Annotated in this window: 51 protein-coding genes and 2 tRNA genes (1 of these 53 running past the window's edge); 35 read left to right on the top strand and 18 right to left on the bottom strand. The window is 61.4% G+C overall.

From position 1 onward, the window contains the following. The 3 genes in view from carB to LVS58_RS21345 are tightly spaced (each overlapping or abutting the next) and all read left to right on the top strand, a layout consistent with a single transcriptional unit that may run on beyond the window. Window positions 1-1958 carry the 3' portion of a carbamoyl-phosphate synthase large subunit gene (carB, locus tag LVS58_RS21355; protein ID WP_003249937.1) on the top strand. Its footprint begins 1264 nt before the window's first position, so the window shows 1958 of its 3222 coding nt (coding positions 1265-3222); the start codon falls outside the window, past its left edge; the stop codon is at window positions 1956-1958. Further along, window positions 1955-2437, top strand: coding sequence for a transcription elongation factor GreA (gene greA / locus LVS58_RS21350; protein WP_233692700.1), 483 nt, complete (start codon window positions 1955-1957; stop codon window positions 2435-2437). Before carB ends, greA begins: the two co-directional genes overlap by 4 nt. Further along, the gene (locus LVS58_RS21345) at window positions 2415-2864 is read left to right on the top strand and encodes an MFS transporter (RefSeq protein ID WP_233692699.1); all 450 of its coding nucleotides are present in this window, start codon (window positions 2415-2417) and stop codon (window positions 2862-2864) included. The genes greA and LVS58_RS21345 overlap by 23 nt, the downstream gene beginning before the upstream one ends. 12 nt (window positions 2865-2876) lie before the next feature. Here the strand turns inward: LVS58_RS21345 and yhbY are convergent, their stop codons facing one another. After that, window positions 2877-3185 carry a ribosome assembly RNA-binding protein YhbY gene (yhbY, locus tag LVS58_RS21340; RefSeq protein WP_003249945.1) on the bottom strand — a complete coding sequence of 103 codons (309 nt, stop codon included), beginning with the start codon at window positions 3183-3185 and terminating at the stop codon, window positions 2877-2879. Between the two features lie 102 nt (window positions 3186-3287). Here yhbY and rlmE point away from each other — a divergent pair, with 102 nt between their 5' ends. From rlmE to LVS58_RS21260, 16 genes are all read left to right on the top strand, one after another. Continuing rightward, on the top strand, window positions 3288-3911 hold the full coding sequence (rlmE, locus tag LVS58_RS21335) for a 23S rRNA (uridine(2552)-2'-O)-methyltransferase RlmE (protein ID WP_003249947.1): 624 nt from the start codon (window positions 3288-3290) through the stop codon (window positions 3909-3911). A 206-nt stretch (window positions 3912-4117) separates the two neighbouring features. Beyond that, window positions 4118-6022 carry an ATP-dependent zinc metalloprotease FtsH gene (gene ftsH / locus LVS58_RS21330; RefSeq protein WP_233692698.1) on the top strand — a complete coding sequence of 635 codons (1905 nt, stop codon included), beginning with the start codon at window positions 4118-4120 and terminating at the stop codon, window positions 6020-6022. 8 nt (window positions 6023-6030) lie between these two features. Then, complete coding sequence (folP, locus tag LVS58_RS21325) at window positions 6031-6882, top strand: dihydropteroate synthase (RefSeq protein WP_233692697.1); 852 nt, start codon at window positions 6031-6033, stop codon at window positions 6880-6882. A 16-nt stretch (window positions 6883-6898) separates the two neighbouring features. Continuing rightward, window positions 6899-8239 (top strand): phosphoglucosamine mutase, encoded by a 1341-nt coding sequence (glmM, locus tag LVS58_RS21320; RefSeq protein ID WP_233692696.1) that lies wholly within the window; start codon window positions 6899-6901, stop codon window positions 8237-8239. 65 nt (window positions 8240-8304) lie between these two features. After that, on the top strand, window positions 8305-9060 hold the full coding sequence (tpiA, locus tag LVS58_RS21315) for a triose-phosphate isomerase (RefSeq protein ID WP_233692695.1): 756 nt from the start codon (window positions 8305-8307) through the stop codon (window positions 9058-9060). A gap of 4 nt (window positions 9061-9064) precedes the next feature. Continuing rightward, window positions 9065-9463 (top strand): preprotein translocase subunit SecG, encoded by a 399-nt coding sequence (secG, locus tag LVS58_RS21310; protein ID WP_233692694.1) that lies wholly within the window; start codon window positions 9065-9067, stop codon window positions 9461-9463. A 21-nt stretch (window positions 9464-9484) separates the two neighbouring features. Beyond that, window positions 9485-9570, top strand: a tRNA-Leu gene (locus LVS58_RS21305). Window positions 9571-9670: 100 nt separating this feature from the next. Then, window positions 9671-9747 (top strand) — tRNA-Met (locus LVS58_RS21300). A gap of 129 nt (window positions 9748-9876) precedes the next feature. Beyond that, window positions 9877-10335: a ribosome maturation factor RimP gene (rimP, locus tag LVS58_RS21295; RefSeq protein WP_003249960.1), complete on the top strand. Its 459-nt coding sequence runs from the start codon at window positions 9877-9879 to the stop codon at window positions 10333-10335. A 59-nt stretch (window positions 10336-10394) separates the two neighbouring features. Then, on the top strand, window positions 10395-11876 hold the full coding sequence (nusA, locus tag LVS58_RS21290) for a transcription termination factor NusA (RefSeq protein WP_003249963.1): 1482 nt from the start codon (window positions 10395-10397) through the stop codon (window positions 11874-11876). A gap of 27 nt (window positions 11877-11903) precedes the next feature. Then, entirely contained in the window at window positions 11904-14438 is a 2535-nt protein-coding gene (gene infB / locus LVS58_RS21285) for a translation initiation factor IF-2 (protein WP_233692693.1), read from the top strand. 116 nt (window positions 14439-14554) lie between these two features. After that, window positions 14555-14953 (top strand): 30S ribosome-binding factor RbfA, encoded by a 399-nt coding sequence (gene rbfA, locus LVS58_RS21280; protein ID WP_233692692.1) that lies wholly within the window; start codon window positions 14555-14557, stop codon window positions 14951-14953. Window positions 14954-14956: 3 nt separating this feature from the next. Continuing rightward, window positions 14957-15874: a tRNA pseudouridine(55) synthase TruB gene (truB, locus tag LVS58_RS21275; RefSeq protein WP_003249968.1), complete on the top strand. Its 918-nt coding sequence runs from the start codon at window positions 14957-14959 to the stop codon at window positions 15872-15874. A 147-nt stretch (window positions 15875-16021) separates the two neighbouring features. Further along, window positions 16022-16291 carry a 30S ribosomal protein S15 gene (gene rpsO / locus LVS58_RS21270; RefSeq protein ID WP_003249971.1) on the top strand — a complete coding sequence of 90 codons (270 nt, stop codon included), beginning with the start codon at window positions 16022-16024 and terminating at the stop codon, window positions 16289-16291. A 250-nt stretch (window positions 16292-16541) separates the two neighbouring features. Further along, window positions 16542-18647, top strand: a complete 2106-nt coding sequence (pnp, locus tag LVS58_RS21265; RefSeq protein ID WP_233692691.1) for a polyribonucleotide nucleotidyltransferase — start codon at window positions 16542-16544, stop codon at window positions 18645-18647. 262 nt (window positions 18648-18909) lie between these two features. Then, on the top strand, window positions 18910-19260 hold the full coding sequence (locus LVS58_RS21260; RefSeq protein ID WP_003249976.1) for a BON domain-containing protein: 351 nt from the start codon (window positions 18910-18912) through the stop codon (window positions 19258-19260). Between the two features lie 76 nt (window positions 19261-19336). Here the strand turns inward: LVS58_RS21260 and LVS58_RS21255 are convergent, their stop codons facing one another. Beyond that, window positions 19337-19639 (bottom strand): putative quinol monooxygenase, encoded by a 303-nt coding sequence (locus LVS58_RS21255; protein WP_233692690.1) that lies wholly within the window; start codon window positions 19637-19639, stop codon window positions 19337-19339. 60 nt (window positions 19640-19699) lie between these two features. Here LVS58_RS21255 and LVS58_RS21250 point away from each other — a divergent pair, with 60 nt between their 5' ends. Beyond that, complete coding sequence (locus LVS58_RS21250; protein ID WP_233692689.1) at window positions 19700-20113, top strand: VOC family protein; 414 nt, start codon at window positions 19700-19702, stop codon at window positions 20111-20113. A gap of 33 nt (window positions 20114-20146) precedes the next feature. Here the strand turns inward: LVS58_RS21250 and LVS58_RS21245 are convergent, their stop codons facing one another. From LVS58_RS21245 to dksA, 13 genes are all read right to left on the bottom strand, one after another. Next, window positions 20147-23083 (bottom strand): DUF748 domain-containing protein, encoded by a 2937-nt coding sequence (locus LVS58_RS21245; protein WP_233692688.1) that lies wholly within the window; start codon window positions 23081-23083, stop codon window positions 20147-20149. A gap of 78 nt (window positions 23084-23161) precedes the next feature. Then, a complete protein-coding gene (locus LVS58_RS21240) occupies window positions 23162-24031 on the bottom strand; it encodes an oxygenase MpaB family protein (RefSeq protein ID WP_233692687.1) in 870 nt (289 codons plus the stop codon). 43 nt (window positions 24032-24074) lie between these two features. Then, window positions 24075-26009, bottom strand: a complete 1935-nt coding sequence (gene acs, locus LVS58_RS21235) for an acetate--CoA ligase (protein ID WP_233692686.1) — start codon at window positions 26007-26009, stop codon at window positions 24075-24077. 180 nt (window positions 26010-26189) lie between these two features. Continuing rightward, entirely contained in the window at window positions 26190-27854 is a 1665-nt protein-coding gene (pgi, locus tag LVS58_RS21230; protein ID WP_233692685.1) for a glucose-6-phosphate isomerase, read from the bottom strand. Window positions 27855-28074: 220 nt separating this feature from the next. Continuing rightward, window positions 28075-28938, bottom strand: coding sequence for a pantoate--beta-alanine ligase (gene panC / locus LVS58_RS21225; RefSeq protein WP_233692684.1), 864 nt, complete (start codon window positions 28936-28938; stop codon window positions 28075-28077). Beyond that, the gene (gene panB / locus LVS58_RS21220; RefSeq protein ID WP_233692683.1) at window positions 28935-29735 is read right to left on the bottom strand and encodes a 3-methyl-2-oxobutanoate hydroxymethyltransferase; all 801 of its coding nucleotides are present in this window, start codon (window positions 29733-29735) and stop codon (window positions 28935-28937) included. The genes panC and panB overlap by 4 nt, the downstream gene beginning before the upstream one ends. 262 nt (window positions 29736-29997) lie before the next feature. Next, window positions 29998-30477: a 2-amino-4-hydroxy-6-hydroxymethyldihydropteridine diphosphokinase gene (folK, locus tag LVS58_RS21215; protein ID WP_233692682.1), complete on the bottom strand. Its 480-nt coding sequence runs from the start codon at window positions 30475-30477 to the stop codon at window positions 29998-30000. Beyond that, window positions 30474-31856: a polynucleotide adenylyltransferase PcnB gene (locus LVS58_RS21210; protein ID WP_070096298.1), complete on the bottom strand. Its 1383-nt coding sequence runs from the start codon at window positions 31854-31856 to the stop codon at window positions 30474-30476. The genes folK and LVS58_RS21210 overlap by 4 nt, the downstream gene beginning before the upstream one ends. Window positions 31857-32844: 988 nt before the next feature. Continuing rightward, window positions 32845-34287: a sigma-54-dependent transcriptional regulator gene (locus tag LVS58_RS21205; RefSeq protein WP_233692681.1), complete on the bottom strand. Its 1443-nt coding sequence runs from the start codon at window positions 34285-34287 to the stop codon at window positions 32845-32847. A gap of 4 nt (window positions 34288-34291) precedes the next feature. Further along, window positions 34292-37267, bottom strand: a complete 2976-nt coding sequence (locus LVS58_RS21200) for a sensor histidine kinase (RefSeq protein WP_233692680.1) — start codon at window positions 37265-37267, stop codon at window positions 34292-34294. Then, window positions 37251-37427 (bottom strand): hypothetical protein, encoded by a 177-nt coding sequence (locus LVS58_RS21195; protein ID WP_003250005.1) that lies wholly within the window; start codon window positions 37425-37427, stop codon window positions 37251-37253. Before LVS58_RS21195 ends, LVS58_RS21200 begins: the two co-directional genes overlap by 17 nt. Before the next feature lie 216 nt (window positions 37428-37643). Next, on the bottom strand, window positions 37644-38531 hold the full coding sequence (gene gluQRS, locus LVS58_RS21190) for a tRNA glutamyl-Q(34) synthetase GluQRS (protein WP_233692720.1): 888 nt from the start codon (window positions 38529-38531) through the stop codon (window positions 37644-37646). 63 nt (window positions 38532-38594) lie between these two features. Further along, entirely contained in the window at window positions 38595-39041 is a 447-nt protein-coding gene (gene dksA, locus LVS58_RS21185; protein WP_003250009.1) for an RNA polymerase-binding protein DksA, read from the bottom strand. A 210-nt stretch (window positions 39042-39251) separates the two neighbouring features. Between dksA and LVS58_RS21180 the strand changes: the two genes are divergently transcribed. Continuing rightward, the gene (locus LVS58_RS21180; protein WP_233692679.1) at window positions 39252-40424 is read left to right on the top strand and encodes a pyridoxal phosphate-dependent aminotransferase; all 1173 of its coding nucleotides are present in this window, start codon (window positions 39252-39254) and stop codon (window positions 40422-40424) included. After that, the gene (gene sfsA, locus LVS58_RS21175; RefSeq protein ID WP_233692678.1) at window positions 40424-41137 is read left to right on the top strand and encodes a DNA/RNA nuclease SfsA; all 714 of its coding nucleotides are present in this window, start codon (window positions 40424-40426) and stop codon (window positions 41135-41137) included. The genes LVS58_RS21180 and sfsA overlap by 1 nt, the downstream gene beginning before the upstream one ends. On the opposite strand, the gene LVS58_RS21170 is transcribed toward sfsA, so the two are convergent. Further along, window positions 41100-41444, bottom strand: coding sequence for a Rieske (2Fe-2S) protein (locus LVS58_RS21170; protein ID WP_233692677.1), 345 nt, complete (start codon window positions 41442-41444; stop codon window positions 41100-41102). The genes sfsA and LVS58_RS21170 overlap by 38 nt on opposite strands. A gap of 148 nt (window positions 41445-41592) precedes the next feature. On the opposite strand from LVS58_RS21170, the gene LVS58_RS21165 reads away from it, so the two are divergent. The 4 genes from LVS58_RS21165 to LVS58_RS21150 all read left to right on the top strand — a co-directional run bounded on the left by LVS58_RS21165 (window position 41593) and on the right by LVS58_RS21150 (window position 45272). Continuing rightward, window positions 41593-42477 (top strand): heme/hemin ABC transporter substrate-binding protein, encoded by an 885-nt coding sequence (locus tag LVS58_RS21165; protein ID WP_233692676.1) that lies wholly within the window; start codon window positions 41593-41595, stop codon window positions 42475-42477. Between the two features lie 50 nt (window positions 42478-42527). Further along, on the top strand, window positions 42528-43511 hold the full coding sequence (locus LVS58_RS21160) for a FecCD family ABC transporter permease (RefSeq protein ID WP_233692719.1): 984 nt from the start codon (window positions 42528-42530) through the stop codon (window positions 43509-43511). After that, on the top strand, window positions 43511-44278 hold the full coding sequence (locus LVS58_RS21155) for a heme ABC transporter ATP-binding protein (protein WP_233692675.1): 768 nt from the start codon (window positions 43511-43513) through the stop codon (window positions 44276-44278). Before LVS58_RS21160 ends, LVS58_RS21155 begins: the two co-directional genes overlap by 1 nt. 109 nt (window positions 44279-44387) lie before the next feature. Continuing rightward, entirely contained in the window at window positions 44388-45272 is an 885-nt protein-coding gene (locus tag LVS58_RS21150; RefSeq protein WP_233692674.1) for a ChaN family lipoprotein, read from the top strand. A gap of 180 nt (window positions 45273-45452) precedes the next feature. Here the strand turns inward: LVS58_RS21150 and LVS58_RS21145 are convergent, their stop codons facing one another. Next, window positions 45453-45731, bottom strand: a complete 279-nt coding sequence (locus LVS58_RS21145) for a TfoX/Sxy family protein (protein WP_010955337.1) — start codon at window positions 45729-45731, stop codon at window positions 45453-45455. A 158-nt stretch (window positions 45732-45889) separates the two neighbouring features. Continuing rightward, entirely contained in the window at window positions 45890-47452 is a 1563-nt protein-coding gene (locus LVS58_RS21140; protein ID WP_233692673.1) for a bifunctional aminoglycoside phosphotransferase/ATP-binding protein, read from the bottom strand. A gap of 115 nt (window positions 47453-47567) precedes the next feature. On the opposite strand from LVS58_RS21140, the gene mrcB reads away from it, so the two are divergent. The 9 genes from mrcB to msrQ all read left to right on the top strand — a co-directional run bounded on the left by mrcB (window position 47568) and on the right by msrQ (window position 57442). Continuing rightward, a complete protein-coding gene (mrcB, locus tag LVS58_RS21135) occupies window positions 47568-49889 on the top strand; it encodes a penicillin-binding protein 1B (protein ID WP_233692672.1) in 2322 nt (773 codons plus the stop codon). A 15-nt stretch (window positions 49890-49904) separates the two neighbouring features. Next, complete coding sequence (locus tag LVS58_RS21130) at window positions 49905-50705, top strand: tetratricopeptide repeat protein (RefSeq protein ID WP_267954603.1); 801 nt, start codon at window positions 49905-49907, stop codon at window positions 50703-50705. Beyond that, complete coding sequence (locus LVS58_RS21125; RefSeq protein WP_003250034.1) at window positions 50705-51037, top strand: YqcC family protein; 333 nt, start codon at window positions 50705-50707, stop codon at window positions 51035-51037. Before LVS58_RS21130 ends, LVS58_RS21125 begins: the two co-directional genes overlap by 1 nt. Before the next feature lie 408 nt (window positions 51038-51445). Further along, a complete protein-coding gene (locus LVS58_RS21120) occupies window positions 51446-53170 on the top strand; it encodes an acetolactate synthase 3 large subunit (RefSeq protein WP_233692670.1) in 1725 nt (574 codons plus the stop codon). Between the two features lies 1 nt (window position 53171). Further along, on the top strand, window positions 53172-53663 hold the full coding sequence (ilvN, locus tag LVS58_RS21115; protein WP_003250040.1) for an acetolactate synthase small subunit: 492 nt from the start codon (window positions 53172-53174) through the stop codon (window positions 53661-53663). A gap of 56 nt (window positions 53664-53719) precedes the next feature. After that, on the top strand, window positions 53720-54736 hold the full coding sequence (gene ilvC / locus LVS58_RS21110) for a ketol-acid reductoisomerase (RefSeq protein WP_003250043.1): 1017 nt from the start codon (window positions 53720-53722) through the stop codon (window positions 54734-54736). Between the two features lie 150 nt (window positions 54737-54886). Then, complete coding sequence (gene pssA, locus LVS58_RS21105) at window positions 54887-55738, top strand: CDP-diacylglycerol--serine O-phosphatidyltransferase (protein WP_003250045.1); 852 nt, start codon at window positions 54887-54889, stop codon at window positions 55736-55738. Between the two features lie 79 nt (window positions 55739-55817). Further along, window positions 55818-56831 carry a protein-methionine-sulfoxide reductase catalytic subunit MsrP gene (gene msrP, locus LVS58_RS21100; protein ID WP_233692669.1) on the top strand — a complete coding sequence of 338 codons (1014 nt, stop codon included), beginning with the start codon at window positions 55818-55820 and terminating at the stop codon, window positions 56829-56831. Next, window positions 56831-57442 carry a protein-methionine-sulfoxide reductase heme-binding subunit MsrQ gene (msrQ, locus tag LVS58_RS21095; RefSeq protein ID WP_233692668.1) on the top strand — a complete coding sequence of 204 codons (612 nt, stop codon included), beginning with the start codon at window positions 56831-56833 and terminating at the stop codon, window positions 57440-57442. The genes msrP and msrQ overlap by 1 nt, the downstream gene beginning before the upstream one ends. Window positions 57443-57671 lie beyond the last annotated feature (229 nt).

Raw genomic sequence — 57671 nt, 5'->3', positions numbered from 1 at the left:
GCATCCTCAAGCGCGAACTGACCGTGCCGGGTGCCGAGCGTATCTGGTACGTCGCCGATGCCATGCGTTCGGGCATGACCTGCGAAGAAATCTTCAATCTGACCGGCATCGACATGTGGTTCCTGGTGCAGATGGAAGACCTGATCAAGGAAGAAGAGAAGGTCAAGACCCTGGCCCTGTCGGCAATCGACAAGGACTACATGCTGCGCCTCAAGCGCAAGGGCTTCTCGGACCAGCGTCTGGCAGTACTGCTGGGTATCACCGACAAGAACCTGCGTCGCCACCGCCACAAGCTGGAAGTGTTCCCGGTGTACAAGCGCGTCGACACCTGCGCCGCCGAGTTCGCCACCGACACCGCCTACCTGTACTCCACCTACGAGGAAGAGTGCGAGGCCAATCCGTCGACCCGCGACAAGATCATGATCCTGGGTGGCGGCCCGAACCGTATCGGCCAAGGTATCGAGTTCGACTACTGCTGCGTACACGCAGCCCTGGCGCTGCGTGACGACGGTTACGAGACCATCATGGTCAACTGCAACCCGGAAACCGTCTCCACCGACTACGACACCTCCGACCGCCTGTACTTCGAGCCGCTGACCCTGGAAGACGTGCTTGAAGTCTGCCGCGTCGAGAAGCCGAAGGGCGTGATCGTTCACTACGGCGGCCAGACCCCGCTGAAGCTGGCCCGCGCCCTGGAAGAAGCTGGCGTGCCGATCATCGGTACCAGCCCTGACGCCATCGACCGCGCCGAAGACCGTGAGCGCTTCCAGCAGATGGTTCAGCGCCTGAACCTGCTGCAGCCGCCAAACGCCACCGTGCGCAGCGAAGAAGAAGCCATCCGTGCTGCAGGCAGCATCGGCTACCCGCTGGTCGTGCGTCCATCCTACGTCCTGGGCGGCCGTGCCATGGAGATCGTCTACGAGCTGGACGAACTCAAGCGCTACCTGCGTGAAGCGGTACAAGTGTCGAACGACAGCCCGGTACTGCTCGACCACTTCCTCAACTGCGCCATCGAGATGGACGTGGATGCGGTGTGCGACGGCACCGACGTGGTCATCGGCGCGATCATGCAGCACATCGAACAGGCCGGCGTACACTCCGGTGACTCGGCGTGCTCGCTGCCACCGTACTCGCTGAGCAAGGAAGTGCAGGACGAAGTCCGCGTTCAGGTCAAGAAAATGGCGCTGGAGCTGGGCGTGGTCGGCCTGATGAACGTGCAGCTGGCCCTGCAGGGCGACAAGATCTACGTGATCGAAGTCAACCCGCGTGCCTCGCGTACCGTACCGTTCGTGTCCAAGTGCATCGGCACTTCCCTGGCGATGATCGCAGCCCGTGTCATGGCGGGTAAAACCCTGAAAGAGCTGGGCTTCACCCAGGAAATCATCCCGAACTTCTACAGCGTGAAGGAAGCCGTCTTCCCGTTCGCCAAGTTCCCAGGGGTTGACCCGATCCTCGGCCCTGAGATGAAATCGACCGGTGAAGTCATGGGCGTCGGTGACAGCTTCGGTGAAGCCTTCGCCAAAGCCCAGATGGGTGCCAGCGAAGTGCTGCCGACGGGCGGTACCGCGTTCATCAGCGTGCGCGACGACGACAAGCCACAAGTGGCCGGCGTTGCCCGCGACCTGATCGCCCTGGGCTTCGAAGTGGTTGCCACTGCCGGCACCGCCAAGGTTATCGAGGCGGCTGGCCTGAAAGTGCGCCGTGTGAACAAAGTGACCGAAGGTCGCCCGCACGTGGTCGACATGATCAAGAACGACGAAGTGTCTCTGATCATCAATACCACCGAAGGTCGCCAGTCGATCGCCGATTCCTACTCGATTCGTCGCAATGCGCTGCAGCACAAGATTTACTGCACCACTACCATTGCGGCTGGTGAAGCCATCTGCGAAGCGCTGAAATTCGGTCCGGAAAAGACCGTTCGTCGCTTGCAGGATCTGCATGCAGGATTGAAAGCATGAGCATTACCAAATACCCGATGACCGTCCAGGGCGCTCGCGCCCTGGAAGAGGAGCACCTGTTCCTGAGCAAGACCGAGCGCCCGCGCCTGAGTCAGGCCATTGGTGAAGCGCGTGAGCTGGGTGACCTCAAGGAAAACGCCGAATACCATGCCGCCCGCGAGGAGCAGGGTATGGTCGAAGCGCGTATCCGTGATATCGAAGGCCGTCTGCAGAATTCAGTGATCATCGATGTGACCACCATCCCTCACACCGGCAAGGTAATTTTCGGTACCACCGTGGTACTGGCCAACACCGAAACTGATGAAGAGGTGACCTACCAGATCGTTGGCGAGGATGAAGCTGACGTGAAGCAGGGCAAGCTGTCGAGCGGCGCCCCCATTGCCCGTGCCATCATCGGCAAGGAAGAAGGTGATACTGTCGTCGTCAAGACGCCTAGTGGCACGGTCGAGTACGAGATTGTCGAAGTCAAGCACATCTGACCGCCGTCTGCGGGCGCCATCCCTCGAGGGGATCCTCTGGCAACTGGCCCAGGTTTTCTGGGTCGGTGGCCTGTGGGTGTTCCATGTAGGGCTGGTGCCCGCGCTCAAGGTCAGTGGCCTGGCCCCGCTGCTGGTGCAGGATATCGCCGGGCAGATCGACCGCTGGTTGATCGGCGTGGCGTTGCTTGGCTTGGTGACCCAGCTGGCAGTGCTGGCGAGGGTGGACGGCCTGGCGGCCTGGTGGCGGCAGTTCCGCGGCCAGATGCTGTTGCTCGGCTTCGGTGCCTGCGTAGGGTATTACACCTTGCGCTACGGTATTTCCGTGGGCGAGCGCTGGCAGATGTTCTGCTTCCTGGTGCTGGGTTTTTCCGGCATCGTGCTGGTGGCCCAGCCGGTACCGGTCAGGGCGCGTTCACCGCGCCACTGATCGGAGTCACCGTTACTTGTAACGGTGGATGTTGGACAGCTGCTTGTTCGGCTGTGGGTTCTTGCGGTAGATCAAGGCTTTCTTGCCGATGGTCTGCACCAGTTCGGCGCGGCCGGCCTTGCACAGCTCGGCGATCGTTTCGGCGCGTTCTTCGCGGTCTTCCGAGCGAATTTCGACCTTGATCAGCTCATGGTCGACCAGTGCGCGCTCCAGTTCGGCGATCACGCCTTCATTCAAACCGTTGCCAGCAACGATCAGGACCGGCTTCAGGTCATGACCAATGGACTTGTATTGCTTCTTCTGCTCGTTATTGAGCGGCATAATCTGACCCTTTCCGTCTGATTCTGTAAAATTGACCGGCATTTTACCCGAGGGCCACCGGCTCCGCCCAGTCAATCACGACGCATATCATCGAGGTGCCCCGTGGTACAACGTTCCAAAAGCAGCGCAAACTGGCTGCGAGAGCATTTCAACGACCCTTTTGTGAAGCAGGCGCAGAAGGATGGGTATCGCTCGCGTGCGAGCTACAAACTGCTGGAGATCCAGGAGAAGGACCGCCTTATCCGTCCAGGCATGAGCGTAATCGACCTCGGCGCTGCCCCTGGTGGCTGGTCCCAGGTGACCAGTCGTCTGATTGGTGGCCAGGGTCGCCTGATCGCTTCCGACATCCTGGAAATGGACTCGATCGCCGATGTGACCTTCATTCAAGGTGACTTCACCCACGACGAAGTGCTGCAACGCATTCTCGAAGCGGTGGGCGATTCGCATGTAGACCTTGTGATTTCCGACATGGCCCCCAATATGAGTGGTACGCCCGCGGTGGACATTCCGCGTGCCATGTTCCTCTGCGAGTTGGCCCTCGATCTGGCGACCCGTGTGCTCAAGCCCGGGGGCGACTTCCTGATCAAGATTTTCCAGGGCGAAGGTTTTGACGTGTACCTGAAGGATGTGCGCAGCAAGTTCGACAAGGTGCAAATGCGCAAACCATCGTCGTCACGGGACCGTTCCCGAGAGCAATACCTGTTGGGCAGGGGCTTCAAAGGGTAATGAAAGGTGTGAAGCGGGGTGGTCGATAGTTAATTCCAATCGGCCACTGCGTCAGGATCGTCCGAACTTCGTGTAGTCTAGCTTTCACAAAGGGTTACAGACGGTGCCTGCGGCTGCGTAGGTAATGTAGTAAGTTAGGGCGATGAATATCATGCGAGGCACGGCTGCGTCGTGCGCCGGCCTCAGAGGGTAGCTAATTGAACGACATGGCAAAGAATCTGATCCTGTGGTTGATCATCGCCGCTGTCCTGGTGACAGTGATGAACAACTTCTCCAGCCCTAACGAGCCGCAGACCCTCAACTACTCCGACTTCATCCAGCAGGTCAAGGATGGCAAGGTCGAGCGTGTGACCGTCGATGGCTACATCATTACTGGCAAGCGCACCGATGGCGACAACTTCAAGACTGTGCGCCCGGCCATCACCGACAATGGCCTGATCGGCGATCTGGTCGACAACCACGTGGTCGTCGAAGGCAAGCAGCCTGAGCAACAGAGCATCTGGACGCAGTTGCTGGTGGCGAGCTTCCCGATCCTGGTGATCATTGCCGTGTTCATGTTCTTCATGCGCCAGATGCAAGGTGGAGCAGGCGGCAAGGGCGGGCCGATGAGCTTCGGCAAGAGCAAGGCACGCCTGCTGTCCGAAGACCAGGTCAAGACCACACTGGCTGACGTTGCCGGCTGCGACGAGGCCAAGGAAGAGGTTGGCGAGTTGGTCGAGTTCCTGCGCGATCCGGGCAAGTTCCAGCGCCTGGGCGGCCGTATCCCGCGCGGTGTGCTGATGGTTGGCCCACCCGGTACCGGTAAGACCCTGCTGGCCAAGGCCATTGCGGGCGAAGCGAAAGTACCGTTCTTCACCATTTCCGGTTCGGACTTCGTGGAAATGTTCGTGGGTGTCGGTGCCAGCCGTGTGCGCGACATGTTCGAGCAGGCCAAGAAGCACGCCCCATGCATCATCTTCATCGACGAAATCGACGCCGTTGGTCGCCATCGTGGCGCCGGCATGGGCGGCGGTCACGACGAGCGTGAACAAACCCTGAACCAGTTGCTGGTGGAGATGGACGGCTTCGAGATGAACGATGGCATCATTGTCATCGCCGCCACCAACCGTCCTGATGTGCTCGACCCGGCGCTGCTGCGCCCCGGCCGCTTCGACCGCCAGGTGGTGGTTGGCCTGCCGGACATTCGTGGCCGCGAGCAGATCCTCAAGGTGCACATGCGCAAGGTGCCGATCGGCGACAACGTCAACCCCGCGGTCATTGCGCGTGGTACCCCAGGCTTCTCCGGCGCCGACCTGGCCAACCTGGTCAACGAGGCTTCGCTGTTTGCCGCGCGTTCCAACAAGCGCCTGGTCGAAATGAAAGAGTTCGAGCTGGCCAAGGACAAGATCATGATGGGCGCCGAGCGCAAGACCATGGTCATGTCCGAAAAGGAAAAGAGAAACACCGCCTATCACGAGGCTGGCCACGCCATTGTCGGTCGCCTGGTGCCTGAGCACGACCCGGTCTACAAGGTTTCGATCATCCCGCGTGGTCGTGCCTTGGGTGTGACCATGTTCCTGCCGGAAGAAGACCGCTACAGCCTCTCCAAGCGTGCGCTGATCAGCCAGATCTGCTCGCTGTATGGCGGCCGTATCGCCGAGGAGATGACCTTGGGCTTCGATGGCGTGACCACCGGCGCGTCCAACGACATCATGCGGGCCAGCCAGATCGCTCGTAACATGGTGACCAAATGGGGCCTGTCCGAGAAACTCGGCCCGCTGATGTATGCAGAGGAAGAGGGCGAGGTGTTCCTCGGCCGCAGTGCCGGTAGCCAGCATGCTAGCGTGTCTGGCGAGACTGCCAAATTGATCGACTCCGAGGTGCGCAGCATCATCGATCAGTGCTATGCCACTGCCAAGCAGTTGCTGATCGAGAACCGTGACAAGCTCGAGGCCATGACCGAAGCGCTGATGAAGTATGAGACCATCGATGCCGATCAGATTGACGACATCATGGCTGGGCGCACCCCGCGTGAGCCGCGTGATTGGGACGATGACAAACACTCGGGCACGCCTGCGGCCCAGGATGAGCGTCCGGAATCGCCAATCGGCGGCCCAGCGGCAGAACACTAAGGGCATCTATGAGCTCAGTGCAGTACCCCACCCGGTTGCCTTGCGGCAGCCGGGTTCTTGATTTGTCACATACCCATGTCATGGGTATTCTCAATATCACCCCCGATTCCTTCTCCGATGGCGGTCGTTTCAGTCAGCGTGACGAGGCCCTGCGCCATGCCGAAGCGATGGTTGCCGCTGGCGCAACGCTGATCGACATTGGTGGCGAGTCCACGCGCCCGGGTGCACGTGCAGTGTCGGTGACCGAAGAGCTGGAGCGTGTGGCGCCAATGGTCGAGGCCATCAACAGTCGCCTCGACGTGGTCATTTCGGTCGATACCTCCACACCTGCGGTCATGCGTGAAGCCGCACGCCTGGGTGCCGGGCTGATCAACGACGTGCGCGCCCTGGAGCGCGATGGCGCCCTGGACGCGGCGGCGGATACCGGTCTGCCGGTGTGCCTCATGCACATGCGTGGCGAGCCAGGTAACATGCAGGACGATCCGCAGTACCAGGACGTGACCGCTGACGTCACCCGTTATCTGGAACAGCGGATGGCCGCCTGCGCAGCAGCGGGCATCGGCGCTGACAGAATCATCCTTGACCCGGGCTTCGGTTTCGCCAAGACACTGGCGCACAATCTGAGCCTGTTCAAGCACATGGAAGCGCTCTATCGCCTGGGGCGCCCACTGCTGGTGGGCGTTTCACGAAAGAGCATGATCGGCCTGACGCTGGAACGTCCGGTCGGCGAGCGCTTGTACGGCAGCCTTGCGCTGGCGGCGTTGGCCATGACCAAGGGAGCGAGCATCCTGCGTGTACATGACGTGGCCGAAACCGTTGATGTAGTGCGCATGATCGCTGCGGTGCAAAACGCCGAATAAGAACATTGGAGTCCCTATGAGCAGAAAATACTTTGGTACCGACGGCATTCGTGGCCGCGTCGGCGAATACCCGATCACGCCTGACTTCATGCTGAAGCTTGGCTGGGCGGCCGGCATGGCCTTCCGCAAGCAAGGCCATTGCCGCGTGCTGGTGGGCAAGGACACGCGTATCTCCGGCTACATGTTCGAGTCCGCACTCGAGGCCGGCCTGTCCGCGGCAGGTGCCGATGTGATGCTGCTCGGGCCGATGCCGACACCGGCCATCGCTTACCTCACGCGTACCTTCCACGCCGAAGCCGGCATCGTCATCAGTGCCTCGCACAATCCGCACGATGACAACGGCATCAAGTTCTTCTCGGGCCAGGGCACCAAGCTGCCGGACGAGGTCGAGCTGATGATCGAAGAGCTGCTCGACCAACCGATGACCGTTGTCGAGTCGGGCAAGTTGGGCAAGGTTTCGCGTATCAACGATGCCGCCGGCCGCTACATCGAATTCTGCAAGAGCAGCGTGCCCAGCAGCACCAGCTTCGATGGCCTCAAGCTGGTGGTCGACTGCGCCCACGGTGCTACCTACAAGGTTGCGCCCAGCGTATTCCGTGAGCTGGGTGCCGACGTGACCGTGCTGCATGCGCAACCGGACGGCCTGAACATCAACGAAGGTTGCGGCTCGACTCACATCGAATCGCTGCAGGCCGCTGTGCTGGTCGGGCATGCCGATCTCGGCATTGCCTTTGACGGTGACGGCGATCGCGTGCTGATGGTTGACCACACGGGCGCCATCGTCGACGGTGACGAGCTGCTGTTCATCATTGCTCGCGACCTGCAGGAGCAGGGCAAGCTGCAAGGCGGGGTGGTCGGTACGCTGATGAGTAACCTGGGCCTGGAGTTGGCGCTCAAGGACCTGGATATCCCGTTTGTGCGGGCCAAGGTCGGCGACCGTTACGTCATGGCCGAGCTGTTGGAGCGTGAATGGCTGGTCGGCGGTGAAAACTCCGGTCACGTCGTGTGCTGCAACCACACCACCACCGGCGACGCGATCATTGCCGCGCTGCAGGTGCTGATGGCGCTCAAGCGCCGCGGCGAAACCCTGGCCCAGGCCCGTCAGGCCCTGCGCAAGTGCCCGCAGGTGCTGATCAATGTGCGCTTTGGCGCCAGCAAGGTCGACCCGCTGGAGCACCCCGCCGTCAAGGAAGCCAGTGCCAAGGTTACCGATGCGCTGGCGGGGCGTGGTCGGGTGCTGTTGCGCAAGTCCGGTACCGAGCCGCTGGTGCGGGTCATGGTTGAGGGCGAAGACGAAAGCCAGGTGCGGGCCCATGCTGAAGCACTGGCCAAACTGGTCAGCGAAGTTTGTGTCTGAAGGCGCTTGCCAGCGCAGATCTGGTTGGGTAAGATCTGCGCCCACTTTGACCGACGAGGTAAAGCATGCGTCGCCCTATGGTAGCTGGTAACTGGAAAATGCACGGTACCCGCGCTAGCGTCGCTGAGCTGACCAAAGGCTTGAGCAATCTCGCCTTGCCGAGCGGAGTGGAAGTCGCCGTATTTCCACCGGCCTTGTTCATCAATCAGGTAATTGATGGCCTGGCAGGTAAAGAAATTACTGTCGGCGCACAGAATTCTGCTGTACAACCCGAACAGGGTGCGCTGACCGGGGAAGTTGCTCCCGAGCAGCTGGTTGAAGCAGGTTGCAAGTTGGTGTTGATTGGCCATTCGGAGCGCCGCCAGATTATTGGTGAAACCGACGAAGTGCTCAATCGCAAGTTTGCAGCGGCCCAGGCCAAAGGCTTGAAGCCAGTGCTTTGCATAGGGGAAACCCTTGAAGAGCGCGAGGCAGGCAAAACGCTCGAAGTTGTCGGGCGTCAACTAAGCAGTATCATCGAAGCATTCGGTGTTAGGGCTTTTGCCAATGCAGTAATTGCCTATGAGCCTGTATGGGCCATCGGTACAGGCCTTACGGCCACGCCACAGCAGGCCCAGGATGTGCACGCCGCCATCCGCGGCCAGTTGGCGGCAGAAGATGCTGAAGTGGCTGCGAAGGTGCAGCTGCTATACGGCGGCAGCGTGAAGGCGGCCAATGCGGCCGAACTGTTCGGCATGCCGGATATCGATGGGGGGCTCATTGGTGGGGCTTCCCTGAACGCAGACGAATTCGGTGCAATTTGTCGCGCCGCAGGAAACTGAACAAATGCTGGAAACAGTCATCGTTGTTTTTCATCTGTTGGCAGCGCTGTCACTTGTAGTGCTGGTTCTGTTGCAACAGGGTAAAGGTGCTGAAGCAGGTGCATCTTTCGGCGCGGGGGCTTCAAATACCGTGTTCGGGAGCCAGGGCTCTGCAACGTTCCTAAGTAAATTAACTGCTATACTCGCTGCCACTTTCTTTTTGACAGCACTTGGGTTAGGATACTTCGCGAAGCAACAAGCTCACCAGCTTAGCCAAGCAGGTCTTCCAGATCCAGCAGTGCTAGAAGTGAAAGAGCCGCAAAAACCGGCAGTTAATGATGATGTACCGGTGCTCCAGGAGCAGAAGAGCGAAGCCACTCCTAATACGGGTGATGTACCTCCTCCGGCTCAAGAGCAGAAGTAACGGGTTTCAAGTAGTAGTATTGCCGAGGTGGTGGAATTGGTAGACACGCAACCTTGAGGTGGTTGTGCCCATAGGGTGTAGGGGTTCGAGTCCCCTTCTCGGTACCAATTAAAGCTTGAGAGCCCGCTTTAGCGGGCTTTCTTGTAGGTGAATGTTTGGATTTGACCCTCAACAGGGTTCGGTCTTATACTTTTGCCCCAGCTTTGTCGCGGGGTGGAGCAGCTTGGTAGCTCGTCGGGCTCATAACCCGAAGGTCGTTGGTTCAAATCCAGCCCCCGCAACCAGCTTCAGCGGAGCCCCTTTTCAGGGGCTTTTTGCTAACCGAACAGTTTCGGCGTCGTTGTCCAACGGCGCTTTCAGGGATGGGCGCTTCGCCCATTTTTTATTTGCACAGCATGCACGAGGGGGTTCAGGTGTCGAGCAAGCTAGAACAGTTGCAGGCCTTGTTGGCCCCGGTTGTCGAGGGTCTGGGCTATCAGTGCTGGGGGATCGAATACGTTTCCCAGGGTAAGCATTCGGTACTGCGCATCTACATCGACAAGGAAGGCGGTATTCTGGTGGACGACTGCGAAGCAGTCAGCCGTCAGGCCAGCGCAATCCTCGATGTGGAAGATCCAATCAGCAGTGAGTACACCCTTGAGGTGTCTTCTCCAGGCATGGATCGCCCACTGTTCACGCTGGAACAGTTTGCCTCGCATGCCGGCGAACAAGTGAAGATCAAGCTGCGCTCACCCTTTGAGGGTCGTCGTAACTTCCAGGGCCTTCTCCGCGGTGTGGAGGAGCAGGATGTGGTGGTCCAGGTGGACAACCAGGAGTTCCTGTTACCGATCGACTCGATCGACAAGGCCAATATTATTCCCAGTTTTGACTGAGACGTGCCGGGCCCGGCGGACTATCCGGGCCCAATGGCTTGCGCAAGGCGAGGCGTACGATGAGCAAAGAAGTACTGCTGGTTGTTGAATCGGTATCCAACGAAAAAGGTGTACCGCCCGGCGTCATTTTCGAAGCGCTGGAAGTGGCCCTGGCCACTGCAACCAAAAAACGTTTTGAAGACGAAGTCGACCTACGTGTGGAAATCAACCGCCACACCGGTAGCTACGAGACCTTCCGTCGTTGGACCGTGGTCGACGAAGCCGATCTTGATGATCCGGCGATCGAGACCTGGCTGGACAAGATCAAGGACACCCACCCTGAAGCCAAGGTCGGTGACGTGATCGAAGAGAAGATCGAGTCCATCGAGTTCGGTCGTATTGCCGCCCAGACCGCCAAGCAGGTCATCGTGCAGAAGGTCCGTGAGGCCGAGCGTGCCCAGGTGGTTGATGCCTACCGTGAGCGCGTTGGCGAGATCATCTCCGGTACCGTGAAAAAGGTTACCCGCGACAACGTCATCGTTGACCTGGGCAACAACGCCGAGGCCTTGCTGGCTCGCGAAGACATCATTCCGCGCGAAACTTTCCGTGTTGGCGTGCGCCTGCGTGCGCTGCTCAAGGAAATTCGCACCGAAAACCGTGGCCCACAGCTGATCCTGTCGCGCACCGCGCCGCAGATGCTGATCGAGCTTTTCCGCATTGAAGTGCCGGAAATTGCCGAGGGCCTCATCGAAGTCATGGCTGCTTCCCGTGACCCGGGTTCGCGAGCCAAGATTGCCGTCCGCTCCAAGGACAAGCGTATCGATCCGCAAGGTGCCTGTATCGGCATGCGTGGTTCGCGCGTCCAGGCCGTATCCGGGGAGTTGGGTGGTGAGCGTGTGGATATCGTCCTGTGGGACGATAACCCGGCGCAGTTTGTCATCAACGCCATGTCGCCGGCTGAAGTCGCGGCGATCATCGTTGATGAAGATGCCCATGCCATGGACATCGCCGTCGCCGAGGACAACCTGGCCCAGGCCATTGGCCGTGGCGGTCAGAACGTTCGCCTGGCCAGTCAGTTGACCGGCTGGACCCTGAACGTGATGACCGAGAAGGACATCCAGGCCAAGCAACAGGCCGAAACCGGTGACATCCTGCGCAATTTCATCGAGGAACTGGAAGTCGACGAGGAGCTGGCCCAAGTGCTGGTCGACGAAGGCTTCACCAGCCTCGAAGAAATTGCCTACGTACCGTTGGAAGAAATGCTCAACATCGATGGCTTTGACGAAGATATCGTCAATGAGCTCCGCGCTCGAGCCAAGGACCGTTTGTTGACCAAGGCCATCGCTACCGAAGAAAAACTGGCAGACGCCCACCCGGCCGAAGACCTGCTCTCCCTTGAGGGCATGGACAAAGACCTGGCGGCTGAACTGGCGGTGCGCGGCGTGGTTAACCGCGAAGACCTGGCCGAGCAGTCGATCGACGATCTGCTCGACATCGACGGCATCGACGAAGAGCGTGCCGGCAAGTTGATCATGGCCGCCCGAGCCCACTGGTTCGAGTAATTAGGCGCGGCCTGAGGAGAGAAGTGCATGACGCAAGTCACGGTGAAAGAACTGGCCCAAGAGGTCGAGGCACCGGTAGAGCGCCTGCTGCAGCAGATGCGTGAGGCAGGTCTGCCGCACACCGACGCCGGTCAGGTAGTGACCGACAATGAGAAGCAGACCCTGCTGACTCATTTGAAAAGCAGCCACAAGAGCAAGGCGGAAGAGCCGCGCAAGATTACCTTGCAGCGCAAAACCACCAGCACCCTGCGTGTCGCCGGTAGCAAGAGCATCAGCGTAGAAGTACGCAAGAAGAAAGTTTTCGTGCAGCGCAGCCCTGAAGAAATCCAGGCTGAGCAGAAGCGTGAGCTGGAAGAGCGCCGCGCGGCTGAAAACGCCGCTCGCGACAAGGTCGACGCCGAAGTTCGCCAGCGCAACGAAGAGCAGGCTCGCCGTCAGGCGGCCGGTTCCACCGCCGCTGCGCCTGCTGCCAAGCCAGAGCCGGCGCCTGTCGCTGCTCCGGTCGCCGCTCCGGCCCCGGTAGTCGCAGACGCCCCGGCCTCTGAAGACGCCGCAGCCCGTGCTGCCGAGCGCAAGAAAGACGAGACCCGTCGCAACGAAAGCCGTACCCGTGATGACGACCGTCGTCGTGGCGAAGCGCCTCGTGTGTCGATCAAGGTCAAGGTAAAAGAGAAGGAAAAGGCGCCGACTCCGCGTGCTGCTCCGCGCACTACCGACGAAGAGAGCGATGGCGCTCGTCGTGGCCGTGGTGGCAAGAGCAAGCTGAAGAAGCGTAATCAGCACGGCTTCCAGAACCCGACCGGCCCCGTCATCCGTGACGTGACCATTGGCGAGACCATCACGGTCTCCGAGCTGGCCAACCAGATGTCCGTCAAGGGCGCTGAAGTGGTCAAGTTCATGTTCAAGATGGGGACCCCGGTCACCATCAACCAGGTGCTCGACCAGGAAACCGCTCAGCTGATCGCAGAAGAGCTGGGCCACAAGGTCACTCTGGTCAGCGACAGCGCCCTGGAAGACTCCCTGGCCGAATCGCTGAAGTTCGAAGGCCAGACCGAGTCGCGTGCGCCGGTGGTTACTGTCATGGGTCACGTTGACCATGGTAAGACCTCGCTGCTCGACTACATCCGTCGTGCCAAGGTGGCTGCTGGCGAAGCCGGTGGTATCACCCAGCACATCGGTGCCTACCACGTGGAAACCGACCGCGGCATGGTCACCTTCCTCGATACCCCAGGTCACGCTGCGTTTACCCAGATGCGTGCCCGTGGTGCCAAGGCGACCGACATTGTCATCCTGGTGGTGGCGGCGGACGACGGTGTGATGCCGCAAACCCGCGAAGCCGTTCAGCATGCCAAGGCAGCCGGTGTTCCGCTGGTCGTTGCAGTGAACAAGATCGACAAGCCAGGTGCTGACCTCGATCGCATCCGTAACGAGCTGTCCGTCGAAGGCGTTACTTCCGAGGACTGGGGTGGTGACACTCCGTTCGTCAAGGTTTCGGCGAAGATGGGTACCGGTGTCGACGAGCTGCTCGAAGCCGTTCTGCTGCAGGCCGAGATCCTCGAACTGACCGCTACCCCAACCGCGCCAGGTCGTGGTGTGGTCGTCGAATCGCGCCTGGACAAGGGCCGTGGCCCGGTGGCGACCATCCTGGTTCAGGACGGTACCCTGCGTCAGGGCGACATGGTCCTGTGCGGTTCCAACTATGGCCGCGTTCGCGCCATGCTCGACGAGAACGGCAAGCCTGTGAAGGAAGCTGGCCCGTCGATCCCGGTCGAAATCCTCGGCCTGGACGGTACTCCGGAAGCCGGTGACGAGCTGTCCGTGGTTGCCGACGAGAAGAAAGCCCGTGAAGTTGCCCTGTTCCGTCAAGGCAAGTATCGCGAGGTCAAGCTGGCCCGTGCTCACGCCGGCAAGCTGGAAAACATCTTCGAGACCATGGGTCAGGAAGAGAAGAAAACCCTCAACATCGTGCTCAAGACCGATGTGCGTGGTTCTCTGGAAGCGCTGCAGGGTTCGCTCGGCGGCCTGGGCAACGACGAAGTGCAAGTGCGCGTGATTGGCGGTGGCGTCGGTGGTATCACTGAGAGCGACGCCAACCTGGCGCTGGCTTCGAATGCAGTACTGTTCGGCTTCAACGTGCGTGCCGATGCCGGCGCGCGCAAGATCGTCGAGCAGGAAGGTCTGGATATGCGTTATTACAACGTGATCTACGACATCATCGAAGACGTCAAGAAGGCCCTGACCGGCATGCTCGGCAGCGATGTTCGCGAGAACATCCTGGGTGTCGCCGAAGTACGTGACGTGTTCCGTTCGCCGAAGTTCGGCGCCATCGCTGGCTGTATGGTCATCGAGGGTACCGTGTACCGCAACCGTCCGATTCGCGTACTGCGTGATGACGTTGTGATCTTCGAAGGCGAGCTGGAATCGCTGCGTCGCTTCAAGGACGATGCTTCCGAAGTTCGTTCGGGCATGGAGTGCGGTATTGGCGTCAAGAGCTACAACGACGTCAAGGTCGGCGACAAGATCGAAGTCTTCGAGAAAGTCCAGGTGGCTCGTACCCTTTAAGGGCGAGCGAGCCGCAAGCGCCCGCTACAGGGCGGCTTGCGGTACCTCTTCAGGTAGCGCCCGGTCAGGCATTGGTCTGTCCGGGCGTTTGCCGCTTTAAGTTACAGGTAGCAAGAATGGCCAAAGAATATAGCCGTACCCAACGTATTGGCGATCAGATGCAGCGCGAGCTGGCCGAGCTGATCCGTCGCGAAGTCAAGGACCCACGTGTCGGTCTGGTAACTATCACCGCCGTGGACGTTAGCCGTGACCTGGGCCATGCCAAGGTGTTCATCACCGTCATGGGCGAGGAAACCCCGGATGCCGTGCAGCAGTCGCTCAAGGCATTGAATAGCGCTGCCAGCTTCCTGCGTCTGCACCTGGGGCGTTCGATGCAACTGCGCAGCGTGCCGCAGCTGCACTTCCATTTCGATGAAAGTGTCAGCCGTGGTGTGCACCTGTCGGCGCTGATCGAGCGTGCAGTGGCCGAAGACCGCATGCACAAGGATGCCGACGAGTCGGACACCAAGGAGTAAGCGGTGGCCCAGGTCAAACGTATCCGCCGCAATGTCAGCGGCATCATCCTGCTCGACAAGCCGCTGGGCTTCACCTCCAATGCTGCCTTGCAGAAAGTGCGTTGGCTGCTGAACGCGGAAAAGGCCGGCCATACCGGTAGCCTCGACCCGCTGGCAACCGGCGTGTTGCCACTGTGCTTTGGTGAAGCGACCAAGTTTTCGCAGTACTTGCTCGACTCCGACAAGGGCTACGAAACCGTCATGCAGATGGGGCAGACTACCAACACCGGCGATGCCGAGGGTGAGGTATTGCAGACCCGCGACGTTACCGTTGGTCGCGCCGACATCGAAGCGCTGCTGCCACGTTTTCGCGGCCCGATCAGCCAGATACCGCCTATGTACTCGGCGCTCAAGCGTGACGGCCAGCCGTTGTACAAACTGGCACGTGCAGGAGAGGTAGTGGAGCGCGAGGCGCGTTCTGTTACTATTAACCGCTTGGAGTTGCTCGAGTGCGAAGGCACCCGTGCACGGCTGAGCGTAGGATGCAGCAAAGGCACCTATATCCGCACGTTGGTGGAGGATATCGGTGAAGCCCTTGGTTGCGGCGCCTATGTCGCCGAGCTGCGCAGGACCCAGGCAGGGCCCTTTGCGTTGGCACAGACGGTCACCCTCGAGGAACTCGAACAGGCCCATGCCGAAGGTGGCAACGAAGCGCTCGACCGCTTCCTGATGCCATCGGACAGCGGGCTGCAGGATTGGCCGTTGGTCAGCCTGTCGGAACACAGTGCGTTCTACTGGCTGCATGGGCAGGCAGTACGCGCGCCGGACGCGCCACAATTTGGCATGGTCCGGGTACAGGATCACAATGCACGCTTCATCGGTATCGGTGAAGTGAGCGAAGACGGGCGCATTGCGCCGCGTCGGCTGATTCGGTCGGAATGACCGAAACCGCGGGGCCAGGCAGTTGCCGAGCCCCACGGCATCAAGGGTGGCTGTCAGTAGGCACGGTCACACCTTTTTTATTAATACAGGGATTTGTCCCTGGCCTATTGGACCCCGCATGCGGGATCCGTTATCAGGAGAAGCCACATGGCCCTCAGCGTTGAAGAAAAAGCTCAGATCGTTGCCGAATATCAGCAAGCCGCCGGCGATACCGGTAGCCCGGAAGTGCAGGTTGCTCTGCTGACCGCCAACATCAACAAGCTGCAAGGCCACTTCAAGGCCAACGATAAAGACCACCACTCCCGTCGTGGTCTGATCCGTATGGTCAACCAGCGTCGTAAGCTGCTGGATTACCTGAAGGGCAAAGACACCACTCGTTACAGCGCCCTGATCGGTCGCCTGGGCCTGCGTCGCTAATAGCGGCCTGGTCAGTGGTGTGCGTTGGGTGTCGCAGGCTTCGGCAGGGCTGTTTTGCAGCGCTGCCGTCGGGCACTTCACGCGTATCTCCGAGGTTGGCAGCCTGGCAATGCTGAGCGGTTTTTCCGCTTGGTGCCAGGCTCCCAGCCTCGTGTTGTATCTGGACGGTCAATGGGGCCGATTCCCCGTTCTGCCCAAGAATTCGCAAGAAACCAGTTCCCCCAAGAGCCACTGAAAAAGGTAGGAAACCGTGAACCCGGTAATCAAGACTTTCCAGTTCGGTCAATCGACCGTCACTCTCGAAACGGGCCGTATTGCCCGTCAGGCAACCGGCGCCGTGCTGGTTACCGTCGACAACGACGTCACCGTGCTGGTGACTGTGGTAGGCGCCAAACAGGCTGATCCAGGCAAGGGTTTCTTCCCGCTGTCGGTTCACTACCAGGAAAAGACCTACGCCGCTGGCAAGATCCCAGGCGGCTTCTTCAAGCGTGAAGGCCGTCCTTCCGAGAAAGAGACGCTGACCTCGCGCCTGATCGACCGTCCGATCCGTCCGCTGTTCCCGGAAGGCTTCATGAACGAAGTGCAGGTCGTCTGCACCGTGGTTTCCACCAGCAAGAAGACCGACCCGGACATCGCAGCGATGATCGGTACCTCGGCTGCCCTGGCTATTTCCGGCATTCCGTTCGAAGGCCCGATCGGCGCTGCCCGCGTTGCCTTCCACGAAAGCACTGGCTACCTGCTGAACCCGACCTACGAGCAACTGGCTGCCTCGAGCCTGGACATGGTCGTTGCCGGTACCTCCGACGCTGTCCTGATGGTTGAATCGGAAGCTCAAGAGCTGACCGAAGACCAGATGCTGGGTGCCGTACTGTTCGCCCACGACGAATTCCAGGTTGTTATCCAGGCTGTCAAAGAGCTGGCTGCCGAAGCTGGCAAGCCGACCTGGGACTGGAAACCTGCCGTTGCCAACACCGAGCTGTTCAATGCTATCCGCGCCGAGTTCGGCGAAGCGGTTTCGCAGGGCTACACCATCACCGTCAAAGCCGACCGCTATGCGCGTCTGGGTGAGCTGCGTGACCAGGCGGTTGCCAAGTTCTCCGGTGAAGAAGGCCAGCCTTCGGCTGCTGAAGTAAAAGAGATCTTCGGCGAAATCGAATACCGCACCGTTCGCGAAAACATCGTCAACGGCAAGCCACGTATCGACGGCCGCGACACCAAGACTGTACGCCCGCTGAACATCGAAGTGGGTGTGCTGCCGAAAACTCACGGTTCGGCACTGTTCACCCGTGGCGAAACCCAGGCCCTGGTCGTTGCGACCCTGGGTACTGCCCGTGATGCCCAGCTGCTGGACACCCTCGAAGGCGAGAAGAAAGACCCCTTCATGCTGCACTACAATTTCCCACCGTTCTCGGTAGGTGAGTGTGGCCGCATGGGCGGTGCTGGCCGTCGCGAAATCGGCCACGGCCGTTTGGCCCGCCGTTCGGTTCAGGCCATGCTGCCTGATGCTGACGTGTTCCCGTACACCATCCGCGTGGTTTCGGAAATCACCGAATCCAACGGTTCCAGCTCCATGGCGTCGGTCTGCGGTGCCTCCCTGGCCCTGATGGACGCTGGTGTGCCGATGAAGGCGCCGGTTGCCGGTATCGCCATGGGCCTGGTCAAGGAAGGCGACAAGTTCGCAGTCCTGACTGACATCCTGGGTGACGAAGACCACCTGGGCGACATGGACTTCAAGGTAGCCGGTACCGCCAAAGGCGTCACCGCGCTGCAGATGGACATCAAGATCAACGGCATCACCGAAGAGATCATGGAAATCGCCCTGGGCCAAGCCCTGGAAGCGCGCCTGAACATCCTCGGCCAGATGAACCAGGTCATTGGCCAGTCGCGTACCGAACTGTCGGCCAACGCCCCGACCATGATCGCGATGAAGATCGACACCGACAAGATCCGTGACGTCATCGGTAAAGGCGGCGCCACCATTCGCGCCATCTGCGAAGAGACCAAGGCTTCGATCGACATCGAAGACGACGGCTCGATCAAGATCTTCGGCGAAACCAAGGAAGCGGCAGATGCTGCCAAGCAGCGCATCCTGGGCATCACCGCCGAGGCCGAGATCGGCAAGATCTACGTCGGCAAGGTCGAGCGCATTGTCGATTTCGGCGCCTTCGTCAACATCCTGCCTGGCAAGGACGGCCTGGTGCACATCTCCATGCTGAGCGATGCTCGCGTCGAGAAAGTCACCGACATCCTCAAAGAAGGCCAGGAAGTCGAAGTGCTGGTACTGGACGTGGACAACCGCGGCCGTATCAAGCTGTCGATCAAGGACGTCGCTGCGGCCAAGGCCTCGGGCGTCTAAGCGACCGTCTCGCTGTTACAGAAAGGGCCCTTCGGGGCCCTTTTTTCATGGGGACGGGAACCTTTTGCGGACTTGCATCTTGCATGCAGGTTTACCGCGCAGATTGCAAAATGCACGAACCCAGCAGCCATGGTTTTTTGCTAACTGATTGATTTGAAAGGAAATAAACGAAGAGGCGAAGCTGGCACAGCCCATGCAACTACCTTCATACCTGACGCCAGGACATACGGCGCAGACCCTTCGAAAAACAGGAGTGACCCACATGAAGAAGTTCGCCATTGCTGCCGCTACTGCTACCGCTCTGACCCTGACCATGGCTAACGGTGCATTCGCCGCTGAGCCAACCCAGGCTCCAGTCATGTTGGCGGCCAACACCGTTGACAACGCCAAGCAAGAAGGCTCCGACACTTGGATTACTACCAAGGTCAAAGCTGATCTGCTGACTGAAAAAGGCATCCCAGGCAGCGACATCAAAGTCGAGACCAGCCAAGGTGTTGTTTCGCTGTCTTCTGATGTGAAGGTTACCGAATCGCAGAAAGCAGAAGCGGTGCGCATCACCAAGAACATCAAAGGCGTCAAGAGCGTAATGTCTGACGGCCTGAAAGCCGAATAAAGGAATGTCCCGTCGGCCAAATGGATTTGGCCACTTTCATCAAAGCCCTGGCCCGTGCCAGGGCTTTGTCTTGCGCTCAATACACCGGGTTGCGCGCGATCACATCGCTTTCGAAGCATTCCTGCTCAAGGACCAGAGGCTCCACCAATGGGCGGCTGTCGCGAAAATGCGCGGTCTGGGTATGCGCTTCGTACGCAGCATCGTCGCGGTAGATTTCGTACAGGTAGATCACCTCTGGGTCGACCCGGTCCTGCGACACATCGAACACCACACAGCCTGGCTCACTCGCCACGGAAGCTGCTGCATTGACCGTGATTGCACTGAGGAAAGCTTCGGCGCATCCAGGCTTCACTCGGGTCTTGATGAACAGGCTATACACAAATCGCTCCTTTTGTTTTAAATTCAATAATGAATTGTATACAAAAATGGAGCTTCGCCAATGTCCGAATTGCCTGTCCGCCCTGGCCGCCTGAATGGCCTGCGCCACATCGCTCTGCTGGTGCCTAACCTGGAAGAGTGTGAGCGCTTCTACGTCGATGTGTTGGGCATGGAAGTGCTGAATCGCGCCAATGAGGACCTGGTCTACCTCACCTGCGGTAACGACAACCTGTCATTGGGGCGTGGGGCAGGGGCGGCCAATGGGTTGCAGACCCTGGATCACTACGGGTTCATCGTCGACAGCGTGGAGGAGTTGGAAGCCTGGTACCAGTACTTCAAGGCTCATGGCGTGACCTTGCTCGACCGGCCGTTCAACCATGGTGACGGCGCGCGCAGCTTCCACCTGCTGGACCCGGCCGGGAACAAGGTTCAACCGCTGTATCACCCGGCAGTGTCGGGGCAGCGGTTGGCTTGAAGTCCGTGCCGGGTTCTTCGTGGGCAGTGGGGATTACTCGGCATCCAGGTGCATCGGCGTAATCACCCGCCCATCGCTTTCAGGCTGGCCCAGGCTGGTATCGATGAAGTACACCCGGTCGTCTTCCAGCTTGCCCTTGTCGACCAGGTAGTCCTTGATGCTGCTGGCCCGCTCCTGGCCCAAGGTGCGCAGCAAGGCGGTACTCTCGGCCCACGACTTGATCACGGCCTCGCGCAGCTTGGCGGCGCGCTCGTCACGGCCCAACTGCTCCCATTCGGCAGGCGGCTGCTGCTTCAGGCGGGTGCGGTAGATGCCTTCGAGCATCGCCGGTTTGTCACTGTCGTCAACCACCAGCATCGAGGCGTTGGCCGGCACCTTGTCACCTCGTCGCTGCAGGATCTTGTACCAGGTGGCCTGGTACTCACGCTCCAGGCGTTGTTGCGCGATGAGCGGGCCATCACTGGCCTGGGCGCTGGTACCTTCGATTTCCAGGCGCAGTTCCGGGCGCTCTTTCAGCGCCGATGCCAGCTTGTCCAAGGACGACTGGGCCTCGCCGCTGAGTTCGCTGGAGCCGGGGGCGAACGCCACGTTGCCCAGGTCTTCCGAGCTGCCGCCGCTGATCAGCCCGCCAATGAACTTGAATGGCGCCTGCGCCGCGCGCAGCACCAGGTTGCGCAAGGTTTGCCAAACAATCGGCATGACGCTGAATTGCGGGTTGTTGAGGTCGCCAGACACCGGCAGCTCGATCGAGATCTTGCCCTCGGTATCCTTCAGCAATGCCACCGCCAGGCGGATCGGAAGGTCGACCGCGTCCGGGCTGTCGACTTTCTCGCCCAGCTGCAGTTGCTCCACTACTACCTTGTTCTCGGCCTTGAGCTGGCCGTTGGTGATCAAGTAGTGCAGGTCCAGGTTCAGCCGCCCTTTGCGGATGCGGAAACCGGCAAACTTGCCGGAGTAGGGCGTCAGCGTGGTCAGTTCGACGCGCTTGAAGCTGGTGGCGATGTCCAGGCTGGCCAGAGGATTGAACGGGTTGAGTGCGCCCTTGATGGTAACCGGTGCGTAGCGGTCTACCTTGCCCTTGACCTCGACCTTGGCCGGCTGTGGCTTGCGGTTGTCGATGGTGCCGATCTGCCCGTTGAGTTGCTGGATGGCCGTGGCGAAGTTGGGGGTAAGCGACAGGTCGGCAAAGTTGGCCGAGCCGTCGTTGATGTCGATCTGCCCGATATGGATGCCAAGCGGCTTGTCGTTGCTGGCCGTGGTCGGCTTGGGCTGGCTGCTCGCCGGGGCGTCGGCCGGTTGCGGGATCAGCAGATCATTTACGTTAGTGGTGCGGTCTTCGTTGATGATGAAGCGTGCATAGGGCTGCAGCAGGGTCACCTTGTCGATCGACAGAGCATCGCCGTGCACGTAGGACAAGCCGTCGACGTTCACCTGCTGCCATTTGACGAAGTCGCGGCTCTTGATGGTGTCGAGGGTGTGCAACTGGCTGACCTGCGCCTTGCCGGTCACATTGAAGGCCAGCGGCGCGGTGTTCTTCAGGTCGACCTTGAGGTCGCTCGAGAGCATGCCGCTGCGCAGCTCCAGCAGGATGAACGGGCTGATGTAGGCCTGGGCGACACGCAGGTCGATGTCGCGGGTGCTCACATCCAGCTTTGCCCATATCGGTGCCAGGTTGACCTGGCCTGCAGCCTGCAGCTTGCCTTGCTTACCCACACCTGTATCGAGTTTGAGGGTGAAGGGCGATTGGTTGAGGCTGTCGAAACCTTGCAGGTCGGCATTGAGAGGGCCGATGTCCAAGGCTACCGGTTCCTTCTGGCTGCGATCTGCCAGGTGCACCAGGTAGTTGCGCAACTGCACGTCCTTGAGCAGCACTTGCCAGGGTTTGCCTGGCTCTTTGACGGCTTTCTCTTCAGGCGTAGGTGCTGCTGCAGCCGGCTCGGCCTTTTCCTTCGGCGTGGCCTTTGCGGGCTGGCTGGCGAACAGCTTCTGCCAGTCGAGCTGGCCATCTTTTTCCAGCGCCGCCCAGGTTTCGAGCTTGTCGCTGCGGACCTTGCCCACGGTGACCTGCTGTTTGACCAGATCAATGGAGGTTTCGCTAACCTCCAGGCTGGCCAGGCGTGCCAACGGTCGGCCATCCGGCGCCTTGATGGCGAATGGCGCGATGCGCACGGAGACGTTATCCAGCAGCAGCTCGGTCTGTTTGGCGAGGTTGAGCTTGTAATGCGTATCGAGGCTTACCATGCCGTCTTCCAGCACCAGTGGCACGGCATCGCGCACATAGGGCCAGAACAGCTTCATCTTGCCGTCAGTGACCTTCAGTGTGCCTTCGGAGGCGATCGGAGACAGGCTCAGGGTGCCCTTCCAGTCGATGCGTCCGCCATTGGGCCCGCTGGCCACCATGGTCATGTCGGCGTTGTCGTTGGGCAGGGTGCTGAGGTTTTTCAGCTCCAGATTCATGTTGTCGTAGAGGAACTCGATCGGCTCGCTGGGGCGCAGGTCCTCGAAGTGCAGGTAGCCGTCGACGAGCTTGATGCTGCCGATACGCAGTGGGAACGGGTCGCTGGGCGGCTCTTCGGGTTTGGCTTCGCTGGCCGGTAGTTTGAACAACCCGGTCAGGTTGAGGGTACCGTCCTTGGCGAACAGCACTTCGTTGCGCGGTTTGTCGAGTTCCACCGCTTCCAGATGCAGGGCTTTTGTCCACAGGCTGTCGAGCGAGGCGTTAGCGTAAAGACGCTCGAAACCGACCTGCTCCTTGCCCGGCTCGCCAATCTGCAGGCCCCACAACGTCAGCTCGAGGTTGAAGGGGTTGAGTTCGATCCGTTCGAGGTGGGCCGGCACGGTGGCGTATTGGGCCAACTGCTGGTTGGCGATGCGCAGTGCGACACCCGGAAGAATGAGAAAGCCGAGCAGGCTATACAGGGCTACCAGGGCCACGATTGCGCCGGCGGCGCGAGTCAATCCTTTGTACATGTGTCGCTTCGTCTGTCTAAGCCGGAGTGGTTGGAGTATGGCAGGTTAAATCAGTTCCGCAGGGGCGACGATTTGACCTCATTCGATGCCCATGCGCCGCTTGGCCCGGTGCGCCGAGCCGTCGCGCATCGCCCAGCGCAGTACCGGCGCGGTGCGTTGCAGGCCCAGGCGGATCAGGCGCTGCTGCAGGGGCCCGTGCTGCAGGCCGAGCAGTGCCTGGGCCCAGCCGGGCAGCAAGTCGATACCCGCGTGCAGCATCAGTTTGCCAACCGGCTGTGCCAGGCGGCTGGGGGCAGGGGCGTCGAGCAGGATTCGCATGACCTCATGGCTGCGCGCGTCACAGTGCAGTTGCGGGCGCATGTGTTGCAGATAGTCTTCAACTTGCTGGCACGAGCGTGGCACATCACGGGCACCGAGGCGCTCGGCGATCAGGGCGATTTCGTTGTAATAGGCATCCTGCTCGGCGCGTGGCAGGTGTGGGTTGCGGTAACGCAGGTGGGCGGCGAGGAAACGGCTGACTTCCGCTACATGCACCCAGGTCAGCAGATCCGGGTCGCTGGCCGCATAAGGGCGGCCATCCGGTGCAGTGCCGGTGACCTGCAGGTGAATGGTGCGCACTTTGTCGATCAGCCACTCGGCATCGCCAGTGGCGCCGAAGGTGGTGCCGGAAATGAACTGGCTGGTGCGGCGCAAGCGGCCGAGCAGGTCTTCACGAAAATTGGAGTGGTCCCACACACCGGCCAGGGCCAGGGGATGCAGCAACTGCAGCATCAGCGCGCTGATGCCACCGACCAGCATGCTCGGGAAGTCGCCATGCACCCGCCAGCTGATGCTGTGCGGGCCGAACAGGCCGGGGTCGCCCTTGGGCGATTCCAGGTCGAGCTGGCCGAGGGCCAGCCCGGTGAGGCTCATGACCTGGGTTTCGATACGGCGACGAAGGGCTTCCATGGCGACCTGCTGTGCTGGGCGGCCATGATTCAGCGGCCGCCGGTTACTGGTTGAGGCGTTTGTCGATCAGGCCCTGTACCACGCTTGGGTCGGCCAGGGTCGAGGTATCGCCCAGGTTTTCCAGCTCGTTGCAGGCGATTTTGCGCAGTATACGCCGCATGATCTTGCCTGAGCGGGTCTTGGGTAGCGCTGGCGCCCACTGAATCAGCTCAGGCTTGGCGAAGCTGCCGATTTCCTTACTGACCAGGGCCAGCAGCTCGGCCTTGAGCGTGTCATCTGGTTTCACGCCATTCATGGTCGTGACGAAGGCGTAGACGCCCTGGCCCTTGAGGTCGTGGGGGTAGCCGACCACCGCGGCTTCGGCCACGCTGTCATGCAGCACCAGTGCGCTTTCCACTTCGGCGGTGCCGATGCGGTGCCCGGACACGTTGATCACGTCGTCGATGCGCCCGGTGATCCAGTAGTCGCCATCGGCATCGCGGCGTGCACCGTCGCCAGTGAAGTAGTAGCCGGGCAGGGGCTTGAAGTAGGTGTCGACCATCCGCTGGTGGTCGCCGTAGACACTGCGGATCTGCCCGGGCCAGCTGGCTTTGATCGCCAGCACGCCGGCGCCGGGGCCTTCGATCAGTTTGCCTTTTTCGTCCAGTAGCACCGGTTGTACGCCGAACATTGGCTGGGTGGCGCAGCCGGGTTTGAGTGACGGTGTGCCGGGCAGCGGGGTGAGCATGATGCCGCCGGTTTCGGTCTGCCACCAGGTATCCACAATCGGGCAGCGCTTCTGCCCGACCTCCTCGAAATACCATTCCCAGGCTTCCGGGTTGATCGGCTCGCCGACGCTGCCCAGCAGACGCAGGCTCTTGCGTGAGGTGCTCTGCAGGGGCGCAGAGCCCTCGCGCATCAGTGCGCGCAGGGCGGTCGGGGCGGTGTAGAAGATGTTCACCTGGTGCTTGTCCACCACCTGCCAGAAGCGCGAGGTGTCTGGGTAGTTGGGCACGCCTTCGAACATCAGCGAGATTGCGCCATTGGCCAGCGGGCCATAGACGATGTAGCTGTGGCCGGTGACCCAGCCAACGTCGGCGGTGCACCAGAACACCTCGCCGTCACGGTAGTCGAACACGATCTTGAAGGTCAGGGCCGCCTGCAGCAGGTAACCCCCAGTGGTGTGCAGTACCCCTTTGGGTTTGCCGGTGCTGCCGGAGGTGTAAAGGATGAACAGCGGGTCTTCGGCCTCCATCGGTTCGGGGGGGCAGTCGTCGCCGGCATCTTTCGTCGCTTCGTGATACCAGAGGTCGCGGCCCTCGGCCCAGGCAACATCGCCGCCAGTGCGGCGCACCACCAATACGCTACTGACCGCCGGGCAGCTGGCCAGGGCCTTGTCGACGTTCTGTTTCAGCGGGATGCGTTTGCCGCCACGCACGCCTTCATCGGCGGTGATCACGGTGCGGCAGTCGGCATCGAGAATACGGTCTCGCAAGGCATCGGGGGAGAAACCGCCGAACACCACCGAGTGGATGGCGCCGATGCGGGTGCAGGCGAGCATGGCGAAGGCGGCCTCGGGAATCATTGGCATGTAGATGCACACCCGGTCGCCTTTCTTCACACCGCGCGCTTTCATTGCATTGGCCAGGCGGCAGACCTCACGGTGCAGTTCGCGGTAGGTGATGGCCTTGGCGTCCTTGGGGTCGTCGCCTTCCCACAGCAAGGCCGTTTGCTCGCCGCGCTGGGCCAGGTGGCGGTCGATGCAGTTGTAGCTGACGTTGAGTTGCGCACCGTCGAACCAGCGGGCCTTGCCGGTATGCAGGTCGCATTGCTGCACGCTTGACCACGGTTTGATCCAGTCCAGGCGCTTGGCCTGTTCGGCCCAGAAGGTGTCTGGGTCTTCGACCGACTGGCGGTACAGGCGGCGGTAGTCTTCGGGGGTGAGAGCGGCGGACTGGCTGACGGCCAGGGCCTGGGGGTATTTGCGGATATCGAACATGGCGGGTGGTCCTGCTCTTGTAAGGGGCGATGGACTGCAACGGCTATTCGATAAGACAGTGTAGCTGGGAGCGGTGTTCAACCTGGGCCGGCCTCTTCGCGGGTAAACCCGCTCCTACGAGGTTACGCATTGCTTCGTAGGAGGGGGTTTACCCGCGAAGGTGCCGGCCCAGGCTTCAGATCACCCGCGGTGACGACTGCGGAAGTAGTTGATCAGGCCTTGGGTGGAACCGTCTTCGGCGCTGTCTTCCAGGCTGCCGACCAAACGCTGGTAAACGCCCTTGCCCAGTTCCTTGCCCAGCTCAACGCCCCACTGGTCGAAGGCGTTGATCCCCCAGATAACGCTCTGTACGAACACCTTGTGCTCGTACATCGCCACCAAAGCGCCCAGCCGGCGCGGGCTGATGCGCTCGACCACCAGCGTGTTGCTCGGGCGGTTACCCGGGATCACCTTGTGCGGGGCCAGCTTTTCGATGTCCGCTTCGTTGAGGCCTTTACCGCGCAATTCGGCTTCGGCTTCCTCGCGGGTTTTGCCCAGCATCAGCGCCTGGCTCTGCGACAGGCAGTTGGCGTACAGCCACTGGTGGTGGTCGGCCACCGGGTTGAAGCTCACCACCGGCACGATGAAGTCTGCCGGAATCAACTGGGTGCCCTGGTGCAGCAACTGGTGGTAGGCATGCTGGCCGTTGCAGCCCACGCCGCCCCAGATCACCGGCCCGGTGTCGGTCTTCACCGGGGTACCGTCTTGCAATACGCTCTTGCCGTTGGATTCCATGTCCAGCTGCTGCAAGTGCTTGGTGATGTTGCGCAGGTAGTGGTCGTACGGCAGGATCGCGTGGCTGTTCGCGTCCCAGAAGTTGCCATACCACACGCCCAGCAGGGCCAGTAGCACCGGCATGTTCTTGTCGAACGGTGCGGTCTGGAAGTGCTGGTCCATGGTGTAGGCGCCGGACAGCAGTTCCTTGAAGTTGGCAGTGCCGATGGCCAGGGCGATCGGCAGGCCGATGGCCGACCACAGCGAGTAGCGCCCGCCCACCCAGTCCCACATCGGGAAGATGTTTTCTTCGCGGATACCGAACGCTACAGCAGCGGCCTTGTTGCTGGAAACTGCAATGAAGTGGCGGTACAGCTCGGCTTCCGAGCCGCCTTGGGCCAGGTACCAGGTACGCGCGGCCATGGCGTTTTTCAGCGTCTCGAGGGTGTTGAACGACTTCGACGAGACAATGAACAGGGTGGTTTCGGCGCGCAGGTTGGCCGACAGCTCGTGGAACTCGCTGCCGTCGATATTGGCCAGGTAGTGGCAGCGCACGCCGCGCTGGGCGTAGGGTAGCAGCGCTTCGGATACCAGTTCGGGGCCGAGGAACGAACCGCCAATGCCAATGTTGACCACGTCGGTGATCGGCTTTTCGCTGTAGCCGCGCCACAGGCCATCGTGAATGCGGCCGACCAGTTCGGTAATCTGGTTGAGCACCTTGTGCACTTCCGGCATGACATTCACGCCGTTGACGCTGAGTTTGTCACCTACGGGCCGGCGCAAGGCGGTGTGAAGCACCGGGCGGCCTTCGGAGGCGTTGATGATCTCACCGCTGAACATCGACTTGATAGCGTCTTGCAGGCCCACTTCATTGGCCAGGCTGACCAGCAGTTCGCGGCTTTGCTCGGTGATCAGGTTTTTTGAGTAGTCGAGGAACAGGCCGCAAGCGCTAAGGGAAAACTGGTCGAAGCGCTTGGCATCGGCGGCGAAGGCTTCGCGCATGCTGAAGCTTTGCATGGCGTCGCGGTGTTTCTGAAGCGCCTGCCAGGCGGGCAGGGCCGTCACATCGTGGGGTGTACGGTAATACGCCATTGCGCGGGGTTCCCTTGGTGCGTGGTGAGGGCTTGGACACGGCAGTCGTTGCCGGGTTCAGGCTGGCACCATTATAGGCAAAGGCCACGTGCTGGGAATGGGTATGGCGGGGAATTTGGGTGGCGCATTCGCGGGTAAAAGCCGCTCCCTACAGATGAGCGCGATCCCCCCTGTAGGAGCAGGCTTGCCCGCGAATGGGCTGCAAGGCAGCCCAAGGCCGTCAGGCGGTCTTCTCTTCCAAATGCAGGTAGAGGTTGTCGATCAGCCGTGTGTTACCCAGGTAAGCCGCTGCAATCACCACCAGGTCTCGATCGTCGATCACTGCGGGGCGCAAGGTTACGGCATGGCGTACTTCCAGGTAATCCGGGCGCAAACCCGCTGTGCGCAGTTGCGCCTGGCCTTCAGCCACCAACGCGGCAAAATCCCGCTGGCCTTGGCCGATGCCTGCTGCAATGTGCTGCAGTGTGCGGTACAGCGCAGGTGCAGCAGCACGCTGCTCTGGGGTGAGGTAGCCATTGCGCGACGACAGCGCCAGGCCATCTTCGGCACGTACGGTGGGTTCGCCGATGATCTGGATCGGCATGTTCAGGTCGCGCACCATGGCGCGGATCACGGCCAACTGCTGATAGTCCTTCTCGCCGAACACGGCAAGGTCTGGCTGGACCATGTTGAACAGCTTGTTCACCACGGTGGCCACGCCCTCGAAATGCCCAGGCCGGCTGGCGCCGCACAGGCCTTCGGAAAGCTGGGGCACGCTGACGCGTGTTTGTACGCTCATGCCGTCGGGGTACATCTCTTCCACGGTGGGCGCGAACAGCAGGTTGCAGCCGGCCTGCACCAGGCGCTCCTGGTCGGCTGCCAGGGTGCGTGGGTATTTGTCGAGGTCTTCGTTGGCGCCGAACTGCAGCGGGTTGACGAAGATACTGGCGACCACGAACTCGGCGCGTTGGGCAGCCTTGGTCACCAAGGCAGCATGGCCGCTGTGCAGGTTGCCCATGGTCGGCACGAAACCGATGCGTTTGCCCTCACCGCGAGCGCGGGCCACTGCCGCGCGCAGTTCGCGGACGGTCTTGACTGTATTCATGCACTGAACCCGTGTTCGCTGCCTGGGAAACTGACCTGCTTGACCGCCTCGACGTAAGCGACGAGGGCGCCATGGATATCCGGTTGGCCCTGCATGAAGTTCTTCACGAACTTCGGTACCCGGCCGCTCAGCGACAGGCCGAGCATATCGTGCAGTACCAGTACCTGGCCATCGGTGGCGCTGCCGGCACCAATGCCGATGACCGGGATGCCAACGGCATTTGTGATTTCCGCCGCCAGTTCGCTGGGTACGCACTCGAGCAGCAGCATGGCCGCACCGGCCTGTTCCAGGGCAATGGCGTCGGCGCGCATCTGCCGGGCCTGGGCCTCCTGGCGACCCTGCACTTTGTAGCCGCCCAGCACATTGACGGTTTGCGGGGTCAGGCCCATGTGCGCGCACACTGGCACGCCACGTTCGGCCAGCAAGCGGATGGTTTCGGCCAGCCAGGCTGCGCCTTCGATCTTTACCATGTGGGCGCCGGCCTGCATCAGTGTAGCGCTGTTGGCAAAGGCCAGCTCCGGGGTGGCGTGGGCCATGAACGGTAGGTCGGTGAGGATCAGCGCGCCGTCGTTGCCGCGTTTGACGCTGGCGGTGTGGTAGGCCATCTCCGCCGTGGTGACCGGCAAGGTGCTGTCGTGGCCTTGCAGGACCATTCCCAGCGAGTCGCCCACCAGCAACACTTCAACGCCGGCCTGGCTGGCGGCCTTGGCAAAGGTCGCGTCGTAGCAGGTCAGCATGGTGATTTTTTCACCCTTGGCCTTGAGGCCGTTAAGGGTGGTAAGGGTTACTTCAGGCATGTAGGAAATTCCTCGTTCAGGCGCTGTAAAAAACGACTGCATTCAACGCGTGTAGTCATCTTCCGGAGCGGCACATCATCGCGCGTGATGTTCGGGTACAGGTTCGTCCGGGCCTAAATACGGGTATGCGGCACTTTGGTGCCACACGGGACGCCTATAGTCGTGAGCGAGGTGGGGGAAGTCAATCACCCTGTTACCGCATTGTTACGATCAGGGTGTTACTGGCGTTACCGAGGTGGCAATGCCGGCTGGAATGCCCGGTCTACAGGCGTTCCAGGCCGACGAACGGGCATTCGTCGAGCAATTGTGCGAGGGCGCGACCATCGGCCAGGCGGAAGTCGCTCGGGACCAGTTCGGCCAACGGATACAGCACGAAGGGGCGGGCATGCATGTGGTAATGCGGCACTTTCAGGCGTGGCTGGTCAAGCACCTGGTCACCAAACAGCAGGATGTCCAGGTCCAGCGTACGTGGGCCCCAGCGCTCCTTGCGCACGCGGCCCTGGTCGTTTTCGATGGCCTGCAGCGCATCGAGCAATGCCAGTGGCGCCAGGGCGGTGTCCAGGGCGGCGACAGCGTTGGTGTAGCGCGGTTGGCCGGGCAGCAGCGAATCACTGGTGTACAGGGCCGAGGCTGCTACCAGGCGCGTGGCTTCGACCTGGTCGAGCGCCTGCAAGGCGCTACGCAACTGCTCGGCAGGTGCGTCCAGGTTGCTGCCCAGACCTACGTAGGCGCGAATGGTCACTCGAACGCCTCGTCGCCACTGCGCTTGCGTTTGCTGCCGCTGCGCTTGCGCTTGCGCGGGCCGGCGCTTTCGTCACGGCTGCCAAGCTCGCGGATCATCTCGCGGCGCTCGCTGTCGTTTGCCTCCTGGTAATCGGTCCACCACTGGCCCAGGTCGTCGGTTTCTTCCCCGGCGCTTTCACGCAGCAGCAGGAAGTCGTAACCGGCGCGGAAACGCGGGTTGTCCAGCAGCATGTCGGCGCGCTTGCCGCTGCGGCGCGGCAGGCGCTCCTGCATGTCCCAGATCTCGCGGATCGGCAGGGTAAAACGCTTGGGGATGGCAATGCGCGCGCACTGCTCGGCGATCAGGTCGTGGGCTGCACCGTTCATGGCCGGTATCGGCGGCACGCCCTGATTCTGCAGGTGCAGCACACGGGCCGGCAGCGCTGGCCAGAGCAGAGCAGCAAACAGGAAGGCTGGCGTCACCGGCTTGCCCTGCTTCACGCGCAGGTCGGTGTTGTTCAGTGCCTGGCTGATCAGCGTGTGGGTGTAGGTCGGCCGCTCGTCCAGCGCGTGGGCGCTGGCCGGGAACAGCGGTTCGAACAACTCCAGGTCAACCAGCATTTCGAAGGCGATGGCACCTTGGCCGCTGAGGAACAGCTTGAGGCATTCCTCGAACAGGCGCGCGGGTGGAATCTCGCGCAGCATCGGGGCCAGGCCGCGAATCGGCAGGTAGGTGTGCTTTTCGATGCCAAAGTCGAGTTTGGCAGCGAAGCGCACCGCGCGCAGCATGCGCACCGGGTCTTCCTGGTAGCGGTGGGTCGGGTCCCCGATCAGCCGCAGCAGGCGATTGCGCACGTCGTGCACACCGTTGGCGTAATCGAGAATGCGCTCGCTGACCGGGTCGTAATACAGGGCGTTGATGGTGAAGTCGCGGCGTTGCGCGTCCTCTTCCAGGGTGCCGTACACGTTGTCTCGCAGAATGCGGCCACTGGCGTTATGCGACGAACGGTGGGCATCGCCCTGGTCGTCCTCGGAGTGGTGGGCGCGGAAGGTGGCGACTTCAATGATCTCACGGCCGAAATGCACGTGGACCAATTTGAACCGACGACCAATGATGCGGGCGTTGCGGAACTCGGCACGGACCTGTTCGGGGGTGGCACTGGTGGCGACGTCGAAGTCCTTCGGCGTGATGCCCAGCATCAGGTCGCGGACACAGCCACCGACCAGGTAAGCCTGGTAGCCGGCGCTTTGCAGGCGCTCCACGATATTCACCGCATGACGGCTGAACTGGTGGCGCTGCAGCGAGTGCTGGCTCTTGTTGATCACCTCGGGCGTGGTGCGCCTGTGGTGTGGGCCCGGTACGGGCGGGCGGAAAGACTGGAACAGCTTCTTCAGCATGGGATGCACTGTGTGAAGGAATGTTCGGCCAAGAATAGGAGAATGGCCGCATGATGGGCGGGGATTCTAGCATTTACTCGGGGAATGGTGTAGGCGGGTAGCAGGATGCCTGCCAGAAGGGTAGAAACGACAAGGGGAGCCTAAGCTCCCCAAGAAGTCGTTGCGTGCTCTTATTATTTTTTTGCTGGGCTTCTTGTTTTTGTTGAGTGCCCTGTCCACAAATCTCGAAGCTTGTGGACGACCCCCAAACCGGGGGTAAAGAGCAAACGGATTGCTTTGGCCGCTGATGACACGTTGATCTGTCGATCCAACCAGTTCCGGCGCTGCTTTTAGTGCAGTTTTTGTTGTTCTCTGCCTGGTTGTGGGGCAAGCCCCAAACACGCATCCTCTCCAAAAGAATCAGTTAGCTGCGCCTCCGCCATCTTGTTTTTATTGTGCGTGAGCCGTTTCGTCTTGTTCTTATTCTGAGTTGCAGTGCTTGTTATTGTTCTTGTACCAAACATATAGCAGGTGCCGTGCCAACTTTTCGAAAGCCAGTAAAATCAAGGGGTTGGGCGGTTTGTGCAATTTTCGACAGGTCGAAAATGTCGAAATTTCGTTACCGTATGCCTCGGGAACTGTTACGGCGGAAAGCTTGGGTAACAGATTTTTACGTCGGGTGAGGTGTTACCTGGCGTGTTCCCAGGCCAGATGTGTTCGCCACACCCCGTTCAGCGCCTGTGAGATCGAGCGCCGCCCGCGGGGCGCATCGCGAGCGAAGCTCGCTCCTACGTTTGTTTCAGGCCGGTTATGCCTATGCCATTGGCGCGCATACCCTCGGTGCACGACACGATATTGAAGGGAACACACAAGGGGACGCGCGCCAATGGCTCAGGATTGATTGGCCCGAAACAGATGTAGGAGCGAGCTTCGCTCGCGATGCGCCGCGCGGGCGGCGCTCGATCTCACAGGCGCCGCACATGCTGCGGCGAACACTGGGCAGGTTGAATTACTCGCTGGTAGCGTTGCTCTTGCGCCGAGGTATGCCCAGGCGTTGGCGGCGTTCCCACAGGCACTTGCGGCTGACGCCGAGCTTGCGTGCCAGTTCGGTCTCGGTCATGTGGTCCTGATGCTCAAGCACGAAGTGCTGGAAGTAGTCTTCCAGCGACAGGTCTTCGGTCGGCTCGTGGCTTGCATTGGCCCCGCTGGCCACCCCCATGGCATTGTCGAGGATGTCGTCCTCTTCCAGGTCGCTCAGCTCGATGTCGATGCCCAGCAACTCGGCGGAAATTTCTGCGCTCTCGCTGAGGATCACCGCGCGCTCCACGGCGTTTTCCAGTTCACGCACGTTACCAGGCCAGCTGTAGTGACGAATGGCTTGCTCGGCCTCGGCCGAGAAGTGCAGGTCGTCACGGCCGATGCGAGCGCTCTGGCGGGCGAGGAAGACGTTGGCGATCTCGTTGACATCGCTGCCACGCTCGCGCAGGGCCGGCAGCTTCAGGGCGATGACGTGCAGTCGGTAGTACAAGTCTTCACGGAACTGGCCGGCCTTGGCCAGGTTTTTCAGGTCGCGGTGGGTCGCGGCGATCAGGCGCACATCGACCTTTTGCGACTGCACCGAACCTACCCGGCGTATCTCGCCTTCCTGCAGCACCCGCAGCAGGCGAGCCTGGGCTTCCAGCGGCAGTTCGCCAATTTCATCGAGGAACAGCGTACCGCCATCGGCGGCCTCCACCAAGCCGGCGCGCCCGGCGCTGGCGCCGGTGAACGCGCCTTTTTCGTGGCCGAACAGTTCGGATTCGATCAACGTTTCGGGGATGGCTGCGCAGTTCACCGAGATCATCGGTGCCTTGGCCCGGCGAGACAGGTTGTGCAGGGCGCGGGCCACCAACTCTTTACCGGTGCCCGACTCGCCCTGGATCAGCACATTGGAGTCGGTAGGCGCGACCTTGCGAATCTTGCTGTACATGTCCTGCATGGGCTGGCACGAGCCGATGATGCCGATTTCGCCATTGGCCGTTGCCGCGCTGCCTTTGTCGGGCGCCGCAGCCTTGCCAGTGCTGGTGCGTGGCTCGGCAGGCGGTGCCGCAGCGGGGGCGTTCTGCCGGTCACGCAGAATACGTGCTACTGCCTGCAGCATCTCGTCATGGTCGAAGGGCTTGGCAATGTAGTCCACCGCGCCCATTTTCATCGAGTCCACCGCTGAGCGCAGGCTGGCGTAACTGGTCATGATCAGCACCGGGGTGCCCTGGCCGAGCTTGATCAGCTCGGTGCCGGGCGCGCCTGGCAGGCGCAGGTCGCTGACGATGAGGTCGAAAGTGGCAATGCTGAAGCGTTCCTGGGCTTCCTGCACCGAGCCGGCCTCGCTGACCTGGTACTGGTTCCGCTCAAGTAGGCGACGCAGGGCCGAGCGGATGATGGTTTCGTCTTCGACGATCAGAATGTGCGGCATTGATTCAATTCTCTCGACGGTCTCGAATTTCAGGGGACGTCGCTACGACATGCCGGGGCAGGGTCACGCGGATCCGGGTGCCACGTTGCCGTTCGATATCGGCCGGGCTGTCGATGGTGATTTGCCCATAATGCTCTTCCACGATGGAATAGACCAGAGCGAGCCCCAGTCCGGTTCCTTCGCCCGGGTCCTTGGTGGTGAAGAAGGGTTCGAACAGGCGGTCCATGATGTTCTTCGGAATCCCGCTGCCTTCGTCTTCGACGATCAGGTCGACGGTGTGCTCGCTAACCTCGCTGCGCACGCGTACGGCGCTGCCGGGCGGCGAGGCATCGCGGGCGTTGGAGAGCAGGTTGATCAGCACCTGGGCCAGGCGCTGCGGGTCACCCTCGGCCCAATGGTCCGGGTCGCAAAGGTTGAAGAACTGCACTTCGAAATTGCGCCGGTTCAACGCCAGCAGACCGATGGCGTCTTGTGCCACTTCGGCCAGGCACACCGGTTCCTCGCTGTTCTGGTGGCTGCCGCCGGCATGGGCGAAGCTCATCAGCGACTGGACGATGCGCGATACACGCTTGGTCTGGTCAAGGATCTGACTGGACAACTCGATGATTTCGCCATCGCCTTCGCGTTCCTCGCGCAGGTTTTGCGCCAGGCAGGCGATGCCGGTGATCGGGTTGCCGATCTCGTGGGCTACGCCGGCGGCCAGGCGGCCGATGCTGGCCAGGCGCTCGGAATGCACCAGCTTGTCTTCCAGAGCCTGGGTTTCGGTAAGGTCTTCCACCAACAGTACCAGCCCGCTGTTACCGGGGGCCAGTGGCTCGTCGATGGCTGCCTTGTGCAGGTTCAGCCAGCGTGGCTGGCCGTCCAGCGCCAGGCGCTGCTTGTGCAGGTGCTCGTCGGGCACGTTGATGAAACCTTGCAGCAGGCCGCGCCAAGGCTCGTCGATGGTGACCAGGCGCGAGCCGACCACATGCTTGGCGGCAATGCCGGTGAGCTCTTCCATGGCCTTGTTCCACATCAGGATTTCCTGGTCCTTGGCCAGCGAGCAGACGCCCATGGGCAACTCCTGCAGGGTCTGGCGATGGTAACGGCGCAGGGCATCGAGTTCGGCGGCCAGCCCGGTCAGGCGCGAGTGGTAGTCTTCCAGGCGGCTTTCGATGAAGTGGATGTCTTCGGTCACGTAGTTTTCGTTACCGGACTTGTACGGCAGGAAAGTCTCGACCATGTCCTGGGCCACGCTCGGCCCCATCAGGCCGGACAGGTTGGCTTCGATGCGGTCGCGCAAGCGGCGCAGGGCGTAGGGGCGGCGTTCGTCGAACGGCAGGTAGAGGTCGCGCAGTGCTTGCTCGACTTCCTTTTGCGCGGCCTTGGCGCCCAACGGCTTGGCCAGCTGGGTGGCGAATTCCTGCGGCGAGGCGGCGTGCAGCTCGCGGCGCTGCGGGCGGCGCACGTTATCCACGGCACAGGCTTCGGCCGCGCTGACCTCTTCGTTGCTGGCGTTGGTGAACAGTGAGATCAGGGTGAACAGCAGCACGTTGGCCGCCAGCGAGGCGATGGCTGCCATGTGCCAGCTGGTGTCGTCCAGCACATAGATCATGTCCAGCAGCGGGATGTAGAAGCCCTGCAAGTTGCCGAGAAGCGGCAGCAGCATGGTCACCATCCACACCAGGGTGCCGGCCAGCAGCCCGGCGATGAAACCGCGGCGGTTGGCGGTCGGCCAGTAGAGTACTGACAGCACACCAGGCAGGAACTGCAAGGTGGCGACGAAGGCTACGATGCCCAGGTTGGCCAGGCTCTGGTGGTAGTTCTGGCTCAGGTAGAACATGAAGCCGGCGGTGATGATGGCGACGATCAGTGCACGGCGGGTCCACTTCAGCCAACGGTAGATGTTGCCTTCGGCCGGGGGCTGGTACAGCGGCAGCACCAGGTGGTTCAGGGCCATGCCCGACAGCGCCAGGGTGGTGACGATGATCAGGCCGCTGGCCGCCGACAGGCCGCCAATGTAGGCCAGCAGTGCCAATGCCTGGTTGTTGGCGGCGATGCCCAGGCCCAGGGTGAAGTACTCGGGGTTGGTGCTGGCGCCCAGGCGCAGGCCGGCCCACAGCACCAGCGGTACGGCAAGACTCATCAGCAGCAGGAACAGCGGCAGGCCCCAGCTGGCGCTGACCAGCGAGCGCGGGTTGAGGTTTTCGGTAAAGGCCATGTGGTACATGTGCGGCATGACGATGGCCGAGGCGAAGAACACCAGCAGCAGGGTGCGCCATGGGCCTTCCTGCAGGGGCGTGTGCAGGGCGGCGAGGGCGGTCTGGTTCTGCAACAGCCAGACTTCCAGCTCGTGCGGGCCGCCGAATACGCCATACAAGGCATACAGGCCGATACCGCCCAGGGCCAGCAGCTTGATCACCGACTCGAAGGCGATGGCGAAAACCAACCCCTCATGTTTCTCGCGCGTGGCGATGTGCCGCGAGCCGAAGAAGATGGTGAACAGAATGATCAGCGTGCAAAAGGCAAAGGCCACCCGGGCCTTGACCGGTTCACCGGTAAGGATGCTGATCGAGTCGGCCACCGCCTGGATCTGCAGGGCCAGCAACGGGAGCACGCCAATCAGCATGATGATGGTGGTCAAGGCCCCGGCCCAGGTACTGCGGAAGCGGAAGGCCAACAGGTCGGCAAGGGATGACAGCTGGTAGGTACGGGTGATCTTGAGGATCGGATAGAGCAGCACCGGCGCCAGCAGGAATGCGCCAGATACCCCCAGGTAACAGGCAAGGAAGCCGTAGCCGTACTGGTAGGCCAGGCCAACCGAGCCATAGAAGGCCCAGGCACTGGCGTAGACGCCCAGCGACAGGGTGTAGGTGAGTGGGTGGCGAATGATCGAACGCGGGATCAGCCCACGCTCGCTGACCCAGGCCACGCCGAACAGCACCATGAGGTACCCGGCGCTGATCAGGATCATCTGGGTCAGGCTAAAGCTCATCGGCATCTCGTTGGCTCTGCAGGATAAAGGTGACGACGATCAGGATCAGCCAGAGCAGGTAGGGGCGATACCAGGCTCCGGTCGGTTCGATCCACCAGTCCATGATGGCCGGGGAGAACAGGTAGATCCCCACGACCAGAAGCAGGACCAAACGATAGATGTACATGCTGGCCTCGATGGTTGGGCGCTACGGGCTTGAACTTATTATTGGCGCAAATGGCAGGGGGGATGCTAGCGGGAATCCACAGCGTTCGCCAAGGGTTTGAATTTACTGGGCTTTTGTTTTGAGTGGTGGAATGAATGTGCCGGCCTCTTCGCGGGTGAACCCGCTTCTACAGGTAAGCGTGGGAGCGGGCGCGCCCGCGAAGAGGCCGGTAAAGGTTCAGCGCAAATCAGCCTCCGGCACCGTGGTCCGCTGCGCGATCGCTTCCGGCCGCCAGTGCGTGCGCGCGACTGCCAGCACCTCTGCCGGTGTCGCCAACAGCAGTTCCGGGTCTGTCTCCTGCCCCAGCGCCCGCAATGCCCGCAGCAGCAGGGGGGTAGCATGCTCCGCCTGCAGTGGCGGCGAACGGTACGACTTGCCCAGCTTGTGCCCATCCGGCTGCACGATCAGCGGAATATGCAGGTAACGCGGCTGTGAGAAGCCCAGCAGTTCCTGCAGGTACAGCTGGCGCGGGGTGTTGTCGAGCAGGTCGGCACCACGCACGATGTCGGTAACACCCTGCCAGGCATCGTCCAGCACCACGGCCAGCTGGTAGGCGTACAACCCGTCACGACGCTGGATGACGAAGTCGCCCACCTCACGCCCCAGGTGTTGCTGATACTCACCCTGCACGCGGTCGGTAAAGCGGTAGATCAGCTCTGGCACCCGCAAGCGGATTGCCGCCCCTTCACGGGCATGCCCGGCGTTACGGCAAAAGCCCGGGTAGATGCCGTTGTAGCGTTCCAGTTGCTTGCGCGAGCAGGTGCATGCGTACGCCAGGCCCATGTTGAACAGGCGGTCTACCACGGCAGCATAGGCATCGTGGCGCTGGCTCTGGAATACCACCTCGCCATCCCAGTGCAGGCCGTAACGTTCCAGCGTCTGGAGGATGGCATCGCGGGCGCCGGGCATTTCCCGGGGCGGGTCGGTGTCTTCCATGCGCAGCAGCCAGCGGCCGTTGACGGCGCGGGCATCGAGCCAGGAGGCGAGGGCGGCGACCAGCGAGCCGAAGTGCAGGAAGCCGCTGGGGGTGGGGGCAAAGCGCCCGATGTAGCTGGAGTTGGTCATGATCAGGCTGGGCATATAAATGAAACGGGGCGCATGATGCGCCCCGTTCAGGTGGAAGAAAGATCAGCCTTTGCCGACCGTTTTTTCCTTTTTCTCGGCAATTTCCTTGCAGTCGAAGCACAGGTCGGCGGTAGGGCGGGCTTCCAGGCGGCGCAGACCGATCTCGATGCCGCACGACTCGCACCAGCCGTACTCTTCGTCCTGAATCTTCTGCAGGGTTTTATCGATTTTCTTGATCAACTTGCGCTCGCGGTCGCGGTTGCGCAGTTCGAGGGCGAATTCCTCTTCCTGGGATGCGCGGTCTGCGGGATCTGCAAAGTTGGCTGCTTCTTCTTTCATATGGTCAACGGTCTTGTCGACGCCGACCATCAGCTCTTGCTTCCAGCCAGTGAGGATCTTGGTGAAGTGCTTGCGCATGGGTTCACCCATGTACTCCTCACCCTTGGTCTCCTGATAGGGTGCAACCCCATAAAGATTCTGGTTGGCTTTTTGCTTTTCTAGGGTGGACATGAATAGACCGCCTCTCACTCATCTGATCCAATGCGCAGGATGCTCCATCTCCGGCGACCGCCGGCCCTGCGACTGCGAGCCGCCGAACTTACCAGATAGATCGGGGGTGCGCTACCCCGCCCGATCCTGCTAATTGACACCGGCCTGAGCGGTACGTTCGGTGGTGTGCAGAGGTAGAATCTCCAGTTTAGACCCAATTGAGAGAAGGTCATGGCCCAACCCTACAGTGCGCGCAGTCGCGCCATCGAACCTTTCCACGTCATGGCGCTGCTCGCCCGGGCCAACGAGCTGCAGGCAGCCGGGCACGACGTGATCCACCTGGAAATCGGCGAGCCGGACTTCACTACGGCCGCACCCATCGTCGCGGCCGGCCAGGCCGCGCTGGGCGCAGGGCACACGCGCTACACCGCTGCGCGCGGTCTGCCGGCACTGCGTGAGGCAATTGCCGGCTTTTACGGGCAGCGCTATGGCCTGAACATCGACCCGGAACGCATCCTTGTTACCCCAGGCGGCTCCGGCGCGCTGCTGTTGGCCAGCAGCCTGCTGGTGGACCCGGGCAAGCACTGGCTACTGGCCGATCCGGGTTACCCGTGCAATCGCCACTTCCTGCGCCTGGTCGAGGGGGGAGCCCAACTGGTACCGGTGGGCCCGGACGTGAACTACCAGCTGACTGCCGACCTGGTTGAGCGTTACTGGGACAAGGACACCGTCGGTGTACTGGTCGCGTCGCCAGCTAACCCGACCGGTACCGTGCTGGGGCGCGAAGCGTTGGCCCGCCTGGCCAAAACCACCCATGAGCGGCATGGCCATCTGGTGGTGGACGAGATCTACCACGGCCTCACCTATGGCATGGACGCACCGAGTGTGCTGGAAGTCGACGACTCGGCATTCGTCCTGAATAGTTTTTCCAAGTATTTCGGCATGACCGGTTGGCGCCTTGGCTGGCTGGTGGCCCCGCCCGGTGCGGTAGCCGACCTGGAGAAGCTGGCGCAGAACCTGTACATCAGTGCGCCGAGCATGGCCCAGCATGCCGCGCTGGCCTGTTTCCAGCCCGAGGCGCTGGCCATTTTCGAAGAACGCCGCGCCGAATTCGCCCGCCGTCGCGACTACCTGCTGCCCGCCCTGCGTGAACTGGGCTTCCGCATTGCCGTGGAGCCGCAAGGCGCGTTCTATCTGTATGCCGATATCAGCGCTTTTGGAGGGGATGCGTTCGCATTCTGCCGACACTTCCTGGAAACCGAGCACGTGGCGTTCACGCCGGGCCTGGACTTCGGTCGCCACCTGGCCGGTCACCATGTGCGCTTCGCCTACACCCAGAGCCTGCCGCGCCTGGAAGAAGCGGTGCAGCGTATTGCCCGTGGCTTGCAGAGCTGGCAAGGCTGATGCGTTTCTCTCCTTCACTCGAGCAGGGCCGCCTGTTGCGTCGCTACAAGCGCTTTCTGGCCGATATAGAAATGGCCAGCGGCGAGCAGATGACTATCCACTGCCCAAATACCGGCTCCATGCTCAACTGCATGCGTGAAGGTGGGCAGGTGTGGTTCAGCCGCTCCAACGACCCCAAGCGCAAGCTGCCAGGCACCTGGGAAATCAGCGAAACCCCCCAGGGGCGGTTGGCCTGCGTGAATACCGGGCGGGCCAATGCGTTGGTCGAGGAGGCCCTGCGCTCTGGCATAATCACTGAACTGGCCGGTTTCACTGCACTCAAGCGCGAAGTGGCCTACGGCGAAGAAGGCAGCCGCATCGACTTTCGGCTGGAGTTCGAGGGGGCTCCGGCCTATATCGAGGTCAAGAGTGTGACGCTGGGCTACCCCGACACTGCCGTTGCGGCCTTCCCTGATGCGGTGACCCAACGCGGTGCGAAACACCTGCGCGAGCTGGCAAAGCTGGCCCGGCAGGGCGTGCGGGCCGTGCAGCTGTATTGCGTGAATCTGACCGGTATCGACGCTGTGCGCCCGGCTGAAGAAATCGATACGGCCTACGCCCAGGCGCTGCGCAGTGCCGTGGCGGACGGGGTGGAGGTGCTGGCGTACGGCACTCGGCTGGACGCCGAGGGCATCGTCATCGATCGCCGCTTGCCGGTGCTGCTGGCCCCTTGAACCAGATGCCCTGGCTGTCTTCGTGGCAGCCCAGGGGCTGCAACTGCTCACCCTCACAGGGGCCTGCCACGCATTCGCCGCTTTCTATCAGGAACAGCGCACCGTGATGGGCGCAGTGGATGAGGCTGGCGCTGTGATCCAGAAACGCGTCCTCTGCCCAGTTCAGCGGGATGCCCCGGTGGGGGCAGCGGTTGCGGTACAGGTACACCTGGCCTTGGCGACGTACGCCGAACAATTCGAGGCCGTCTACGCTGAAGGCGCGGCTTTGGCCTTCGGCCAGGCCGAGGGATGTACAAAGGAAGTGCATGGCAAGGATGACCCGTGAAACACGTGATGGCTTGACGCTCCAATGCGAATAATTATCAAATTGATCGCATTCGCTGCGCCCGGCTGCCTATGGTGCGCAGTTCCGCCGCTCGCCACAAGGCGTGTAGCCCGCCTTCAGAAGGAACCCGATGATGCGCCGTCCAGCTGCTTTTCTCGCTCTGTGTGCAAGCCTTGTGCTCTCCACCCAAGCCCTGGCAGCCGAGCTGCCGCAACGCTGGGTCAGCGCGGGTGGCGCCTTGAGCGAGTGGATAACCGCATTGGGGGGGCAAGCGCGCCTGGTCGGGGTAGACACTACCAGTCAGCACCCGGCCTCGTTGAAATCGTTGCCCAGTGTGGGGTATCAGCGACAACTGTCGGCCGAGGGCATTCTCAGCCTGCGCCCGGACGTGCTGGTGGGCACCGACGAGATGGGGCCGCCACCGGTACTGGCGCAAATCCGCAAGGCCGGCGTGCGGGTCGAGTTGTTCTCCAGCAAGGCCGAGCTGCCGGCGGTAGATGAAAACCTCAGGCACCTGGGGCAATTGCTCGGTGCAGAGCAGCAAGCGTCCGCGCTTGCAGCGGACTACCGCCAGCGGCTCGATGCGTTGCATGCCAACGTCAAGCGGGCCCAGGCCGGGCAGCAGGCACCTGGGGTGTTGCTGCTGGTCGGCCATGCTGGGGCCAAGCCACTGATCGCGGGGCAAGGCACTGCCGGTGACTGGCTGCTGCACCAGGCGGGTGGGCGTAACCTGGCCGCGCACCCAGGCTACAAGAACTTCTCCAACGAAGCCTTGGCGGCGCTCGACCCGGATGTGATCGTGTTTTCCGATCGGGCGCTGGCCGATGAGCAGGCCTTGCAGGCGCTGTTGAAAGAAAACCCCGCGCTGGCTGCCTCGCGGGCCGTGCGCGAGAAACGCCTGGTCGCACTCGACCCGACGCTGCTGGTCGGCGGGCTCGGGCCTCGGCTACCGGCGACCTTGCAGTCGCTGGCAGCCACCTTCTACCCGGCTGCTCAGGCCAGCTTCGCACAATGAAACAGCGGGTACAGCCACGTACGTTGTTCATTAGCCTGAGCCTGCTGTGCCTGTTGGCAATCTGGCTGTCACTGGCGCTGGGGCCAGTCAGCCTGCCGATGTTCGATACGCTGCGCGCTGGCCTGCGCCTGTTGGGGCTGCCTGTTTCCGAAGAGGGCCTGCAGCAGGCCGAGATGATCCTTGGCCAGATCCGCCTGCCGCGCACCCTGTTGGGGTTGGCGGTGGGCGCGGTACTGGCTTTGTCCGGGGTGGCCATGCAGGGGCTGTTCCGCAACCCGCTGGCCGATCCCGGGCTGGTAGGGGTTGCCGCCGGCGCCGCAGTGGGGGCAGCGGTTGCCATTGTTGGCGGTGCCTGGTTTGGCGGCATGCCGGATGCTTTCGCGCCTTATCTGCTGTCGTTCTGCGCTTTTGTCGGCGGGCTTGGAGTCACTGCGCTGGTCTACCGCCTGGGGCGCCGCGATGGCCAGACCAACGTTGCCACGATGCTGTTGGCCGGTGTGGCCATGACCGCGCTGGGTGGCGCGGCCGTGGGGCTGTTCTCTTACCTGGCCGATGACGCCACCTTGCGCACGCTGACATTCTGGAACCTTGGCAGCCTCAATGGCGCCAGCTATGAGCGGCTGTGGCCATTGTTGCTGGTGGCGACAGGGGTAGCGGTGTGGCTGCCGCGCCGGGCCAAGGCGCTGAATGCCCTGTTGCTGGGTGAGTCCGAGGCGCGTCACCTGGGCGTTGACGTGGAGCGGCTCAAGCGTGAGCTGGTGTTCTGCACGGCGCTGGGCGTGGGGGCGGCAGTGGCTGCAGCCGGGTTGATTGGCTTCATCGGTCTGGTAGTGCCGCACCTGGTACGTCTGCTGGCCGGGCCTGATCACCGTGTGGTGCTGCCTGCCTCGCTGCTGGCCGGCGGTGTGCTGATGTTGTTCGCCGACCTGGCGGCGCGGCTGTTGCTGGCGCCTGCCGAGCTGCCTATTGGTATTGTCACGGCCTTCATCGGTGCGCCGTTCTTCCTGTTTCTGTTGATGCGAGGGCGCGGCTGATGTTGCAGGTAGAGGGCCTGTATCTGCGCAGGGGCAGCAATGAGGTGCTGCACGACATCCACCTGCAGTTGCCTGCGGGGCAGGTCGTGGGTGTGCTCGGCCCCAACGGTGCCGGCAAGAGCAGCCTGCTGAGTGTGCTGTGCGGGGAGCTGGCGCCTGGCCGCGGGCGGGTAACGCTGCAGGGCCGCCCCCTTGCCGATTGGGCCGGACAGGAACGGGCAAGGCGCCTGGCAGTGTTGCCACAGGTGTCCAGCCTGGGTTTCTCGTTTCGGGTGGAGGAAGTGGTAGGCATGGGTCGCATGCCTCATGGCACCGGTCAGCGGCGCGATGCGGAAATTGTCGAAGCGGCGTTGCGGGCGGCAGATGCCTGGCACCTGGTGGCGCGCAGTTACCTGGCGCTTTCCGGTGGCGAGCGGCAACGGGTACACCTGGCCCGCGTGCTGGCGCAGCTATGGCCGGGCGAGGAGGGCAGCACGTTGTTGCTCGACGAACCGACCTCGATGCTCGACCCGCTGCATCAGCACACCACCCTGGAAGCCGTACGCCGCTTCGCCGACTGCGGTGCTGCCGTGTTGGTGATCCTGCATGACCTGAACCTGGCGGCGCGTTACTGTGACCGTATCCTGCTGCTGGAGCGGGGGCGCTGCCACGCGTTTGCCACGCCCGAAGAGGTACTGACCCCAGCGGCACTGAAGGCGGTGTACGGTATCGACGTATTGGTGCAGGCGCACCCCGAGCGCGGGCACCCGCTGATTATCACCCGCTGATTTCTAAACGCCTGCACGGACTTTGTGAAAGTGGCCTTGTCTCGCGACAGGGTTGCCCCCCGCCCCGGTGCAGGCCATTTAAAGTGTGGATGACATGGAGTAACTGCCAATGCGACACCCGTTGCTGTCCGGTTTCTCGCTGTGCCTGGTACTGGCGATAGGCGGCTGTCAGGCCAGCCTGCCGCCGTTGCCCGCCTGGCAGAGCAGTGAAGGTCGCACGCACGCCGCGCTGGGCCAGATTGTCGACCTGTCCACTGAGCAGGTCATAAGCCCTGAAACGCTGGTGCAGCGCCTGGCTGTCGCACCCCAAGTGCTCGTCGGCGAGAAGCACGACAACCCTGACCATCACGCGCTGCAACTGTGGCTGCTGCGCGCTCTGCAAGGCCAGCGCACCCAGGGCAGCCTGTTGCTGGAGATGCTGCAGCCCGAACAGCAATCACGGGTGGACAAGCTGGCGGGGCAGCCTTTGCCGGAAGACTTGCCCAAGGCACTGGCCTGGCAGGAGGGTTGGGATTGGCAGTTGTACGGGCCGATTGTCAGCGAAGCCTTGCAGCATCGGGTGACGTTGCTGGCCGCCAACCTTTCGCCCGCCGAGATGCGTCAGGCTTATCGACAACCAGTGCCGGTGCAGGGCGAAAAGTCCAATGCACCCGCGGTAAAGGCTGCCTTGCTGGAACAGGTGCGCGCCGGGCATTGCGGGATGCTTCCGGAAAACCGGTTGCCGGCGATGTTGGCCGTTCAGCAGCAGCGCGACCGCCGCATGGCCGAGCGCTTGCAGGCGGCACCACAACCGGCACTGCTGTTTGCCGGGGCTTACCATGTGCGCAAGGACCTGGGCATACCCTTGCATCTGGCTGACCTGGGGGCCTCGGGGGAGAGCAAGGTATTGCTGCTGGCTGAGGTGGGCGAGCGAATCGAGCCCGGCGAGGCTGATTATGTGTGGTACACGGCAGCGATGCCGGAGCAGGATTATTGTGCACAGCTGCGGCGTTGATCCTGAAAAAGCACAGGCAAAAAAAGACCCGGCAAATTGCCGGGTCAATAACCGTGATTAGCCTGATGAGGAGATAATCTGAGAGTCCGAACCAAGGTCTCTTAGCTTATCCAACCAGTCTCGCGACCAGTTGCGATAATCATAACAATTCTCATTTAGCCGTCAATCCCTTCACCCTGATTATTTTGGTTTTTTTTGCGTAGGGTTTTTCGCGTCCAATTGTTGGTTGAGTGCTTCCTTGCGTTCGAGCGGCAAATCGTTCCAGTGCATGTCCAGCAGGGCGCCTTCAATGGCATACAACAGCACCTTTGATGCACGGAACCCTCGTGTCTTCACGGCCTGGTACGCACCCACCGCGCCCAGGCGGCGCAAATCCGACGCACTGTGGATGCCGGCTGCGTGCAGCCACTGCGCAGAAGTCTTGCCAAGGTTCTTCAGATGCTGCAATTCATCGTTCATCGAGCCTCCTTGCGATGGCTGAACGGGAATGGGGGGATAAATCGCGAGCAGGTCTGAGAGGAGTGTAGCGGGCGTTGGGAAATATGCGGCTTTTTGCCATCGGGCGATGAGCGGCCTGTGCCTGCCCCTTCGCGGGCAGGCACAGGAAGATGACGCACTTACAGGCCAGGCAAGCGCTGTCGAATCTGCTCGATCACTTGATCCATGCTGCCGGCAGCCTGGGTATCGACAGGGGTGCTGTGCACCAGCTCTTGCGCATCCAGCGCCTCACGGCTGGCCTGCTGGGCCTTGATCACCTCCACCGTGGCATCCGAAGGGTCGCTGTTTTCGGCCTGGCGCTGCTCCAGCCAACTGGCGATGACCGCCTCTGGCGCGTGGCAGTCGAGGATCAGGAACGGCACGCCGGTCTGGCTGGCAACGTCTGCCGCAGCCTGGCGCTGCTCACGCTTGAGGTAGGTGGCGTCCAGCACCACCGGGAAGCCGGCGCGCAGCACGGTCGCTGCAACCTCGTGCAGGCGCTGATAGGTCGCGGTGCTGGCGTCCTGGTCGTATATGCCCGTACTCAGCTGGCCGGCGTCGGCCTGCTGTTGTTCGCCGAACAGGCGCTTGCGCTCTACGTCCGAACGCACGCGCACTGCACCCAGGGCCTCGACCAGGCGCATGGCCACGTGACTTTTCCCAACCGCCGAAACACCATGGGTGATGGCCAGCAGGCGCGACGGGATGGCGCTGTAACTTTCGGCCAGGTTGGCGTAGTTGCGGTAGGTGCGCAGGGTGGTGGCACGTTGCACGCCATCGGCGTCGGCCGGCATGCTGAACAGCGCGACCTTGGCCCGCACCAGCGCACGGTAGGCTTTGTAGAAGTTGAGCAGTTCCAGGCCGTCGTAGTCCCCCGTCAGCTCCAGGTACTGGCTGATGAAGCGCCGGGCCAGGCATTTCAGGCCGCGGTCTTCCAGGTCCATGGCCAGGAAGGCGGTGTCGGCGTAGACGTCGGTCAGTCGGAAAGGCTCGTTGAATTCGATGCAATCGAAGATCACCACCTTGCCATCGATCAAGGTGGCGTTGCCCAGGTGAATGTCGCCGTGGCACTCACGGATGAAGCCATTGGCCTTGCGCTTTTCCAGCAGGCCATGCAGGCGCTCGAAGCTGCTGCGGGCCCAGGCCTGCAGGGCGTCAAGTTGCTGCAGGTCGGTTTTGTCGCTGAGGAATGGGCGAATCTGCTCGAAGTTCTGCTCCACCGGGGCCATCACGCTGTCTGGCGTGCCCAGCGAGTGCTCCATCGGCACGCGCGGAGCCTGAAGGTGAAAATCGGCAATCTGGCGGGCCATCTGGTCGATGTGTGTGGCGTTCAGTTCGCCATTGGCCTGCAGGGTGTTGAGCATCTGGCCCTGGGGGAACTGACGCATCTTCAGTGCATACTCGATGGCTTCGCCTTCGCCGCCAATCTGCGGTGCGTCGACGCTACCGGTGATCGGCAACACTTCCAGGTACAGGCCTTCGGTCAGGCGTTGGTTCAGGCGCAATTCTTCGTTACAGAAATGCTGGCGCTGGTCCAGTCCGGTGAAGTCCAGGAAGCCGAAATTCATCGGTTTCTTGATCTTGTAGGCGTATTCGCCAGTGAGCAGGACCCAGGAGATATGCGTCTCGATGAGCTTGAACCCCTCCACGGGGTGAGGGTACAGGGCAGGGTTCTGCAACGCAGTAATAAGTGCTTGGCTCACGGCAAATCCTTCCGGGGCAAGGGAATTCGAATGCGCCATTATGGTCAATGGTGCCGTCCCTGCCTACCGCCGGGCCGTCTGCCCAGCCTTTATAAAGTGCGTATAATCCGCCGCCATGACCCGAACCCGAAATCCCCGCACCCCTCAGAAACGCCCGACCGGCCGCTCCCGCGCCTGGCTGGGCTGGGCTTTGAAGCTCAGCCTGGTTGGCCTGGTGATCGTCGCCGGCTTCGCGGTTTACCTCGATGCCGTCGTCCAGGAAAAGTTCTCCGGCAAGCGCTGGACCATCCCGGCCAAAGTGTATGCCCGGCCGCTGGAGCTGTTCACCGGCCAGAAGTTGAGCAAGAACGACTTCCTCACCGAGCTCGATGCGCTCGGCTACCGCCGCGAAAGCGCGGCCAACGGCCCGGGCGCTGCGTCGGTCAACGGCAATACCGTCGACCTCAATACCCGTGGCTTCCAGTTCTACGAGGGGATGGAACCGGCGCAGTTCGTCCGGGTGCGCTTCTCTGGCGATTACGTTGCGGGCCTTTCCGCTGCCAACGGCAAGGCGCTTGACGTGGTGCGGCTGGAGCCGCTGATGATCGGCGGCATCTACCCGAAAAACCTCGAAGACCGCATCCTGATCAAGATTGATCAGGTACCCAAATATCTGCTCGAAACCCTGGTGGCCACGGAAGACCGCGAGTTCTACAGCCACTATGGCGTGTCGCCAAAGTCCATCGCCCGGGCCATGTGGGTCAACACGTCGTCCGGCTCGATGCGCCAGGGTGGCAGTACCCTGACCCAGCAGTTGGTGAAGAACTTCTACCTCAGCAGCGAGCGCAGCCTCAGCCGCAAGCTGACCGAGGCGATGATGGCGGTCCTGCTCGAACTGCACTACGACAAGCGCGAAATCCTTGAGGCCTACCTCAACGAGGTGTTCGTCGGCCAGGACGGTCAACGCGCGGTGCACGGCTTTGGTCTGGCTAGCCAGTTCTTCTTCAGCCAGCCGCTGGCTGAGCTGAAACTGCATCAGATCGCCCTGCTGGTGGGCATGGTCAAAGGCCCGTCCTACTACAACCCGCGGCGCCATCCCGAGCGTGCCCTGGCTCGCCGCAACCTGGTGCTCGACCTGGTGGCCGAGCAGGGCGTAGCCAGCCAGGCAGAAGTCGATGCGGCGAAGAAAATGCCGCTGGGTGTGACCAAGCGTGGCAGCCTGGCCGACAGCTCGTTCCCTGCCTTCCTCGACCTGGTCAAGCGACAGTTGCGTCAGGATTACCGCGACGAAGACTTGACCGAAGAAGGCCTGCGCATCTTTACCAGCTTCGACCCTATCCTGCAGATGAAGGCCGAAACCTCGATGAACGAGACCTTCAAGCGCCTGGCGGGCCGCAAGGGGGCAGACGATGTTGAAGCGGCAATGGTCGTGACCAACCCTGAGACCGGTGAAGTACAGGCGCTGATCGGTAGCCGACAGGCAGGTTTCGCCGGCTTCAACCGGGCCATCGATGCTGTGCGGCCGATCGGCTCGCTGGTCAAGCCGTCGGTATACCTGACTGCGCTGGAACAGCCGAGCAAGTACACCCTGACCAGTTGGGTGCAGGACGAGCCATTTTCGGTCAAGGGGGCTGACGGCCAGGTCTGGCGCCCGCAAAACTATGACCGCCGCCCGCATGGCACGATCTACCTGTATCAGGGGCTGGCCAACTCCTACAACCTGTCGACCGCCAAGCTCGGCCTGGAAGTAGGTGTGCCGAACGTGATCAAGACCATTGGTCGCTTGGGCGTGAATGTTGACTGGCCAGCGTTCCCGGCCATGTTGCTGGGGGCGGGTGGCATGTCGCCGATGCAGGTCGCAACCATGTACCAGACCATCGCCAATGGCGGCTTCAACACGCCGATGCGCGGTATTCGCAGCGTGCTCACCGCCGAGGGCGAGCCGCTCAAGCGCTACCCGTTCCAGATCCAGCAAACCTTCGACCCGGGTGCCATTTACCTGGTGCAGAACGCCATGCAACGTGTAATGCGCGAAGGTACAGGGCGCTCGGTTTACAACACCTTGCCACGCTCGCTGACCCTGGCGGGCAAGACCGGTACCAGTAACGACTCGCGTGACAGCTGGTTCTCCGGCTTCAGTCAGGATCTGCTGGCTGTGGTGTGGATGGGGCGTGACGATAACGGCAAGACACCGTTTACCGGTGCCACCGGCGCTTTGCAGGTGTGGACCAGCTTCATGAAGAAGGCCGACCCGCTGCCGCTGGATATGCCGCAACCGGACAACGTGGTGCAGGCCTGGATCGACCCCTACAGTGGTCATGGGTCTGATGCCAGCTGTCCGGGAGCGGTGCAGATGCCGTATATTCGCGGGAGTGAGCCGCCGGCCGGCGCAACCTGTGGCGGCGAGCAGGACCCAGTTGAATCGGTAATGGACTGGGTCAAGGGCTGGATGAATTAAGCACAGGCTGCATTGATGAGGTGTGACGTGAACAAGTGGCTGTTTCCTGCCGTAACGGCGTTGGCTGTGCTTCAGGGGTGCTCCAGCGTCCCGCGTGGCAATATTCCGGTGGTCGATTCGAGCACCCGCGTGTCCAACAGCGAACGCGTGACGGCCAACCGCTCGGCGGGTGGCTATAACACCGGCACCGCCCAGGCGCAGACGTTGCCGGAGGATTCCGGTGTCACCGTGATGATCCCGCAGGGCGCTGGCGCATCGGGCATCCAGACATTCCCGGCGGGCAATGGCGCTGCGCCGATCAGTACCTCGCCGATCACCCCAGGGCCGATCAGTACAGGGCCTGTCAGTTCGGCGCCGATGACTACAAATCCCAACCCGATTGCCGATGAACCCTTCGACATTGCCGCGATGAACAGCGCCCCGCAAAGCGCCAGTGCGCCAACCGGTATTCCGCGCAGCGCCGCCGCCGGTGGCCTGTCGGCCGACGAGCAGTTGGACGGTCCTGTGCTGGCACTGCTGACCACTGCGAAGACGCAGCAGGGCAGTGGCGACTTCAATGGTGCCGCCTCGAGCCTGGAACGTGCCCAGCGCATTGCTCCGCGTGAGCCGCAGGTGCTGTATCGCCTGGCCCAGGTGCGCCTTTCGCAAGGTGATGCAGCACAGGCCGAGCAGTTGGCGCGCCGCGCCCTGACCTACGCCAACGGCCGCCCTAGCCTGCAGGCAGAGCTTTGGAACACGATCGCCCAGGCCCGTGAAAAGCAGGGTGACAGCGCTGGCGCTGCGCTGGCCCGGCAAAAGGCGCGGGTCAATTCGTGATGATCGAGCAACGCGTTCTGGATATTGCCGACCACCTGCTCTTGATCGAGCGCGAGCTGCAGGTGCAAGGCTGGTGGGATGACGAGCCGCCGAGCGACGAGGCGCTGGCCAGTACGGTGCCGTTCGCTGTGGATACCCTCAGTTTTGAGCAGTGGCTGCAATGGATCTTCCTGCCACGCATGAAGATCATCATCGAGCTGGGTCACCCGCTGCCCAATGCATCGAGCATCCTTGTCATGGCCGAAACCGTGTTTACCGACCGGCCGGAGCAAAGTCGTGAGCTACGCCGCCTGTTGGCAGCATTTGATCAATTGATCGCTCCTTCCGCCTGATTTCTTCAGTTTTTACGTCAAGGGCCGCAGATTGTGGCCCTTTTTTTTGGAAATCTTCTTAATTCTGCTGCTGAAGCGATTTTTAGTGGTGGCAGGAATTCATCTTGGGGAAAAATTGGCAATAATTTTTCTTGACTTGTTGGCGCCGAATCACAAGAATCCAACTTCCGCTGTAGAGGGACTGCCAGAAGCAGACCCGCTAAGCAGATCATGAGGCGCACACCCGCGCCGACCTGTTACACCCCGCAACGCGTTACCTCGCGCTGGGTGGGAAACCCCCGCAACACTCTGGGGATCTCCCAATACTTGCTCAGTCAGTGCTGACGTTCGCTCATGCTCTGCTTGGCAGTAAACCTATTAAGACCCGTCCAGTGAGGACGGTATTCTGGCGTTTTAGAGGTGAACAACGTGGAGCTTTTATCTGGCGCTGAGATGGTCGTCCGCTTTTTGCGTGACGAAGGCGTTAAGCACATCTACGGGTACCCTGGTGGTGCTCTCCTGCATGTTTACGACGCACTGTTCAAAGAACCGGAAGTGGAACACATCCTGGTTCGTCACGAGCAGGCGGCCACCCATATGGCGGACGGCTACGCTCGCGCCACCGGCAAGGCCGGTGTGGTGCTGGTAACCTCCGGTCCTGGCGCGACCAATGCCATTACCGGTATTGCCACCGCCTACATGGACTCGATTCCGATGGTCATCCTGTCCGGCCAGGTGCCTAGCACCATGGTGGGCACCGATGCCTTCCAGGAAACCGACATGATCGGTATCTCGCGGCCGATCGTGAAGCACAGCTTCATGATCAAGAATCCGACCGAGATCCCTGAAGTTCTGAAAAAAGCTTTCTACCTGGCGCAATCCGGTCGTCCAGGTCCAGTCGTGGTCGACATTCCAAAAGACATGACCAACCCGGCTGAAAAGTTCGAATACGTCTACCCGAAAAAGGTCAAGCTGCGCTCCTACAGCCCGGCGGTACGTGGCCACTCCGGCCAGATCCGCAAGGCTGCCGAAATGCTTCTGGCGGCCAAGCGCCCGGTCGTCTACTCCGGTGGCGGTGTGATCCTTGGCGGCGGCTCCGAAGCCCTGACTGAAATCGCCAAGTCGCTGAACCTGCCGGTCACCAATACCCTGATGGGGCTGGGTGGCTTCCCGGGTACCGACCGTCAGTTCCTCGGCATGCTTGGCATGCATGGCAGCTATACCGCCAACATGGCCATGCATAATGCCGACGTCATCTTTGCCGTCGGTGCGCGTTTCGACGACCGCGTTGTAAACGGTCCGGCCAAGTTCTGCCCGAACGCCAAAATCATCCACATCGACATCGACCCGGCGTCGATCTCGAAGATGATCAAGGCCGATGTGCCAATCGTCGGCCCGGTCGACAGCGTGCTCAGCGAAATGCTTGGCATCCTCAAGGAAATCGGCGAGCAGCCTGACAAGGCGGCGCTGGATGCCTGGTGGAAGCAGATTGACGAATGGCGTGGCAACGGCGAGTTGTTCCCTTACGACAAAGGGGATGGCAACGTCATCAAACCGCAAAAAGTCATCGAGACACTGTGCGAAGTGACCCATGGCGATGCCTTCGTCACGTCCGACGTGGGCCAGCACCAGATGTTTGCCGCGCAGTACTACCGCTTCAACAAGCCGAACCGCTGGATCAACTCCGGTGGCCTGGGCACCATGGGCTTCGGCTTCCCGGCGGCGATGGGTGTCAAGCTCAACTTCCCGGATCAGGACGTGGCCTGCGTGACCGGCGAGGGCAGCATCCAGATGAACATCCAGGAGCTGTCCACCTGCATGCAATACGGCCTGCCGGTGAAGATCGTCAACCTGAACAACGGTGTGTTGGGCATGGTCCGCCAATGGCAGGACATGGCCTACAACGGTCGTCATTCGCACTCGTACGTCGAGTCGCTGCCTGACTTCATCAAGCTGGCTGAGGCCTATGGCCATGTGGGTATCCGCATTACCAGCCTGAAGGACCTCAAGCCGAAGCTGGAAGAAGCGTTTGCGATGAAGGACCGTCTGGTGTTCATCGACATCGCGGTTGACCGCAGTGAGCACGTCTATCCGATGCAGATCAAGGATGGCTCGATGCGTGACATGTGGCTGAGCAAGACGGAGCGTACCTGATATGCGGCACATCATTTCCCTGCTGCTGGAAAACGAACCAGGTGCGTTGTCCCGCGTGGTCGGCCTGTTCTCCCAGCGCAACTACAACATTGAAAGCCTGACTGTAGCGCCGACCGAAGACCCGACCCTGTCGCGTCTGACGCTGACCACCGTTGGCCATGACGAAGTGATCGAACAGATCACCAAGAACCTGAACAAGCTGGTCGAAGTGGTCAAGCTTGTCGACCTGTCGGAAAGCGCTCACATCGAGCGTGAACTGATGCTGGTCAAGGTCAAGGCCACCGGTGCCCAGCGTGCCGAGATCAAGCGCACCACGGATATCTTCCGTGGCCAGATCGTCGACGTCACCGCCAGCGTGTACACCGTGCAGCTGAGCGGTACCAGCGACAAACTGGACAGCTTCATCCAGGCGATTGGCACTGCATCGATTCTGGAAACCGTGCGCAGCGGCGTTACCGGCATTGCCCGTGGCGACAAAGTGCTCAGCATCTAAATCCAAAAAATTAGCGATGGCTCCGCAGGGGCCGAGATATAACCAGGGGTATTTTCATGAAAGTTTTCTACGATAAAGACTGCGACCTTTCCATCATCCAGGGTAAGAAAGTCGCCATCATCGGTTACGGCTCCCAGGGCCACGCTCAGGCGTGCAACCTGAAAGACTCCGGTGTAGACGTTACCGTCGGTCTGCGTAAAGGTTCGGCTACCGTTGCCAAGGCTGAAGCCCACGGCCTGAAAGTTGCCGATGTTGCTACCGCTGTCGCTGCGGCTGACCTGGTCATGATCCTGACCCCGGACGAGTTCCAGGGCGCTCTGTACAAGAACGAAATCGAGCCGAACATCAAGAAGGGCGCTACCCTGGCCTTCTCTCACGGTTTCTCGATCCACTACAACCAGGTTGTTCCGCGTGCCGACCTCGACGTGATCATGATCGCGCCGAAAGCACCAGGCCACACCGTTCGCTCCGAATTCGTCAAAGGCGGCGGCATCCCTGACCTGATCGCTATCTACCAGGACGCTTCCGGCAACGCCAAGAACGTCGCACTGTCCTACGCTTCGGGCGTGGGTGGTGGCCGCACCGGTATCATCGAAACCACCTTCAAGGACGAAACCGAAACCGACCTGTTCGGTGAGCAGGCTGTTCTGTGTGGCGGTACCGTCGAGCTGGTCAAAGCCGGTTTCGAAACCCTGGTCGAAGCTGGCTATGCGCCGGAAATGGCCTACTTCGAGTGCCTGCACGAGCTGAAGCTGATCGTAGACCTCATGTACGAAGGCGGCATCGCCAACATGAACTACTCGATCTCCAACAACGCCGAATACGGTGAGTACGTGACCGGCCCGGAAGTCATCAACGAAGAATCCCGCAAGGCCATGCGCAATGCCCTGAAGCGCATCCAGGACGGCGAGTACGCGAAGATGTTCATCTCCGAAGGTGCTACCAACTACCCATCGATGACCGCCAAACGTCGTAACAACGCCGCTCACGGCATCGAAATCATCGGCGAGCAGCTGCGTTCGATGATGCCGTGGATCTCGGCTAACAAAATCGTCGACAAGACCAAGAACTAAGTCTTATCGAAAGATTAAAAACGCGGCTTCGGCCGCGTTTTTTCGTTCTGGCACCCAGCTTCTGGTATAAAGCAGACCAGTGGCTCGCTGTCAGAACCTGTTTCGCGGGCCCGTGTCGAACATTTTCCATCCTGTTGCAAGGTACCCTCCATGAGCGAACGTCCCGAAGAGCCGAACAAGCCCTCCGACGCCGAAAGCCTGCTACCTGTCGATGAGCACGTTGAAGAAGGGCATGACGCCGAAGGCCGCAAGGTGCGCCACCGCGGCATCTACCTGCTGCCCAACCTGTTTACCACCGCCAACCTGTTTGCCGGTTTCTATTCCATCATCAGCTCGATGAGCGCACAGAGTGCCCTGAGTGCCGGCGACCCGCGCGAGGCGAGCAAGTACTTCGCTTTTGCCGCTATCGCCATCTTCGTGGCCATGGTGCTCGACGGCCTGGACGGCCGCGTTGCGCGCATGACCAATACCCAGAGCGCCTTCGGTGCCGAGTATGACTCGCTGTCGGATATGGTCGCCTTCGGCGTGGCCCCGGCTTTGCTGGCCTTTGGCTGGGCGCTGGGTGACATGGGCAAGGTCGGCTGGATGGTTGCCTTCATCTATGTGGCCGGCGCCGCGTTGCGCCTGGCGCGCTTCAACACCCAGGTCGGTACCGCCGACAAGCGCTACTTCATCGGCCTGGCCAGCCCGGCTGCCGCAGGTGTGGTGGCGGGCACCGTATGGGCGTTCAGCGACTACGGCATCCAGGGCTCCAAGCTGTCGTTCCTGGTGGCGCTGCTGGTGGCTGCTGCTGGCATGCTGATGGTCAGCAACATCAAATACAACAGCTTCAAGGAGCTGGACCTCAAGGGGCGCGTGCCGTTCGTGGCGATTCTGGCGGTGGTGCTGGTGTTTGCCGTCGTGTTCAGCGACCCGCCGCGTATCCTTCTGTTGATCTTCCTCGCCTATGCAGCATCGGGGCCGATCCAGTTCCTGCTGAAGGCGCGCCGTCGCAAAGCGTGAAAATCACTTAACGCTGGAATAACCTCACGGCTCCATAGTCTTACTGGTACATCCGTTACTCAGTGCTATGGAGCCGTTCATGCTTATCAAGCTTCCCAGGTCTTCCGAGTGCAAGGCTTCGGAGATCACCCCTGAAGGGGTTTACCTTTCCCGTCGTACCCTGCTGGGTGGCTCATTGGCTGGCTTGGCGCTGGGCGCATTGCCGGGCGGGGTGAGCGCGGCGCAAGGTTCGCGTTATGGCGATGTACAGGCTGGGGCCGCGCCGGCCTGGTTCACTGACAAGCTCGCGGCCACGCGCTGGCAAGCGGTGACGGTCAAGGACGAGGCGATCACGCCGTTCAAGGATGCCACTCACTACAACAACTTCTACGAGTTCGGGCCCGACAAGGGCGACCCGGCGGCCAATGGCGACAGCCTGAAGACCGAGCCGTGGTCCGTTGTGGTAGATGGTGAGGTGGGCAAGCCCGGACGCTATGCACTGGAGGACTTCGTAAAACCCTATCAGCTTGAGGAGCGAATCTATCGGCTGCGCTGTGTAGAGGCGTGGTCGATGGTCATACCGTGGCTAGGGTTCCCTTTGGCTCAGGTGCTTAAGCAGGTCGAGCCGACTTCCAAGGCGCGTTATGTGCGTTTCGAGACGCTGAAGGATCCACAGCATATGCCTGGGCAGCGTTCAGGATTTGCCTTGATCGACTGGCCTTATAGAGAAGGATTGCGCCTTGATGAGGCGATGCATCCGTTGGCAATTCTCGCGGTGGGTATGTACGGCCGGGAACTGCCCAACCAGAACGGTGCGCCGTTGCGTTTGGTGGTGCCTTGGAAGTATGGCTTCAAGAGCATCAAGTCGATTGTGCGCATCAGCCTGGTAGCGGAGCAGCCCGGTACTACCTGGGAAGGGCTGGCGCCGGATGAATATGGTTTCTATGCCAATGTGAACCCTACAGTCGACCACCCGCGCTGGAGCCAGGCGCGTGAACGTCGCTTGCCCAGCGGGTTGTTCAGCCCCAATGTGAGGGAGACACAGATGTTCAATGGCTATGCTGATGAAGTGGCGTCGCTGTATACCGAGCTCGATCTGCGGAAGAACTACTGATGCGTTACCCCTGGTTTCGCTTGGCCATCTTCATTGTTGGGTGCCTGTTCCCTGTGTGGTGGCTATATGAAGCGGCGATGAACCTGCTGGGGCCTGATCCCGGGAAGATCATGATGGATCGCCTTGGGCTTGGGGCGCTGACCTTCTTGTTGGTGACCTTGAGCATGACCCCGTTGCAGAAGTTGACGGGCTGGTCTGGCTGGATTGTGGTGCGCCGGCAGCTGGGGTTATGGGTGTTCGCCTATATAGTGCTGCACATTCTGGCTTACCTGTTCTTTATCTTGGGGCTGGATTGGGGGCAGCTCGCGGTTGAGTTGCGCAAGCGGCCTTACATTATTGTTGGGGCGCTGGGGTTCCTGGGTTTGCTGGCGTTGGCGGTCACCTCGAACCGGTACAGCCAACGGCGGTTGGGGGCGCGGTGGAAGAAGCTGCACAAGTTGGTGTATGCGGTGCTTGGGTTGGGCTTGTTGCATTTCCTGTGGATCGTGCGTTCTGACCTTCGGGAATGGGCGATCTATGCGTTTGTCGGGGCTGTGTTGATGGTATTGAGGGTACCCGCTGTTGCGCGGGTTCTTCCCAGGGCTGCCAGGAAGCAGGGTAGGGCGGTTTAAGAGTGGGGGGGCTGCCAAGGGCCTGTCTTGAGATCGCATTGCCTGTGGAAGGTGCCTGCCTTTGTTTCTCTGGTGTCTGTGAGATCGAGCGCCGTGCGTCCGGCTCGAGACATTCATCGCCTATGAGATCGAGCGCCGCCCGCGCGGCGCTCGATCTCACAGGCGCTAAATGCGTTGTGGCGAACACTTGGTGGCCTTGATACGGTCTTTTCCCCTTATATTCCACTTC

The organism is Pseudomonas sp. JR33AA (assembly GCF_021378985.1).
GTDB classification, from domain to species: domain Bacteria; phylum Pseudomonadota; class Gammaproteobacteria; order Pseudomonadales; family Pseudomonadaceae; genus Aquipseudomonas; species Aquipseudomonas alloputida.
This window is presented reverse-complemented; position numbering and strand designations above follow the sequence as displayed.

What these genes read in the sequence shown, in the direction of transcription:
- pgi (WP_233692685.1), bottom strand. Translation starts at nt 27,854, where the DNA reads ATGGCGTATTACCGTACACCCCACGATGTGACGGCCCTGCCCGCCTGG.
- mrcB (WP_233692672.1), top strand. Translation starts at nt 47,568, where the DNA reads ATGACCCGAACCCGAAATCCCCGCACCCCTCAGAAACGCCCGACCGGC.
- msrQ (WP_233692668.1), top strand. Translation starts at nt 56,831, where the DNA reads ATGCGTTACCCCTGGTTTCGCTTGGCCATCTTCATTGTTGGGTGCCTG.
- LVS58_RS21180 (WP_233692679.1), top strand. Translation starts at nt 39,252, where the DNA reads ATGGCCCAACCCTACAGTGCGCGCAGTCGCGCCATCGAACCTTTCCAC.
- gluQRS (WP_233692720.1), bottom strand. Translation starts at nt 38,531, where the DNA reads ATGACCAACTCCAGCTACATCGGGCGCTTTGCCCCCACCCCCAGCGGC.
- LVS58_RS21200 (WP_233692680.1), bottom strand. Translation starts at nt 37,267, where the DNA reads ATGCCGATGAGCTTTAGCCTGACCCAGATGATCCTGATCAGCGCCGGG.
- rpsO (WP_003249971.1), top strand. Translation starts at nt 16,022, where the DNA reads ATGGCCCTCAGCGTTGAAGAAAAAGCTCAGATCGTTGCCGAATATCAG.
- panC (WP_233692684.1), bottom strand. Translation starts at nt 28,938, where the DNA reads ATGAATACAGTCAAGACCGTCCGCGAACTGCGCGCGGCAGTGGCCCGC.
- LVS58_RS21210 (WP_070096298.1), bottom strand. Translation starts at nt 31,856, where the DNA reads ATGCTGAAGAAGCTGTTCCAGTCTTTCCGCCCGCCCGTACCGGGCCCA.
- LVS58_RS21150 (WP_233692674.1), top strand. Translation starts at nt 44,388, where the DNA reads ATGCGACACCCGTTGCTGTCCGGTTTCTCGCTGTGCCTGGTACTGGCG.
- tpiA (WP_233692695.1), top strand. Translation starts at nt 8,305, where the DNA reads ATGCGTCGCCCTATGGTAGCTGGTAACTGGAAAATGCACGGTACCCGC.
- LVS58_RS21240 (WP_233692687.1), bottom strand. Translation starts at nt 24,031, where the DNA reads ATGGAAGCCCTTCGTCGCCGTATCGAAACCCAGGTCATGAGCCTCACC.
- LVS58_RS21155 (WP_233692675.1), top strand. Translation starts at nt 43,511, where the DNA reads ATGTTGCAGGTAGAGGGCCTGTATCTGCGCAGGGGCAGCAATGAGGTG.
- panB (WP_233692683.1), bottom strand. Translation starts at nt 29,735, where the DNA reads ATGCCTGAAGTAACCCTTACCACCCTTAACGGCCTCAAGGCCAAGGGT.
- rbfA (WP_233692692.1), top strand. Translation starts at nt 14,555, where the DNA reads ATGGCCAAAGAATATAGCCGTACCCAACGTATTGGCGATCAGATGCAG.
- ftsH (WP_233692698.1), top strand. Translation starts at nt 4,118, where the DNA reads ATGGCAAAGAATCTGATCCTGTGGTTGATCATCGCCGCTGTCCTGGTG.
- LVS58_RS21145 (WP_010955337.1), bottom strand. Translation starts at nt 45,731, where the DNA reads ATGAACGATGAATTGCAGCATCTGAAGAACCTTGGCAAGACTTCTGCG.
- pssA (WP_003250045.1), top strand. Translation starts at nt 54,887, where the DNA reads ATGAGCGAACGTCCCGAAGAGCCGAACAAGCCCTCCGACGCCGAAAGC.
- LVS58_RS21130 (WP_267954603.1), top strand. Translation starts at nt 49,905, where the DNA reads ATGAGGTGTGACGTGAACAAGTGGCTGTTTCCTGCCGTAACGGCGTTG.
- acs (WP_233692686.1), bottom strand. Translation starts at nt 26,009, where the DNA reads ATGTTCGATATCCGCAAATACCCCCAGGCCCTGGCCGTCAGCCAGTCC.
- nusA (WP_003249963.1), top strand. Translation starts at nt 10,395, where the DNA reads ATGAGCAAAGAAGTACTGCTGGTTGTTGAATCGGTATCCAACGAAAAA.
- ilvC (WP_003250043.1), top strand. Translation starts at nt 53,720, where the DNA reads ATGAAAGTTTTCTACGATAAAGACTGCGACCTTTCCATCATCCAGGGT.
- infB (WP_233692693.1), top strand. Translation starts at nt 11,904, where the DNA reads ATGACGCAAGTCACGGTGAAAGAACTGGCCCAAGAGGTCGAGGCACCG.
- LVS58_RS21250 (WP_233692689.1), top strand. Translation starts at nt 19,700, where the DNA reads ATGTCCGAATTGCCTGTCCGCCCTGGCCGCCTGAATGGCCTGCGCCAC.
- greA (WP_233692700.1), top strand. Translation starts at nt 1,955, where the DNA reads ATGAGCATTACCAAATACCCGATGACCGTCCAGGGCGCTCGCGCCCTG.
- folP (WP_233692697.1), top strand. Translation starts at nt 6,031, where the DNA reads ATGAGCTCAGTGCAGTACCCCACCCGGTTGCCTTGCGGCAGCCGGGTT.
- LVS58_RS21125 (WP_003250034.1), top strand. Translation starts at nt 50,705, where the DNA reads ATGATCGAGCAACGCGTTCTGGATATTGCCGACCACCTGCTCTTGATC.
- sfsA (WP_233692678.1), top strand. Translation starts at nt 40,424, where the DNA reads ATGCGTTTCTCTCCTTCACTCGAGCAGGGCCGCCTGTTGCGTCGCTAC.
- yhbY (WP_003249945.1), bottom strand. Translation starts at nt 3,185, where the DNA reads ATGCCGCTCAATAACGAGCAGAAGAAGCAATACAAGTCCATTGGTCAT.
- glmM (WP_233692696.1), top strand. Translation starts at nt 6,899, where the DNA reads ATGAGCAGAAAATACTTTGGTACCGACGGCATTCGTGGCCGCGTCGGC.
- LVS58_RS21165 (WP_233692676.1), top strand. Translation starts at nt 41,593, where the DNA reads ATGATGCGCCGTCCAGCTGCTTTTCTCGCTCTGTGTGCAAGCCTTGTG.
- LVS58_RS21245 (WP_233692688.1), bottom strand. Translation starts at nt 23,083, where the DNA reads ATGTACAAAGGATTGACTCGCGCCGCCGGCGCAATCGTGGCCCTGGTA.
- LVS58_RS21170 (WP_233692677.1), bottom strand. Translation starts at nt 41,444, where the DNA reads ATGCACTTCCTTTGTACATCCCTCGGCCTGGCCGAAGGCCAAAGCCGC.
- ilvN (WP_003250040.1), top strand. Translation starts at nt 53,172, where the DNA reads ATGCGGCACATCATTTCCCTGCTGCTGGAAAACGAACCAGGTGCGTTG.
- dksA (WP_003250009.1), bottom strand. Translation starts at nt 39,041, where the DNA reads ATGTCCACCCTAGAAAAGCAAAAAGCCAACCAGAATCTTTATGGGGTT.
- msrP (WP_233692669.1), top strand. Translation starts at nt 55,818, where the DNA reads ATGCTTATCAAGCTTCCCAGGTCTTCCGAGTGCAAGGCTTCGGAGATC.
- LVS58_RS21195 (WP_003250005.1), bottom strand. Translation starts at nt 37,427, where the DNA reads ATGTACATCTATCGTTTGGTCCTGCTTCTGGTCGTGGGGATCTACCTG.
- LVS58_RS21260 (WP_003249976.1), top strand. Translation starts at nt 18,910, where the DNA reads ATGAAGAAGTTCGCCATTGCTGCCGCTACTGCTACCGCTCTGACCCTG.
- secG (WP_233692694.1), top strand. Translation starts at nt 9,065, where the DNA reads ATGCTGGAAACAGTCATCGTTGTTTTTCATCTGTTGGCAGCGCTGTCA.
- LVS58_RS21205 (WP_233692681.1), bottom strand. Translation starts at nt 34,287, where the DNA reads ATGCCGCACATTCTGATCGTCGAAGACGAAACCATCATCCGCTCGGCC.